Source organism: Stenotrophomonas sp. STEN031 (genome assembly GCF_056759975.1).
On record NZ_JBRREA010000033.1, the window covers coordinates 1 to 52,086 of the forward strand.

42 protein-coding genes, 1 tRNA gene, 1 other RNA gene and 1 pseudogene are annotated in these 52,086 nt (G+C 61.5%); 17 read left to right on the plus strand and 28 right to left on the minus strand.

Going from position 1 to position 52,086, the window contains the following annotated elements; all coding sequences use genetic code 11:
- The coding region (locus ACVOLQ_RS14775) for a transposase (protein WP_481528454.1) at nt 1-598 on the plus strand (598 nt) is incomplete at its 5' end.
- A gap of 328 nt (nt 599-926) precedes the next feature.
- Complete coding sequence (locus ACVOLQ_RS14780) at nt 927-1,406, plus strand: DM13 domain-containing protein (protein ID WP_047290306.1); 480 nt, start codon at nt 927-929, stop codon at nt 1,404-1,406.
- 89 nt (nt 1,407-1,495) lie between these two features.
- Here the strand turns inward: ACVOLQ_RS14780 and rnpB are convergent.
- Nucleotides 1,496-1,846, minus strand: an RNA gene (gene rnpB / locus ACVOLQ_RS14785) — RNase P RNA component class A.
- 54 nt (nt 1,847-1,900) lie between these two features.
- Here rnpB and ACVOLQ_RS14790 point away from each other — a divergent pair.
- Nucleotides 1,901-2,725: pseudogene (locus ACVOLQ_RS14790) on the plus strand (IS91-like element ISCR16 family transposase); the annotation flags it as partial.
- A 315-nt stretch (nt 2,726-3,040) separates the two neighbouring features.
- On the opposite strand, the gene ACVOLQ_RS14795 reads toward ACVOLQ_RS14790, so the two are convergent.
- A protein-coding gene (locus ACVOLQ_RS14795; protein ID WP_150359743.1) for an IS5 family transposase occupies nt 3,041-3,803 on the minus strand; the annotation gives its coding sequence in 2 pieces (ribosomal slippage) (nt 3,041-3,479 and nt 3,478-3,803; 765 coding nt in all).
- A gap of 55 nt (nt 3,804-3,858) precedes the next feature.
- Here ACVOLQ_RS14795 and ACVOLQ_RS14800 point away from each other — a divergent pair.
- A complete protein-coding gene (locus tag ACVOLQ_RS14800; protein ID WP_052914393.1) occupies nt 3,859-4,704 on the plus strand; it encodes a hypothetical protein in 846 nt (281 codons plus the stop codon).
- A gap of 316 nt (nt 4,705-5,020) precedes the next feature.
- Here ACVOLQ_RS14800 and ACVOLQ_RS14805 read toward each other — a convergent pair whose 3' ends face one another.
- The 4 genes from ACVOLQ_RS14805 to ACVOLQ_RS14820 all read right to left on the minus strand — a co-directional run bounded on the left by ACVOLQ_RS14805 (nt 5,021) and on the right by ACVOLQ_RS14820 (nt 10,085).
- A complete protein-coding gene (locus tag ACVOLQ_RS14805; protein WP_481528455.1) occupies nt 5,021-6,082 on the minus strand; it encodes a fimbrial protein in 1,062 nt (353 codons plus the stop codon).
- Nucleotides 6,083-6,084: 2 nt separating this feature from the next.
- Nucleotides 6,085-8,694 carry a fimbria/pilus outer membrane usher protein gene (locus ACVOLQ_RS14810; RefSeq protein ID WP_481528456.1) on the minus strand — a complete coding sequence of 870 codons (2,610 nt, stop codon included), beginning with the start codon at nt 8,692-8,694 and terminating at the stop codon, nt 6,085-6,087.
- A gap of 31 nt (nt 8,695-8,725) precedes the next feature.
- Nucleotides 8,726-9,409 (minus strand): fimbrial biogenesis chaperone, encoded by a 684-nt coding sequence (locus ACVOLQ_RS14815; protein WP_481528457.1) that lies wholly within the window; start codon nt 9,407-9,409, stop codon nt 8,726-8,728.
- Nucleotides 9,410-9,554: 145 nt separating this feature from the next.
- A complete protein-coding gene (locus tag ACVOLQ_RS14820; RefSeq protein WP_481528458.1) occupies nt 9,555-10,085 on the minus strand; it encodes a fimbrial protein in 531 nt (176 codons plus the stop codon).
- Between the two features lie 1,377 nt (nt 10,086-11,462).
- Between ACVOLQ_RS14820 and ACVOLQ_RS14825 the strand changes: the two genes are divergently transcribed.
- A complete protein-coding gene (locus tag ACVOLQ_RS14825; RefSeq protein ID WP_481528459.1) occupies nt 11,463-13,514 on the plus strand; it encodes a putative bifunctional diguanylate cyclase/phosphodiesterase in 2,052 nt (683 codons plus the stop codon).
- Between the two features lie 3 nt (nt 13,515-13,517).
- On the opposite strand, the gene ACVOLQ_RS14830 is transcribed toward ACVOLQ_RS14825, so the two are convergent.
- Nucleotides 13,518-14,405 carry a LysR family transcriptional regulator gene (locus ACVOLQ_RS14830; RefSeq protein ID WP_481528460.1) on the minus strand — a complete coding sequence of 296 codons (888 nt, stop codon included), beginning with the start codon at nt 14,403-14,405 and terminating at the stop codon, nt 13,518-13,520.
- 70 nt (nt 14,406-14,475) lie between these two features.
- Between ACVOLQ_RS14830 and ACVOLQ_RS14835 the strand changes: the two genes are divergently transcribed.
- Both ACVOLQ_RS14835 and ACVOLQ_RS14840 read left to right on the plus strand, forming a co-directional pair.
- Nucleotides 14,476-14,895, plus strand: coding sequence for a CidA/LrgA family protein (locus ACVOLQ_RS14835; protein ID WP_481528461.1), 420 nt, complete (start codon nt 14,476-14,478; stop codon nt 14,893-14,895).
- The gene (locus tag ACVOLQ_RS14840; protein ID WP_481528462.1) at nt 14,885-15,604 is read left to right on the plus strand and encodes an LrgB family protein; all 720 of its coding nucleotides are present in this window, start codon (nt 14,885-14,887) and stop codon (nt 15,602-15,604) included. The genes ACVOLQ_RS14835 and ACVOLQ_RS14840 overlap by 11 nt, the downstream gene beginning before the upstream one ends.
- Nucleotides 15,605-15,619: 15 nt before the next feature.
- Here the strand turns inward: ACVOLQ_RS14840 and ACVOLQ_RS14845 are convergent, their stop codons facing one another.
- From ACVOLQ_RS14845 to amaB, 6 genes are all read right to left on the minus strand, one after another.
- Nucleotides 15,620-16,507 carry a DMT family transporter gene (locus ACVOLQ_RS14845; protein ID WP_481528483.1) on the minus strand — a complete coding sequence of 296 codons (888 nt, stop codon included), beginning with the start codon at nt 16,505-16,507 and terminating at the stop codon, nt 15,620-15,622.
- Nucleotides 16,508-16,539: 32 nt separating this feature from the next.
- Nucleotides 16,540-17,583 (minus strand): UDP-N-acetylmuramate dehydrogenase, encoded by a 1,044-nt coding sequence (murB, locus tag ACVOLQ_RS14850; RefSeq protein ID WP_481528463.1) that lies wholly within the window; start codon nt 17,581-17,583, stop codon nt 16,540-16,542.
- Complete coding sequence (locus ACVOLQ_RS14855) at nt 17,580-18,635, minus strand: quinone-dependent dihydroorotate dehydrogenase (protein ID WP_313171692.1); 1,056 nt, start codon at nt 18,633-18,635, stop codon at nt 17,580-17,582. Before ACVOLQ_RS14855 ends, murB begins: the two co-directional genes overlap by 4 nt.
- Nucleotides 18,636-18,639: 4 nt before the next feature.
- Nucleotides 18,640-19,410 (minus strand): class I SAM-dependent methyltransferase, encoded by a 771-nt coding sequence (locus ACVOLQ_RS14860; RefSeq protein WP_313492662.1) that lies wholly within the window; start codon nt 19,408-19,410, stop codon nt 18,640-18,642.
- A 7-nt stretch (nt 19,411-19,417) separates the two neighbouring features.
- Nucleotides 19,418-19,714 (minus strand): DUF4190 domain-containing protein, encoded by a 297-nt coding sequence (locus ACVOLQ_RS14865; protein WP_313171694.1) that lies wholly within the window; start codon nt 19,712-19,714, stop codon nt 19,418-19,420.
- 126 nt (nt 19,715-19,840) lie between these two features.
- Nucleotides 19,841-21,373, minus strand: a complete 1,533-nt coding sequence (amaB, locus tag ACVOLQ_RS14870) for an L-piperidine-6-carboxylate dehydrogenase (RefSeq protein ID WP_481528464.1) — start codon at nt 21,371-21,373, stop codon at nt 19,841-19,843.
- A gap of 256 nt (nt 21,374-21,629) precedes the next feature.
- Here amaB and kdsA point away from each other — a divergent pair, with 256 nt between their 5' ends.
- Nucleotides 21,630-22,475 carry a 3-deoxy-8-phosphooctulonate synthase gene (gene kdsA / locus ACVOLQ_RS14875; RefSeq protein WP_313171696.1) on the plus strand — a complete coding sequence of 282 codons (846 nt, stop codon included), beginning with the start codon at nt 21,630-21,632 and terminating at the stop codon, nt 22,473-22,475.
- Nucleotides 22,476-22,701: 226 nt separating this feature from the next.
- Here the strand turns inward: kdsA and galE are convergent, their stop codons facing one another.
- From galE to ACVOLQ_RS14920, 9 genes are all read right to left on the minus strand, one after another.
- A complete protein-coding gene (gene galE / locus ACVOLQ_RS14880; protein ID WP_481528465.1) occupies nt 22,702-23,694 on the minus strand; it encodes a UDP-glucose 4-epimerase GalE in 993 nt (330 codons plus the stop codon).
- Entirely contained in the window at nt 23,691-24,827 is a 1,137-nt protein-coding gene (locus ACVOLQ_RS14885; protein ID WP_481528466.1) for a glycosyltransferase, read from the minus strand. Before ACVOLQ_RS14885 ends, galE begins: the two co-directional genes overlap by 4 nt.
- Nucleotides 24,827-25,987 carry a glycosyltransferase gene (locus ACVOLQ_RS14890; protein ID WP_481528467.1) on the minus strand — a complete coding sequence of 387 codons (1,161 nt, stop codon included), beginning with the start codon at nt 25,985-25,987 and terminating at the stop codon, nt 24,827-24,829. Before ACVOLQ_RS14890 ends, ACVOLQ_RS14885 begins: the two co-directional genes overlap by 1 nt.
- Nucleotides 25,977-26,867, minus strand: coding sequence for a glycosyltransferase (locus ACVOLQ_RS14895; RefSeq protein ID WP_481528468.1), 891 nt, complete (start codon nt 26,865-26,867; stop codon nt 25,977-25,979). Before ACVOLQ_RS14895 ends, ACVOLQ_RS14890 begins: the two co-directional genes overlap by 11 nt.
- Nucleotides 26,864-27,976 (minus strand): hypothetical protein, encoded by a 1,113-nt coding sequence (locus ACVOLQ_RS14900; protein WP_481528469.1) that lies wholly within the window; start codon nt 27,974-27,976, stop codon nt 26,864-26,866. The genes ACVOLQ_RS14895 and ACVOLQ_RS14900 overlap by 4 nt, the downstream gene beginning before the upstream one ends.
- A gap of 181 nt (nt 27,977-28,157) precedes the next feature.
- On the minus strand, nt 28,158-29,198 hold the full coding sequence (locus tag ACVOLQ_RS14905) for a glycosyltransferase (protein WP_481528470.1): 1,041 nt from the start codon (nt 29,196-29,198) through the stop codon (nt 28,158-28,160).
- Entirely contained in the window at nt 29,173-30,627 is a 1,455-nt protein-coding gene (locus ACVOLQ_RS14910; protein WP_481528471.1) for a flippase, read from the minus strand. Before ACVOLQ_RS14910 ends, ACVOLQ_RS14905 begins: the two co-directional genes overlap by 26 nt.
- Before the next feature lie 12 nt (nt 30,628-30,639).
- Nucleotides 30,640-31,806, minus strand: coding sequence for a nucleotide sugar dehydrogenase (locus tag ACVOLQ_RS14915; protein ID WP_481528484.1), 1,167 nt, complete (start codon nt 31,804-31,806; stop codon nt 30,640-30,642).
- Nucleotides 31,807-31,859: 53 nt separating this feature from the next.
- On the minus strand, nt 31,860-33,284 hold the full coding sequence (locus ACVOLQ_RS14920) for an undecaprenyl-phosphate glucose phosphotransferase (RefSeq protein ID WP_481528472.1): 1,425 nt from the start codon (nt 33,282-33,284) through the stop codon (nt 31,860-31,862).
- Nucleotides 33,285-33,661: 377 nt separating this feature from the next.
- Between ACVOLQ_RS14920 and ACVOLQ_RS14925 the strand changes: the two genes are divergently transcribed.
- Together ACVOLQ_RS14925 and ACVOLQ_RS14930 are read left to right on the plus strand one after the other, a co-directional pair.
- The gene (locus ACVOLQ_RS14925; RefSeq protein WP_481528485.1) at nt 33,662-34,072 is read left to right on the plus strand and encodes a low molecular weight protein-tyrosine-phosphatase; all 411 of its coding nucleotides are present in this window, start codon (nt 33,662-33,664) and stop codon (nt 34,070-34,072) included.
- A gap of 39 nt (nt 34,073-34,111) precedes the next feature.
- Nucleotides 34,112-36,343 carry a polysaccharide biosynthesis tyrosine autokinase gene (locus tag ACVOLQ_RS14930; RefSeq protein WP_481528473.1) on the plus strand — a complete coding sequence of 744 codons (2,232 nt, stop codon included), beginning with the start codon at nt 34,112-34,114 and terminating at the stop codon, nt 36,341-36,343.
- Between the two features lie 74 nt (nt 36,344-36,417).
- Here ACVOLQ_RS14930 and ACVOLQ_RS14935 read toward each other — a convergent pair whose 3' ends face one another.
- From ACVOLQ_RS14935 to ACVOLQ_RS14955, 5 genes are all read right to left on the minus strand, one after another.
- Entirely contained in the window at nt 36,418-38,559 is a 2,142-nt protein-coding gene (locus ACVOLQ_RS14935) for a YjbH domain-containing protein (protein WP_481528486.1), read from the minus strand.
- Nucleotides 38,556-39,326, minus strand: a complete 771-nt coding sequence (locus ACVOLQ_RS14940; protein ID WP_481528474.1) for a capsule biosynthesis GfcC family protein — start codon at nt 39,324-39,326, stop codon at nt 38,556-38,558. Before ACVOLQ_RS14940 ends, ACVOLQ_RS14935 begins: the two co-directional genes overlap by 4 nt.
- Nucleotides 39,323-40,015, minus strand: coding sequence for a YjbF family lipoprotein (locus ACVOLQ_RS14945; protein ID WP_481528475.1), 693 nt, complete (start codon nt 40,013-40,015; stop codon nt 39,323-39,325). The genes ACVOLQ_RS14940 and ACVOLQ_RS14945 overlap by 4 nt, the downstream gene beginning before the upstream one ends.
- Nucleotides 40,016-40,023: 8 nt before the next feature.
- Nucleotides 40,024-41,130, minus strand: a complete 1,107-nt coding sequence (locus ACVOLQ_RS14950; protein WP_481528476.1) for a polysaccharide biosynthesis/export family protein — start codon at nt 41,128-41,130, stop codon at nt 40,024-40,026.
- An 87-nt stretch (nt 41,131-41,217) separates the two neighbouring features.
- Nucleotides 41,218-41,622, minus strand: coding sequence for a hypothetical protein (locus ACVOLQ_RS14955; protein ID WP_481528477.1), 405 nt, complete (start codon nt 41,620-41,622; stop codon nt 41,218-41,220).
- 404 nt (nt 41,623-42,026) lie between these two features.
- Here ACVOLQ_RS14955 and ACVOLQ_RS14960 point away from each other — a divergent pair.
- From ACVOLQ_RS14960 to thrC, 6 genes are all read left to right on the plus strand, one after another.
- A tRNA-Arg gene (locus ACVOLQ_RS14960) sits at nt 42,027-42,103 on the plus strand.
- Between the two features lie 19 nt (nt 42,104-42,122).
- Nucleotides 42,123-42,911 (plus strand): helix-turn-helix domain-containing protein, encoded by a 789-nt coding sequence (locus ACVOLQ_RS14965; protein ID WP_481528478.1) that lies wholly within the window; start codon nt 42,123-42,125, stop codon nt 42,909-42,911.
- Between the two features lie 87 nt (nt 42,912-42,998).
- The gene (locus ACVOLQ_RS14970; RefSeq protein WP_481528479.1) at nt 42,999-43,943 is read left to right on the plus strand and encodes a DMT family transporter; all 945 of its coding nucleotides are present in this window, start codon (nt 42,999-43,001) and stop codon (nt 43,941-43,943) included.
- 492 nt (nt 43,944-44,435) lie between these two features.
- Nucleotides 44,436-46,940, plus strand: a complete 2,505-nt coding sequence (thrA, locus tag ACVOLQ_RS14975) for a bifunctional aspartate kinase/homoserine dehydrogenase I (protein ID WP_481528480.1) — start codon at nt 44,436-44,438, stop codon at nt 46,938-46,940.
- An 11-nt stretch (nt 46,941-46,951) separates the two neighbouring features.
- Nucleotides 46,952-47,881, plus strand: a complete 930-nt coding sequence (locus tag ACVOLQ_RS14980) for a homoserine kinase (RefSeq protein ID WP_481528487.1) — start codon at nt 46,952-46,954, stop codon at nt 47,879-47,881.
- A 103-nt stretch (nt 47,882-47,984) separates the two neighbouring features.
- Nucleotides 47,985-49,283 (plus strand): threonine synthase, encoded by a 1,299-nt coding sequence (gene thrC / locus ACVOLQ_RS14985; protein WP_481528481.1) that lies wholly within the window; start codon nt 47,985-47,987, stop codon nt 49,281-49,283.
- Nucleotides 49,284-49,525: 242 nt separating this feature from the next.
- On the opposite strand, the gene ACVOLQ_RS14990 is transcribed toward thrC, so the two are convergent.
- Nucleotides 49,526-50,284, minus strand: a complete 759-nt coding sequence (locus ACVOLQ_RS14990) for a Crp/Fnr family transcriptional regulator (protein WP_313171735.1) — start codon at nt 50,282-50,284, stop codon at nt 49,526-49,528.
- A 109-nt stretch (nt 50,285-50,393) separates the two neighbouring features.
- Here ACVOLQ_RS14990 and hisS point away from each other — a divergent pair, with 109 nt between their 5' ends.
- Nucleotides 50,394-51,803 (plus strand): histidine--tRNA ligase, encoded by a 1,410-nt coding sequence (gene hisS, locus ACVOLQ_RS14995; protein ID WP_481528482.1) that lies wholly within the window; start codon nt 50,394-50,396, stop codon nt 51,801-51,803.
- The last annotated feature ends 283 nt before the right edge of the window (nt 51,804-52,086 follow it).

Sequence of the window (52,086 nt, forward strand, 5' to 3'; positions counted from 1 at the left end):
GGTCGGCGGCTTCTCGCTGCATGCCGGCGTGGCCGCGGAAGCACACGAAAGCCACAAGCTCGAAAAGCTGTGCCGCTACATCACGCGCCCGGCGATCAGCGAGCAGCGGCTATCGATCTCGCCACAGGGCAGGGTGCGTTACCAGCTCAAGACGCCATGGCGCAATGGCACCACCCATGTCGAATGGGATGCGGTCGACTTCATCGCGAAACTGGCCGCACTGGTCCCGCCACCTCGCGCCCACCTGACCCGTTTCCACGGTGTGTTTGCCCCGAATGCAAACCTGCGCGCGCAGCTGACGCCCTCGGGGCGCGGCAAGCGGCCTGCGGGCGATGCGGTGCCAGTGGACGTCAGCGCCCACGACGAGCCGCGCAGCCCCGAGCAGAAGCGCCGTGCGATGAGCTGGGCGCAACGGCTCAAGCGGGTCTTTTCCATCGACGTCACCACCTGCGCCCACTGCGGCGGCGCGGTGCGGATCGTCGCCAGCATCGAAGACCCCAAGGCCATTCGCGCCATCCTCGCCCACTTCGAGAAACACGGCGCGCTGGAGCAAGCGCACTACCGGCCCGCAGCGCGCGCGCCGCCGCCGGCCGCGTGATGAGGCGCCGGCCACACAGCCGGCAGCCAAGCCAGAGTCCGATCCGATGCGGCCACGACCCCGCAGGGCTGCGCTCGGCCCTGTGCCGGGATTCGGTGAGAAATGGCTACGCACTGAGCCGCTGCGCGGCCCCGCGATGTCGAAAACCCACGCATGAACCCCCGATCTGTGCCCGATCTGTGCCCAAAGCGGCGCTTGCGCGGCCGCTTCCTACCTGCCAGACTCGCCAAAAAGGGCGGTTGAACTTCCTATACCCCGGCCCTGACCTCCCAGGGTGGTCAGGCCCGGCACTTCGCCGCGCGATCGATCGCAACCACAAGGAGGCCCCATGCGCCGCATCCTCATCCTGCTCGCCACCCACCTGCTCACCCTCGGCCTGGGCTTCGGCCTGGGCGTCTATCTCCTGCCGATCCTGATCGCCCCCGATGACCCGCCGGTTGCGCAGGTGCAGGCGGCCATGAAAGACGCCCCCTACCGCACCACCTTTCGCCGCGACCTCAAGGGCAGTGATGCGGTGCATTGGGCGGAAGGCAACGTCAGCGTCAGCCCGCGCCAGGTCGCGTTCGACGGCAAGATGGGTCCGGGTCCGGATTACAAGGTGTACCTGGTCCGTGACTTCGTCGACAACAAGGCCGATTTCCTGAAGATCAAGGCACAGGCCCAGCGCATCGGCGAGGTGAAGACCTTCAACCGTTTCCTGGTGGACGTGCCTGAAAGCGTCAACGTGGACGATTACACCACCGTAGTGGTGTGGTGCGAACGGTTCGAGCAGTTCATTTCCGCCGGGCAGTACCGCACGCCGGGTTGAACAACATCCCAAGCATCTGGGCGAAGAGCAGCCGAGCATGGCTCGGCTCTACTGTAGAGCCGAGCCATGCTCGGCCTACCGTAAGAAAGAGGCGGAGCCGGCCGATAAGCCGGGTTCTGTCGTGGACAGTCATTCCTCTAGGCGTTACGTCACCGCAACGCTCAAGCAACCTACCCGGATCCAACGCGGGCCGCGCCAAAGGATCCCTATTTGGTCTTGCTCCAGGTGGGGTTTGCCGTGCCGGTCTGTTGCCAGACTCGCGGTGCGCTCTTACCGCACCATTTCACCCTTACCGGCCTTCCGAAGAAGACGTAGGCGGTATCTTTCTGTTGCACTTTCCGTCGGCTTGCGCCGCCCAGGCGTTACCTGGCACCTTGCCCTATGGAGCCCGGACTTTCCTCGGCACCCCGAAGGGATGACGCGACTGTCTGGCCGACTCCGCCAGCGCGTATTCTAGCGTACGCACGCCCTTCCTGCCGTGCCGGTCGCGGCACACCATCGCGCATCGCGTGTGCCGGCACCTGTCGCGCCGCGGCTGGCTCGAAGGCGAAGACGAATCCGTGTTCCTGTCCGACAGCGCGGGTAGCGACGACGGCATGGATGGGCTGCGGATGAGTTCGATGACCTACCGCATCGCCACCGGTCGCGACGCTGGCCGCAAGGTCGTCACGCTGCAAACATTGCCCGGTGACGCAGGCTCGCTGGAGGGCGACGCCGGCAAGGTCGGCGGCTTCTCGCTGCATGCCGGCGTGGCCGCGGAAGCACACGAAAGCCACAAGCTCGAAAAGCTGTGCCGCTACATCACGCGCCCGGCGATCAGCGAGCAGCGGCTGTCGATCTCACCGCAGGGTAGGGTGCGGTATCAGCTCAAGACGCCGTGGCGCAATGGCACCACGCATGTCGAATGGGATGCGGTGGACTTCATCGCCAAGCTGGCGGCACTGGTCCCGCCACCTCGCGCGCATCTCACCCGCTTCCACGGCGTATTCGCCCCGAATGCAAACCTGCGTGCGCAGCTGACGCCCTCGGGGCGCGGCAGGCGGCCTGCGGGCGATGCGGTGCCGGTTGACGCAAGCGCCCACGACGAGCCGCGCAGCCCCGAGCAGAAGCGCCGTGCGATGAGCTGGGCGCAACGGCTCAAGCGGGTCTTTTCCATCGACGTCACCACCTGCGCCCACTGCGGCGGCGCGGTGCGGATCGTCGCCAGCATCGAAGACCCCAAGGCCATTCGCGCCATCCTCGCCCACTTCGAGAAACACGGCGCGCTGGAGCAAGCGCACTACCGGCCCGCAGCGCGCGCGCCGCCGCCGGCCGCGTGATGAGGCGCCGGCCACACAGCCGGCAGCCAAGCCAGAGTCCGATCCGATGCGGCCACGACCCCGCAGGGCTGCGCTCGGCCCTGTGCCGGGATTCGGTGAGAAATGGCTACGCACTGAGCCGCTGCGTGGCCCCGCGATGTCGAAAACCCACGCATGAACCCCCGATCTGTGCCCGATCTGTGCCCAAAGCGGCGCTTGCGCGGCCGCTTCCTACCCGCCAGACTCGCCAAAAAGGGCGGTTGAACTTCCTATACCCACCTCTGGTGGGCAAAACCAACAAAGCTCGATAAATCCGCTGCCGTTTACTAGGGCCTGTTAACACATCCTCAGTCCATCAGCGACGAGCACGAAGCTGATGAAGCCCAGGAACATGAGGTCGAGTTTCTCGAACCGCGAGAAGATACGGCGATAGCCTTTGAGTCGACGGAACAACCGCTCCACCTCATTGCGGCGCTTGTACATCTCGCGGTCGTAGTCCCACGGTTCGATCCGCGTCTTCATTGGTGGCACCACCGGAATGAAACCCAGATCCAGTGCCAGCTGCCGTGTCTCGTTGCCTTCGTAGGCACGGTCCATCAACAAATGCACCGGTCTGCTGGTCGGCCCAAGACTGCTGAGCAGGCGCCGGCCTTCGGGTGCGTCGTGCGCCTGCCCAGGCGAGAGGCAAAACGTCACGGCCGTTCGAGCATCCGCGGCAACCATATGAATCTTGGTGTTCCATCCGCCTCGGGACTTTCCGATGGACTGCGGACCTTTTTTTTAGTGCCCCTGTGCCGTCGGGATGGACCTTGATGCTTGTGGAGTCCAGCGAGACGGCTTCGATCCTGATACGCACGACTTGCGCACGCTGCAACTCCTCGAACATGCGATCCAGGACGCCAGCTTTGGTCCAGCGATTCATGCGCGTGTAAATCGTGTGCCAGTTGCCGAAGCGTTTGGGCAGTCCGCGCCACTTGCAACCATGTTCGGCCACATAGAGGATCGCATTGACCACCTGCAGATTGCTCAGGCTGACGTTGCCACGCTGCCTGGGCAGGCAGTGTTCAATGGTAGCGAATTGTTCGGGCGTGATCTCCATGTCGGAGATTTTCTGGCGCAATCGTCGCCGTCGCCATTAGTGTTAACACGCCCTAATGAAGCAGTCGGACCCAGTAACCCGGGGTGCAACGGCCGAACTGATTGACGAGCTGAGCTGCGGCATCACGCTTAGTCCCGAACCGACGCGCGTGGCAACGGAAGTGGCGCATTTCCTCCATGCGAATGTTGGGCACAGCGTTCATCCATTGGAACACTTGGTCTGGACCAAGGTCCCGTACATCCTGGGTGTCCAGCATCCAGTGGCCACAGCCTTCCCAGAGGATGAGCGACTCGTCATTCAGAAGGCGTTCTTCGACCACCTCTGGGAGGTTTCTTTATCGACGATGGTTGAGACCATCGGGGACGCTTGGCCGCCCGCCTCGCCATTCGTCGACATTGCCGATCGGCTGAATCGTGACAACGCGGCGCACGCTCCGTCGATGAAGAGCTTCGCGCAGGTCTATCGCGACGAGATTAATGGTGTCTTGGAACTCGCAGCTCCGATCGCCGCCGAGGTGCTGCACGACATGGCCGTGAAGTCGCTCGGCCTCGGCATCCAACCTTCAGCAGATGAGCGGGAAGGAATCACGAGGCAGTGTCTCGGCTTGCTACGGGCAGCAGTCCGGAAGCCAGTCGGTCGGCGTGCTCTGCGCACGCTGCAAGTTGGTGCTCTGTTGCATGCGGCGCTACGCTGGAATCGCACGCAGAAGCTGAATGCCAACGACATATTCGACTTTCATCATGCCGGCGCTGCGTTAGGCTACTGCGATGTCCTTTTGACGGACGGGCCTATGCACACGCTTCTGACGCAGCGGCACTTGAGCATCGAACGCGATTTCCCGTGCCGGGTCATGTCTTCCGTTGAAGAGGCAGCCACTTGGGTTCGGCATCGCATCGCATGATGGGTCGAAAGAAGCTCTCGTATGCGGAATCACAGCGCGAGGCGAGAGGATGAAGTTCGGCCCCTTGTTCGGTATGATTAAAGCTGATTGATGATGAGCCGATGCCGCGCAAACCCGCGCCAGGAAAGGGCGTGTTTCCCTGACGGTAAAAGCGGCGGTATGGGCCTATGTCGATCAAAGCCAAACCCTTTAACCACGCGGACTTGCGTGGCTTGTTGATGATCGAGTGGGAATGATGCAAGCGGCAAACGCCGCTTGAGTGATAGGCAAGGGCGTCGATGCAGATCGACGCCCTTGTTGTTTGTGCCGGGGTTTTTCAGCGGAAAATAACGTTGACGGTTGCCGTTGCCGAGAAGGGGCCGAGCTTGGCGCTGTCGCCTATCCACATCAACGAGGCGAGGAAGTCGTAATTGACCAAGGTGTTGTTGACGGGGCCCAATGGTATCGACTGCTTGAACTGGATATAGCGCCCGGGCGTATCCGCACGGGAGATGGCGATACCGAAACCGCCGTTCAATTTTGGCAGGATGAGGCTGCCGTCCTTGACGGCATTGAGCGTGCTGATCGATGCAACCAGCATCTGCTTGCTGCATTCGTTGCCGGCACCAGGCTGTGTCATGTCGACCTGCACGCGGAACGGAACCTGCGCCTGGATGGCGCCGTTGTTTATGGCAGCAGCCGGGATGCGGCCGAAGTTCACGGTGTTGCCGGTGTTTCCAACCACGGAGATGGTGGGATTGCAGGCGATGAAGTGGATTTTCCCGAGCCCGGATATGCCGGCGCGGAAATTCGAATTTGGCGACGTGTTCAAACCGCCCTCACCGTCGACCTGGAACAGGTCATAGACGCCATGGTTATTGATGTGGCCACTCAGCGGAGGAGGGCTGCCGGTCGCCTTGATATAGACGGAGAAGGTGACGTTCAACACCATCGAGGTCGCACACAACTTTGCCCTGGAATGGTTCCAGTACATCTTGCAGTTCTGGCGGTTGGCCGGCGGCGCGGTACCCTTGCCGGCGCGCAGCCTGGGGTCGCCGCCATTGATCTTGTGGTCGACATTCTTGATGGTCACACCAACTTCGATCGAAGGGTGGATTCGCGCAACCGTCCTGTCCGGGTCCCAGTAGAAGAATGCATCCTCACCTTGCGGCGCACCCTGTGCGTCCACGCAACGGAAACCTACGGTGTAATCCTCCGATCGCCACAGCAGTCGACCGCGGACGGCGTCGCCCTTTGAAATGGTGATCTCATCAAGCAAGGGGATGACCTGGTTGACCGATTCGGTCATGGCGTCCTTGCAGGACAGTGCCCAAGCGAGGTTGGGCAGCGCAGGCAGGAGCAATAGTGCCGTCAGTGCGCGGAGCAGGAATTTCTTCATCGTCAGTCTTTGATTGATTGGCCTGGAGGAAGGCAGTGCAGTTCAATGTGGCGGTAGCCGGGCAGCGTTCTGTCAGCTCCCAGGGTTTGCGCAGGGCCTAGCTGCATCTCGCAGCGCTGGTCGGGTTTGACGCCCCAGCGGACGGAGAGGCGTTCGCCTGGGTGCACGCCACTGACGAAGATCTCGCCGTTGGGGCCGGCGATGCCACGGCCAAGTCCATCGTTGCCGAATACCGTCGCCCCCAAGGGAACGCGGATGTCCTCAATCAGGATGGGGTGGATCATCACGCTGAGGCCGCGCCGCGTTTCAAAGTCAACGCGTGCCAGCGCACCACGGGTCGGGACGATGTTCCTGGAGATCCTGCTGGCATCGATATCGGCACCGAGATCATCGGTGCGCAGGGCGACATGATTCAGGCGATAGGCGCTGATGCCGCTGACCAGGCCGTAGCCGTGGCGGTCGAGGCGGACCCCGGATTGGTTCTCCAAGCCAAGCCCTGCGCCGTCGCGTGCGTGTACCAGCACGTTGGTCCGGTGCAGTGATTGCGCAAACGTCAGGCCGTCGCGGTGCAGCACCCAGCCACCGCGTAGCCCCCAACTGATCTGTGAATAGGCCGATGCCTGTGTGCCACCGATGGTGGCGACACCCTTGCTGCCGGCGTAGCGCAGGTTGGCCGAAGCCACGTTGCCGGCGTCGGTTCTGCCAACGTTGACGCCGTAACTCAGGCGATCACGGTCCAGCAAGGCACCATTGATGCCGGATTGATAGCTGGCGCCGCCGTAACGGGAGTGGCTGTAGGAGGCAGCACCACTGGTGCGGCGCGGACCCAGCCTATCCAGCGGAAGCGACAAGGTGAGGCCGAAGGACCGGTCGGCGTGGCGATAGCGGCCTTGGCTGTGACGGAAGAAGGTGCCGAAATTGACCGTGCCAATTTGCCCGTTCAGTCCCAACTGCAGTTCGCGCTCACGCGTGTTGGTTCCCCAGTAGTTCTGGTTGTTGTAGCTGGCGCTGAGTGAGTAGGTGTCGGAGATGCGTTGGTTCAACGCGATCTCAAGCCGGTTGCGCTTGTTGTGGAAGCGCTGGCTACGCACCTGGTGTTGCTGTGGTTGCTGCCATGGGGTGGGGAATTCCGAGCTGGCTAGCGGGTCTTCATAACTGGTTTCATAGTGGCCATGCTGCCACTGCGCATGCTCCGCCGAGGCATCGCTGAAGTCGTAGTAGCCGGAGGTGGAATAGCGATGACCCACCAGGCGAAACTCAGTGCCGTGTGTATTCAAGGATTTCGAATACAGGAACCGGACGCTCTGGCCGCTGCTGGCCCCGCCTTGCGCCAGGCGGCTGCGGGCATGGCTTATGTCGATGGATGCCGATCCAAGCCGACCAAGGCTTTGTGCCGCGCCGAGTGCTACAGCGGCGTATTGTTCCGATAACAGCAGGCCTGCATACGGGGTGATGTCCGAGGCTAGGCCTCTGGCAGCGCTCGCCTGCACAAAGCGCGGCCGGTAGTGCTCGTAGCCATTGCGGAGTTCGCCTGCGCTGAGTTCATAGTGGAACAGGCCGGGGCGCAGCATTGTCTCCACGGCTGAAAACGACTGCTTGTAGCGTTGTCGCGAGCCGTCGGCCTCGATGATCGAGACATCCAGTTCGCCGCTGAGCCGATTGGGGACGATGTCGTCAATCTGGAAGGCCCCGGGGGCGACGTTCAACGCGTGGATGAGACGCCCGTCCTGACGAACCTCGACGCGCGCGGCGCTGGCGGCTACGCCGCGTACAACTGGCGCATAGCTGCGCTGACTGTATGGGAGCATCTCGTCGTCGTTGGAAATCTGCGCACCCCGAAAGCGGATGCTGTCGAATACGCCATACGCGGTGTAGGTATCGCCCAGCACCAACCGGGTGTGCGAGGAACCCAGATCGGTTTCGGCAAGAAAGCCTTGGCTCCTCCAGCGGGTGGTCTTGTTGCCATTGCTGCGGTTGGCGCTGGCGGTATGGCGGAACCGCCACATGCCGGCGTTGAGCGTGCTGTTTACCGAAGCAAAGAAGTAGTTGTCACGACCTTGCTGCCGTTGTTTGTTGTGCGCGCCGCTCAGCGCATAGTCGACCAGCAAGGCATTGATGCCCTGGTCGCGCAATGCACGAGGGATGTGGCCGCGGGGCAGATTGATCAGATTCACCTGCGGTATGCGCAGATCAAGGCGCTGCTGATTGCCGTTGTAGCTGAGCCCTGCATCCACGATGCGGGTTGCCAGTGGTTGGCAGGCATCCGCCGCTGCATCGGCGTGTGCAAGATCCACCCCCCAGCGGGTGAGCTGGGCATGGCTGAGGCAGGGCTCGGCCTGACCGGTCGCGGTCATCGTGAAAGTGACATCTTCACGTGCCACTTCGTTGCCATTGAGGTAGATCGCGAACGGGTAGGTGCCGGGGAGGATTGCGCCCGGACTGGACAGCGCGGCGACATCGTGTTGATCGGCGTCGCCACGCAGGAAATCCAGATTGAAGTGGGGCGCAGCGATTGCACCGCCAATTCCCAGCGCATTGAAGGCGACAGCCAATGGTGCCAGGCGCGGGATGCGACGGGCGCGCCGCTTCGTATCGGGGATTGGGCCGAGCATGATGGAATCGCGAAGTGGATCGGAGAGCGCTTCAGCGCTGGATGGCGACATCGGTGACGTCGGTGATGCCGCCGTAGTCGTTGATATAGCCAAAGCGGAGCATCTGCGCGCTGGATAGCTTGAGCTTTGACAGGGGCACCGACAGCGCCTGGCCCGGGGCGATCATGTCCAGATCGAGTTCACTGCCAATACCGGCAGTGCTCAGGCCTTGCAGGTGGGCGAAGGTGATGTGCAGTGGGCTGTCGTTGCGAACGTGCAGTTGCTGGCCATCGATGCGCCACTGCAGGTCGCGGCTGGCCTGGTCTAGCGTGGCATCCAGGTTGGCAGGACGGTAGAACAGTTTGATGCGGGTGCGAATGGCCACCTGCAGGACGTTCTCCGTGTCCGCGCTCGGCGGAATCTCCTGGACATTGATCCATAGCAGGGATTCCCGGTCCTCGGATAATCCGGTTCCTGCGTAGATCATACGGACGACGGCTTGTTCGCCAGCGGCCAGTTGCATCAGCGGCGGCGTGATCACCATCGGCAGGTCTCGCATGGGCAGGTTGTCCTCGCCCTGATCCAGCCATGTCTGGACCAGATAGGGCAATGCACTCTTGTTGGCCAGCGTGACGGCAGCGGAGGCTGACTTTGCGTCATAGATGACGCGGGTGGCCTGCACCTGCACTGCCGCATGGACGGCCCCGGGAAAGGAAAGGATGAAAAGCAGGGTCAACAAGAAGGACCATCGCGCTGGCGGAAGGCCGCGGGCGGGCAGTGAAGTCATTGGGGTTTCGATAGCGGGTGGGTGCAGGTGATCACGGCGTTAGCCGAGTGCAGGGCCGACAACGCTGGGTGCGTCATCAGCCCTGCTGCATGGATCAGCGGTACTCGATCGAGAAGGTCGAGTTGGCGTCAGCGACGCCGGCACGGACTTCCTTTTCGTAGGACTTGTAGCGTGCCTTCAGGTTGACGGTGGCCTTGCCATCGGCGGCAACGGTCACCAGTGCCGGATCAGCCAGTTCCTGGTTGATCGGGAACACCTTGTCCTGGTTGTCGAGGATCTCGATGCCGACGCCTCCGGCCTTGCTCACCGACAGCAGCTCCGGATGGCCGGTTGGCGTGGTGCCGTCAAAGCGAAGCGTGTAGGTGCCTGCTTTGCAGTTCTCCATGTTGATATCAAAGCTCTTGGGCGCGGAGACGTCGCCGGCTTCCTTGAACAAGGTGGTCGGGAAGGTGCCGATCGTGACCGTCTGGTTTGCGCTTGCGGTGCTGACGTCACAGGTGGACTGGACGATCTCGCCCTTGAAGGTGACCGTGCCCGATGCGGCCTGTGCAGCCGGAGCCAGCAGGCCGGAAAGTGCCAGGGACAGTGCGGTGGCTTTGAAGAGGGAGGGAAGGGTGGAGATCATCTGGGTTTCCTATTCATTTGGGGGATGTATGCCGACACTTCTCGTAGCCAAGCGTTGGCGTGTGGACGAACCGCTGCGATGCCCGCAGAGCGTCAGGACACTGCTCCGGTCGAGGTAGCGGCTAATAGCTATGCGGTTCTGCCAGGAGCCGCACTTCAATGTCGCAGGCGGTGGTTGAGTCATGCTGTTTGCGGCATGACGGTTGGGGAGACCCGCTCCAGGTGTGGCAAGCGAGCGCGTTGGTGAAGCCGCTGTTTCTGAAGCTGCGCAATGCGTCGCGGAGAACTGGGAGCCCATGAGCGTCACTGTGCGACAGGCGCTTCACCCTCCGTGGTGCAGGTCGTGCATGAGCTGCATGTGGAAGGTGATACCTGCACTGTTGGATTTCCGACACCCTCGCGTTGCGCTGTTGGCCGCCAGCCGAGTGCATCGGCGATGCCAGGGTGCCAGCGGGTTGCACGTGAACCGCGATTGCCGACGAGCGGGTAGTGGGTCGCCGGTTGCGCTTCCGGGTACGTTGCCTGTTTGTTTTCCGTGTGGCCTTGGAGCTTCGAATCAGGTTGGGAAGATTAGGACGGCCAGTTGGTTTTGGCTGTAGGTATTTCCCAGTGCATCCGCGGCGAAAAGTGTGTGGCGCTGTTGGGAATTAGTGTTGGTCGTGGCTGATCTGCATCGGCTTGTTTGCCACTCTTCGCGCACATTGCTGGCACGCAGGCCTATGGCTGCGGTAGCCCCCCGCGTTGCCCGGTTGGTTGCACGCGCGCCTTTCCGGCGGATCCAATCTTCATTGGATACCGTACGACCGCATTGGTGGGCAGGCCTTGTAGGCACACCAACCTATTCATACTTTGCTGGGAAGGGGAGGGAGTCGCGAATGATTGCACCGCAATCTTTTCTGGATTTGCTGCTGACATGAGCAGCGTGGACACCGTTCCGCACGTATGAAAGTGTGAAATCGATGTGATGAAAATTTGTCGACAGCCTGAGTAAACGGCGATGACGGGTAACACGGAGACGAACACAGGCATCACGCCAGCGATACTGCAAAAGGCCATGTAGTGGTCAGATGCCCCCGGCTACGCAATATGTTTGACTGCCAGACGGCAGGCACGGGACGTATGAGTGAATGTCGAAACGTGAACGCCGAACGCCGGTGTCGTCCGCAGACGCGGACTCGGTGCGGATGGGGGTTTACCTACAGCCTGTCACGCAGCTGAAATCGTTTTCCCGCATGGCGATCACGACACCTTCTTCACTCTGGAAGCGTTCGTGGTGCTGCATGATGAGCGCGCTGCCTGGGGCCAAGCCGGCAGTGCATCAGGGGGAAGTGCAATGCTTTGGGACGAGGGTGCTCAACCGTCTCCAGGGAGGGGTCGATTGGCGGATCTATATGTGCAGTTGCAGGCAGTGCTGGACGCGCTGCCGCAGATGGCTGCGATGATCCACGATGGCGTGCCCGTGCAGGCCAATCTGCGATGGCGCCAGTTCTTTGGCGATGATGCCGCTTTGGGCAGTTCACGCGAATGGCTGGCACGTGTCCACGTGGGAGAGCGTGGTCAGGCGATCGGTGCGTGGCGAGAGTTCCTGCAGCATGGGCACGCACCAGCGTTCGAGTGTCGTTTGCAGGATGAGTTTGGTGCCGAGCATTGGTTCGAGGTGCGCCTGGGCAGCCCCGGCGCGGAGGTGCCATTGCAGGCAGTGACCATGACCGATGTCAGTGCCAGGCGAAGTCTACGCCACGCGCTGGAGGAGAGCCTGGACCTGCAGGATCGCATGCTCGATGCAAGCCTGGATTGCATCGCGGTGATAAACGTCGATGGCTCGGTGCGTCACATGAATCGTTCCGGCTGCCTGGTGGCCGGTTTGCTGCTGGATGAGCGCACTTTCGGCATGCAATGGACCGACTTGCTGCCCGCTGCGTTTCAAAAAAAGGGGCGACGTGCGCTTTCGATGGCGGGCAGCGGACGACCTGCACGTTTTGCCGGACAGACCGGCGCCGAAGGTGCGCAGCCACAGTTCTGGGACAATATTCTCACGCCAATGTTCGATGCGAATGGAGGCGTGAATGGCGTCCTGTGCGTGTCGCGTGATGTCAGCCGACAACAGCAGGCGGAACAACGTCTGCGTATTGCCTGTGAGATTGATGAGCTCACCGGCCTGCCAAACCGGCGCTCGTTCAACCGCAGGCTGCGAAACAGTCTGCAGCGTCAGCGTGGGCGCAGCGGAACGCTGGGCCTGATGATCATCGACCTTGATCATTTCAAGCACGTCAATGACACGCTTGGGCACCCCGCGGGTGACCATCTGCTACGTGTGCTGGCCAAGCGGGTGGCGGCGCAGGTAAGCGGGACGGCTACGGTGGCACGACTGGGGGGGGATGAATTTGCCGTGGTGCTTGAGGATGTTGCCGGCGAAGCCGAACTGCTGCAGACCGCAGGCTGCATCAGCTTGTTGGCGGAAAGTTCAGTCACCTACGCAGGGCAGGTGATCAGTACCGGAATGAGCATCGGCTGCGCGCTGTATCCACGTGATGCGCAGGAACCGGCGGAGTTGCTCAAGGCCGCCGATACAGCCTTGAATGACCTCAAGGTCAATGGGCGCGGCGGGGTACGCCTGTACAGCCGGCGATTGATGGCCATCGCCGAACTTGCCGCGAATCAGCGGTTGAAGGCGCGCCAACTGGTTCGTGATGGTGGGGTGGTGCCGCACTACCAGCCGAAAGTGAACCTGCAGGATGGCCACGTGGTGGGGTACGAGGCTCTGCTGCGCTGGCCCAGTGCCGAAGACAACGCAATGGGAAAAGCCTGCCTGCTCGACGAGGCCTTTCGCGATTACGAGCTGGCCTCGCGACTGGCGGAGTTGATGCATCTACAGGTACTGACCGATATCTGCGCGTGGCAGGCACAGGGTCTGCAGGTTCCACCGATAGCGATAAATACCGCGCCGGTGGAATTTCTACGCGATGATTTCGCTGAGACCCTGCTGGAGAAACTGCAACGCTTTGACGTCGACCCGACGCAGATAGAGCTGGAAGTCACCGAACAGGTTCTCACCGACCGTGGTTCTGCCTTCGTTGCGCGTGCGTTGGGGCTGTTGAAAGAGGCGGGCATGCGCATTGCGCTTGATGATTTTGGTACCGGCCATTCTTCGCTGGCACATCTGCGCGACTACCCGATCGATGTGCTCAAGATCGATCGTAGTTTTGTTGCGCGCATGGTGGACGAGCCTTCGATACGCGCCATCGTCGAGGCGGTCGGCAAGTTGGGGCCCAGTCTGCGTCTGGACCTGGTGGCGGAGGGCGTGGAGAGCGCCAGCCAGCGGCAGATATTGATCGAGGCCGGTTATCGAATTGGCCAGGGATTCCTGTACGACCAAGCTGTCAATGCCTCGCAGGTAGCGCAGCGGTTGCGACGGGTGTCGATGGCCTGAATATCAGCGTCCATCACCGTGCTCGGCTTGCACCAGGCGCAACCATGCCTGCGCCGCTGCGGACAGATAGCCACCGCGGCGCCAGGCCAGCACCATCTTCCAGTCCAGCTCAGGCTCATCCAGAGGCACCATCACCACATTCGCGCGCGGGCGGGCGGCGGCGATCATGCGGGGCAACAGGGCGACGCCGAGACCCGCCGCGACCAGCGCTACGATGAAATCCGGTTGGCCGCTGCGGGTGACTTCGCGGGGGCTGAAACCACGTGCCTGGCAGGCACGGATGATATGCCGGTTCAGCAGGAAGCCTTTTTCGAACAGGACGAAGGGGACCTCGGCGAGGTCCTGCAATTGCAGGCTGGCTGCGTTTGCCAAGCTGTGATCGCGAGGCAGCAGGGCAACCAGTGGCTCGGTGCGTACGGGCTGCCACTGCAGGTCATCGGCGACCGGGAGCAGGCTGGCCGCCAGTTCGATTTCGCCGGCTCGCAGGCTCTCTTCCAATGCTTCGCTGCCGCGTTCGAGCACGTGCAGTTCGATCTGCGGATGCAGTTGGCGGAAGCGGGCGAACACCGGCGCAAACAGGATGTCGCTGCCCAATGAGGCCAGGCCCAGGTGCAACTCGCCGCGGCGCAGTCCGCGCAGTTCTTCAAGCTCGCGCAGCATGTCCTGGCGTTCGCCGAGCAGGGCCAGGGCGCGCCGGTAGACGATCTGTCCGGCTGGCGTCAGCCGGACGCCCTGGCGGGAGCGCTCCAGCAACACCTCGCCGATTTCGTCCTCCAACTGGCGGATCGCCTTGCTGATCGTTGGCTGGGTGGCAAACAGGGTCTCGGCCGCGGCCGAGAAGCCATTTTGCCGCACCACTTCCACCAGCATGGAGAGTTGTCTGATGTCCATTCCCAAAAGGAATCAAATGAATGCAGTTAATTCATTTTAATTATGGATCGGCCAGGCGTACATAGAAGGCATGGAAACGTTGATGCTGTTCTGGCGGCGCTGCCGGCTGGGTCTGCGGCGCGGCTTCCGCCGCAGTGCGTGCCTGCAGATTGCCGCGCTTGTGGCGCTCTGGCTGCTGGCAGAGGGATTGGTGCGGCAGCTCGGTTTGCCCGTGCCGGGCGGGATTGTCGGGTTGGGCGCATTGCTGCTGGTGTTTGCCCTGCGCTGGTGGTCGCCGCTGTCGTTTGCGCGGGGTGCGCGCTTGTTGTTGGCGGAGATGCTGTTGTTCTTCATCCCCGCGGCAATGATCCTGCTGGACAACCGCCAGATGTTCGGCTGGCTGGGACTGAAGCTGCTGCTGGTGGTGGTGGGTGGCACCGTGTTGGTCATGGCGACCACTGCCGTTACCGTCGAGCTGTTGTTGCGATGGAGTGGACGTGATGCTCACTGAGATGGTGGTCCGGCCGGCAACGCAATTGCTGTGGCCGTTGTTCTGGGCAATGGCCACTCTGGTCAGCTATCTGTTGGCCAAGCGGCTTTATCAACGTAGCGGCAAGGCATGGGCATCCCCACTGATCAGCGCGCCGCTGGCGTTGTTGGGGTTGGCGTTCCTGCTGCATGCGAGCTATCACGACTATCTGCGTGGTACGCATTGGTTGGTGGCGATGCTGGGACCGGTGACGGTTGCATTCGCGGTGCCCATCCACCAGCAACGGACGCTGATCGCACGGCACTGGAAGGTGCTGGGGGCAGGTGTGCTGGTTGGCAGTGGTGTGGCGATCGCTTCTGCGTGGGGGATGGCGACGGCGTTGCATCTGTCACCGGAACTCAGGTTGAGCCTGGCACCGCGCTCGGTGACCACCCCATTTGCGATGGATGTGTCCGGACGCATTGGTGGCATACCGGAATTGACAGCAGTGTTCGTGATCATCACAGGTATCTGCGGTGCTCTGTGTGGGCAGGTGCTGCTCAAACTGCTGCCGATACGCAGTGCGATGGCGCGTGGTGCGCTGTTTGGCATGGGCGCACACGGCATGGGCGTGGCCAAGGCGCGCGAACTGGGCGAGAGCGAGGGCGCGATCGCCGGGCTGGTGATGGTGATGGCTGGGGTGTTGAATGTCGCCGCGGCGCCGTTGCTGGTGCTGCTGTTGCAGGCCTGAAACCCCGATGCCCGCTCAGGCGGGGGTATCGCCGGCGCGGGCGTTCTGCAGGCTCTCGCGGCGTCGCGCCAATACCGCCTCACGGTGGGCGATATAGGCATTGGCGCCGAGGATGATCAGCGCTCCAATCACGGTCCAGCGGTCCAGGGTCTCGCCGAACAGCAGCCAGCCCATCGTTACCACCAGTGGCAGCTGGGTGAAGCTGATGGGCGTGAGTGCGGAGACTTCCCCCAGTTTCAGGGCACGGGTCCATAGCAGCTGGCCCAAGGTTCCCATCACTCCGGTGGCGACCAGCCACAGCCAGGCGATGCCGCTCGGCCAGACCCAGACGAACAGCGCCGGGATCAACGACAGCGGCACCCAGAACACATAGGTGTAGAGCACCACGGTATCGGGACCGTCGACGCGGGTCAGCTGTTTGATCTGGATGGCGACCAGAGCGCTGAGTACCGCGGCCAATACCGCGACCAGGCTGCCGAGTTCGAAGCTGTGCGCGCCCGGGCGCACGATCACCAGCACACCGGTGAAACCGGTGATGACGGCCGCCCAGCGTCGGATACGGACCTTCTCACCCAGCCACAACACCGCAGCGATGGTGACGAACAGCGGCGTTGAGTACGACAGGGAGATAGCCTGCGACAGTGGCAGATGGCCGATTGCCCAGAAAGCGCACAGCATCGAGGCCAGGCCAATCACGCTACGCAGGAAATAACGTGGCAGCTGCTGGGTGCGCAATGGCGCGTGGCCGGGCCGCAGCAGCATCGGCAATAGCGCCAGCAGGCCAAAGCCATTGCGGAAGAACGCTACTTCCTGGGTGGGGACGTAGTCGGTGGCAAGACGGATGGCGACGGCCATCAAACCAAAAGCCATCGCACTACCGAACATCAGCAGGGCAGCGCGCATGGCGGTGGAGCGGGGTGCAGCCAAGGCAGTATTCACCAGCGGGCGCCGACCAGCCTCGGTTCGGGTTCAATCGGCACGCCGAACTTTTCCAGCACGGCGGCCGACACGCGCCGGGCAAATGCCAGCAATTCGGCGCCGGTCGCGCTGCCGTGATTGACCAGTACCAGCGCATGATTGGGCGAAACCCCTGCATCCCCTTCGCGCTGGCCCTTGAAGCCGGCCTTCTCGATCATCCACGCCGCCGATATCTTGCGGTTGCTGGCATCGTTGCCGGGAAACACGGGCAGCGCCGGGTAGTGCTGCAGCAATACGTCGATCTGTTCAACCGGCAGGATGGGATTCTTGAAGAAGCTACCTGCATTGCCGAGCACGGCGGGGTCGGGCAGCTTGCGTTGACGGATCGCGATGACGGCGTTGGCGACGTCGGCCGAGACCGGCAATTCGATTCCCATGGCCTGCAGCTCCTCGCGGATGCCTGCATAGTCCAGCTGCAATTCGTGCAGCAACGGCAGACGGAACTCGACGGCGACGATCAGGTAGCGATCAGCCTCGTGCTTGAACAGGCTGTCGCGGTAGCTGAAGCGGCACGCTTCCTGGTCCAGGCGCACCCAGGCCTGCTCCTGCCGGTCCCAGGCCTCGACGACCTGGATGAAGTCGCCGACCTGGGCACCGTAGGCGCCGATGTTCTGGATCGGTGCGGCGCCGACGGTGCCGGGGATCAATGCCAGGTTCTCGAGCCCGGACAGGCCCTCGTTCAACGACCACATCACCAGCTCATGCCAGATCACACCTGCGCCCGCGCGGACGATGGTGTGGTCGGCGCGGTGTTCAAGCGCGGTTATGTCCCGGTTGTCGAATACCAGCACCACATCCTGGGGATCGCCGGCCAGCAGCACGTTGCTGCCGCTGCCAAGTACCAGCAGGTCGGCATCGCCGATGGTGGCCAGGGCCTCGGGCAGCGCATTGGGATCGGCGACGCGCAGCATGCGCGGGGCATGGGCATCCACGTGGAAAGTGTTGAGGTGGCGCAGCGAGGCGTTCTCGGTCAGTGACCAGGCAGTTGCGGCATTCGTCATAGCGGTGCGACGGCGCCCCCGGAGGGTGACTCGCGACGGCGGCGGATGGCATCGACGCAATCGCCGATCAGGCGTGGGCCCTGGAAGATCAGGCCGCTATAGCACTGCACCAGCGCAGCACCAGCCGCCATCTTGGCCACGGCATCGGCGCCGGAACTGATGCCGCCAACGCCGATCAGCGGCACCGATTCGGGCAGGCGCGCGCGAAGCCGGCGCAGCACCAGGGTGGATTGACCCAGCAAGGGGGCGCCGGACAGGCCGCCAATTTCCCTGGACAGTGGATCGGCTTCCACGGTGGGCCGGCCGATGGTGGTGTTGGTGGCAATTACGCCATCCACGCCCAATTCGCCGAGCACGCGTGCTGCCGCATCGATGTCGCGATCGCTCAGGTCCGGTGCCACTTTGACCAGCATCGGCACGCGCTTGCCATGTTTGGCGGCCAGTCGCTCCTGTGCTTCACGCAGGCCGGCTACAAGGCGTCGCAATGCCTGCTCTTCCTGCAGTTCGCGCAGGCCGGCGGTATTGGGCGAGGAGATGTTGACGGTGATGTAATCGGCCAGCGGGTAGACCTTTTCCATGCAGATCAGGTAGTCGGACAGCGCATCGTCATTTGGCGTGTCCTTGTTCTTGCCTATGTTGATGCCGAGCGGGCCGGGGCGGTGCTTGACCGCCTCCACGTTCTTCACCAGCGCATCAACACCGAGGTTGTTGAAACCCATACGGTTGATGATGGCGTTGTGCCGCGGCAGGCGGAACAGGCGCGGCTTGGGGCTGCCGGCCTGCGGGCGCGGGGTGATGGTGCCGATCTCCACGTAGCCGAAGCCCAATGCAAACAGGGCTTCGATATGTTCGCCGTTCTTGTCCAGGCCAGCTGCCAAGCCAACCGGGTTGGGGAAGCTCAGGCCAAACGCCGGGGTGGGAAGTGGCTTGATGCGGCCGGCGATCAGCGGCGTGGTACCGGTGCGCCAGGCAAGATCCAGCGCGGACAGGCCCAGGCCGTGCGCGCGCTCGGCATCAAGGGTGAACAAAAACGGGCGGGCAATGGAATACATAAGCTCAGTTCAGCGTGCCAACAAAGGCGCGGGTTTGGTACTCAAAGGCAACCTTGCCATCGACCGCATGCGCATCAAACAGGCGCCGCAGGGCTTCCAGCATCGGGACGTGACGTTCGTGGCCGGCTTGCGGCGCGTAGGAGGAGGACAGCAGCCGACCACGCAGGCCGTCGTAGTCCAGGTGCTGCACGTTTGGCAGCTGCACCAGACCGCGCAGGCCCGGACCAAACCAGTCGCGCATGGTCTGGTCGTCCTGGTAGCGTTCGGCGACTTCGGTGTAGTCGGTGCCGTAGTCCAGCAGCAGCTGCTCGTAGCCGGCCAGGAACGGCGAGGCATCGAGCAGGCGCGAGTTCCAGTAGACCAGCGCCAGGCCACCCGGGCGCAGGATACGAGTCCATTCCCGACGTACGGCGGACGTGTCAAACCAGTGGAACGCCTGCGCTGCTGCGACCAGATCGACGCTGTGATCTGCCAGCGTAGTGGCTTCGGCAGTGCCGCCGACGGATTGGAACTTGGGGTATTGGGGGTGCAGCCATTGATCGGCGGCTGCGCGCATTGCGGCATTGGGTTCCACTGCGATCAACGGATGGCCAGCAGCCAGGAACGGCGCGCTGGAAATACCGGTGCCAGCGCCGATATCGGCGACCAGGGCAGAGCGCGGCAGGCCGATATCGCGGTGCAGCCACTCCAGCAGCGTGGACGGGTAACCCGGTCGATAGCGCACATAGTCCGCTACCCGGCTGCTGAAACGTTGGGTTGAATCGGGTTGTCCCATGCCAGCCTCAGGAGTTCATCGCCGCGAGGCCCGCCAGGCCTCCGAAGAACACAAGGATGGCAATGAAGAAGATGATGCCGATCAACCACAGCGCAGTAGCCAGCCAGCCCAGCACCAAGCCGGCCACAGCCAGACCGTCACCGTCCATTTGACCGTTGCTGCGGCGGATTTCGCCACGTGCCATATGGCCAAAGATGATGGCGCAGATGCTGCCAATGGCAGGCAACAGGGTCCAGCCAAGAATGCCGGCGACCAGGCTGATCACGGCGTAGCTGCTGGTCTGGCGAGGTGCAGGGATGCTCATCGGGAACTCCGTATCAGCTGTAGAAAGCCCCTCTCCCGCGCGCGGGAGAGGGGTTGGGGTGAGGGCAGCTTTACAGCTGGGAACTCTCCCGATTCAACGCCCCGACCAAAGCCAGGACAGGCACCATCAAAGATCGAACTTGATGCCCTGGGCCAGCGGCAGCGAGTCGGAGTAGTTGATGGTGTTGGTCTGGCGGCGCATATAAACCTTCCATGCATCCGAGCCGGATTCACGGCCACCGCCGGTGTCCTTCTCGCCACCGAAGGCGCCACCGATTTCCGCACCGGACGTGCCGATGTTGATGTTGGCAATGCCGCAGTCGCTGCCGGCTGCCGACAGGAACTTCTCGGCGGTCTTCAGGTTCTGGGTGAAGATCGACGAGGACAGGCCCTGCGGCACGCCGTTCTGCATGTCGATGGCTTCGTCCAGCGTGCTGTACTTCATCACGTACAGGATCGGTGCGAAGGTCTCGTGCTGGACGATCTCATCGCTGTTCTTCAGGCCGGTGACAATCGCCGGCAGCACGAAGTTGCCGGCGCGGTCGATGGCAGTGCCGCCGGTCTCGACGGTGCCACCGGCAGCCTTGGCCTTGGCGATGGAGCCGAGGAACTGCTGCACGGCTTCCGGGCTGTTCAACGGGCCCATCAGGTTGGCCGCGTCGGTCGGGTCGCCGATCTTGCCTTCGACCTGCTTGTAGGCCTTGATCAGCGTGGCCAGCACGTTGTCGTAGATGGATTCATGCACGATCAGGCGACGGGTGGTGGTGCAGCGCTGGCCGGCAGTACCGACGGCGCCGAACACGATCCCCGGCACGGCCAGCTTCTGGTCGGCGGTCTCGTCCATGATGATGGCGTTGTTGCCGCCCAGTTCCAGCAGGCAGCGGCCCAGACGCTGGGCAACCTTCTGGTTGACGGTGCGGCCGACCTGGGTGGAACCGGTGAAGGAAATCAGCGGCACGCGACGGTCGTCGACCATCTTCTCCGACAGCGCAGTGCCGGCATCGTTGATCAGGAAGAACAGGTCCGGGAAGCCGCCGTCCTTCAGCGCGTCATTGCAGATCTTCATCGTGGCAATGGCGGTCAGCGGGGTCTTGTTGGACGGCTTCCAGATGCAGATATCGCCGCAGATGGCCGCCAGGAACGCATTCCAGCTCCACACCGCGACCGGGAAGTTGAAGGCCGAGATGATGCCGACCAGGCCCAGCGGGTGATACTGCTCGTACATGCGGTGGCCGGGGCGCTCGGAGTGCATGGTGTAGCCGTACAGCATGCGGCTCTGGCCCAGGGCGAAGTCGGCGATGTCGATCATCTCCTGCACTTCACCGTCGCCTTCCGGCTTGGACTTGCCCATTTCCAGTGCGACCAGCGAGCCCAGTGCGTCCTTGTGCTTGCGCAATGCTTCGCCGCACAGGCGCACGGCTTCGCCACGGCGCGGGGCCGGGGTGGTGCGCCATACCTTGTAGGCTTCCTGCGCACGGGCGATGACGGTTTCGTAATCAGCCTCGGTGGTGGCCTGGACCTCGGCGATCACTTCGCCGGTGGTCGGGTTCTGCGGCTTGAGGACGCCCGCGCCAGTTGCGGAGGACCATTCCCCGTTACCCATGTAGGTGCCAGCGTTGGTGGCATCCAGAGCCAAGGCCTTGAGCAGCTCGGAAGACATTCAAACTCCTGTTTCTTAACGTGATTTTGGCGCCGTCGGAAACTGCGGGTGGGGGCGACGGAGTGAGTACTACATAGTATCAGAGTGAACCGATTGGCCTCGTCGGGGGTTGGTCTGGCCGATAGGACGGCGTGTGCCGGGTCCGGCGGCTGTGCGGACGGGGCTGTGCGGCAGGCAAGCGCTGTCGCTTTTGGCGTTTTTCGGCCATATTCGCCACCCTTGGCAGGGGTTTCCCCGGATTCAACAGGATAGACAGATGAACGTGACGATTTCCGATGGGGTAGTGGTTGGCAACACGCTGCCTTTCGTGCTGTTTGGCGGGCTCAACGTGCTGGAGGACCTCGACTCCACCCTGTATGCCGCCGAGCGCTATGTGCAGGTCACCGGCAAACTGGGCATCCCGTACGTGTTCAAGGCCTCGTTCGACAAGGCCAACCGCTCCTCGATCAACTCTTTCCGTGGCGTTGGCCTGGAAGAAGGGCTGCGCATCTTCGAACAGGTCAAGCAGCGCTTCGGCGTGCCGGTGATCACCGACGTGCATGAAGTCGCCCAGGCCGCGCCGGTGGCGGAAGTAGTCGACGTGCTGCAGATCCCGGCCTTCCTGGCCCGCCAGACCGATCTGGTCACCGCCATCGCCCGCACTGGGCGCGCCGTCAACATCAAGAAGCCGCAGTTCCTCAGCCCCACCCAGATCAAGCACATCGTCAGCAAGATCCGTGAGGCGGGCAACGAGCAGATCATCCTGTGCGAGCGTGGCGCCCAGTTCGGTTATGACAACCTGGTGGTGGACATGCTCGGCTTCCGCGAGATGATCGAAGCCACTGGAGGCCTACCGGCGATCTTCGACGTCACCCACAGCCTGCAGCGCCGTGATGCCGGCAGCGAAGCCTCCGGTGGCCGTCGCCGCCAAGTGGTGGAGCTGGCCCGTGCCGGCATGGCGGTAGGTATTGCCGGTCTGTTCCTGGAAGCGCACCCGGACCCGGACAACGCGCGCTGCGATGGTCCCAGCGCATTGCCGCTGGACGTGCTGGAGCCGTTCCTGGCGCAGATCAAGGCACTGGATGACATGGTCAAATCGTTCCCAGTGCTCGACATCGCCTGATTCGGGAAGGCGCTGCGGTCGGGTGCCGATGTGGCAGCCGGTTGCTGTCGGTTGCTGTCGGTTCCACGGTGAGGCGATTGCCGCGTAGCGCGTCCGGGCGGGCAGGCCAGCGTTGAAAGACGGCCGATCCCGGCATTGCGCACTTGTCTGCCGCCTGTCCGCGATGACCACGGTTGCGCGGGTGCGCACGGCGCTCCTGCAATGTCTCCCGGTGCGGAATGGCCGATCAGTTCTGGCTGGGGAACCAGCTGGGGGGCGCACGGTGCCATCGCCACGCGCTTTCCAGGATGGGAGTCAGCGCGGTCCACTGCGGCCGCCACCCGAGTTGTTCGCGGGCCTTGCTGCTGGACGCTACTAGCTTGGGCGGGTCGCCCGCCCGTTGTGGCGCGATTTCGAAAGGAATGGCTTTGCCGACGACGGATGCGGCAGCGGCAATTACTTCATGTACGGAAAAACCCTGGCCATTGCCCAGGTTGAAGGCATGTGCGCCCTCATGCTCGCCCATGAAGTCCAAGGCCAGCGCATGCGCCTGGGCAAGATCCTGCACATGAACATAATCGCGCACGCAGGTGCCATCGCCGGTGGGGTAGTCATCGCCAAAAATTTTCAACGCCGGGCCATCGGTCAGCGCGCTGCGTAGTACGTTGGGGATGAGGTGGGTCTCGCAGGCATGCGCCTCGCCGATGCCGTGCTCGGGCAGGGCGCCGGCTGCATTGAAGTAGCGCAGTGCCACCGAGCGCAGTCCATGGGCGTGCGCGGCGTCGGCGAGGACGCGTTCGGCCATCAACTTGCTGGCGCCATAGGGATTGATCGGAGCCTTCGGGTGGTTCTCGTCGATGACATCGTGGATGGGGTTCCCAAAAACAGCGGCAGTCGAGGAGAACACCAGTTTGCTCACCTCATGACGACGCATTGTCTCCAGTAGGTTCAACGTGCCAGTGACGTTGTTGGTGTAGTACTCGTAGGGTCTGCTTACCGATTCGCCAACGAGCGAGCGGGCACAGAAATGCATGACTGCGTCGAAGCGGCGCCCCTTGAAGGCACGCTCAAGGGCGCTGGTATCCAGTAGGTCCGCCTGGATCAGCTCGCCCCAGCGAACGGCGCCCGCATGCCCGGTTGAGAGGTTGTCGAGCACGGTAACCGTATAACCGCGCGCGGCAGCCCATTGCGCCATATGGCTGCCGATATAGCCTGCGCCGCCGCAGATCAAAATGTTCATGTGTTTCCCCGGGCCACGTGTGAATCTGCGGTTTCGCGTAGTTTCGATTGGATGAAGGAGGATATCTCTTGCTTGAAGCGTGCGGAGGAAAATCTTTCGGCCTGCCTACGGCAAGCCTGTGGCGAGATATGGTCTGGTATGGACTCGAAGCGGGCAATAGCGTCGTTGATAGCCTCAATGGACTGCTCATGGAAGAACAGGCCGGTCGCCAGCGTGGGGTCGCTACTCTCGATAACGGTTTCGAGTGCGCCGCCTTTGGCGAACGCAATTACCGGGGTTCCGGAAGCCATTGCCTCAAGTGGAACGATGCCGAAGTCTTCGACGCCAGGGAAAATAAGCGCTTTTGCATTGGCCAGGTACTCTTTCACGACCGGAAACGGCTGTCGGCCCAGCACCGTAATCCTGTCTGTTGCCTTGGCCTTGAGTGCGTCCAGCTGCTCACCCTCGCCGATTACCACCAAGCGCTTGCCATTCTGCAGGAAGGCGGCTGTCACGAGGTCGGCCTTCTTGTAGCGCGTCAGCTGGCCAAACAGCAGGTAGTAGTCCTGCTTGCTGCTGCGGCACTCGAACTCATCGATTTCGACAGGTGGGTGAATCACCGCTGCCTGTCTGCGGTAGCATTTGTTGATCCTGCGCGCGATGAAGGCCGAATTGGCGATGAAATGATCCACGCGTGCAGCCGATATCACGTCGATAGTGCGCAGATAGTGCATCAAGGGGCGCATCAATAACCGGGTGATCTTCCCTGCGCCTGCAAGATAAAGCCCATACATGTCCCAGGCGTAGCGCATCGGGCTATGGCAGTAACAGACATGCAGTGCGTCGGGGTGGGTGATGACGTTCTTGGCAGGGCCGGACTCGCTGGAGATGACCAGATCATATTCCGTCAGATCGAGTTGCTCCAATGCGATGGGCATGAGGGGCAGGTACTTCTGATACAGCCGTTGAGCGCCGGGTAGCTTGCTGACAAAGGTACGTTGCACGCGATGCCCTGCCAGTTGCGCGCGCTCGATCTCGGTCGTGGCTACGTGCGTGATCACATCAGCCTGTGGATAGAGGTCCAGCAGCTGTTCGACAACCTTCTCACCTCCGCGCCAGGTGACAAACCAGTAATGGACGATTGCTACCTTCATCAGGAGGCCAGCCCCTTGTAGAGTGAAGCCGTCTGACTGGCAACAGTTGTAGAGGAGAAGTTTCCCAGCTGTGCCGAGTGCGCCGATTCAGCAAGCGTTCGATGCAGTTCTGGCTCGTCGAGGACGCGGGTCAGTGCAGATACTGCCGAGCCGATATCACCCGCCGGATAGAGTAGGCCTGCGCCGTGGTTTTCAATCAGGTTCTTGTGGCCGATGACATTGGAGAGAACGGAAGGGATTCCCAATGACATTGCCTCCAGTACCGCCAGTGGCAAACCTTCCCAGCGTGAGGTGGAGAGGTAAGCGTCGGCGGCGGCCAGTGCGTTCAATGGGGCGTCCATGCGCCCCAGGAAGTGCAGGTTGCGGACGCCATCCGCAGCGGCTCGTCTCTGCAATGCAGCGATCTCTTCACCTGTGCCTATCCAGAGAAACCGGATATGGGGCATCGCCTTGGCAATAAGGTAGGCGTCCCCCATGTTTTTCTGATAGTCGAAGCGACTGACGGTGGCTACCACCGCAGAGCTTTCCGGAAAGCCGAGACGTCGGCGTGCCTGTCTGCGCAGCTGCTGACTGCTGTCCGGCGTATGGCTGGGCACGCCATTCACAATCACTGATGCAGGGATCGTCCGCCAAAGGCCAAGTTCGCGGGCCTGGTCCTGTTCTTCCGGCGACACATGTATCAGGTGTTCAACGTAGCGCGCACTTACATTTTCATACCGCAGATAGAGGCTTCGGAGAGAGGGGCCATAGCTGCCAACATGAATGCCATGTGGAGTGTGAATGCAGGGAGCTCCACCCAGTAGTGAAGCGATCCGGCCATATATGCCGGCGCCTTTTCCATGGGTATGAATGACCTGTATGCCAGTGCGCCGCACATGCAGTGCGAGTCGCGCTGCCTGTAAAAGACCGAATCGGCGGTGTGGAATACGAAACAGGCGTCCATCGACCAGTTCTTTGAATCGCGCCCAATAAGGATCATCCTCCGGACAGGCTATGTACGCCGTTACCCATGCAGGCAGGCTGCGGAGCAGAAGTTCAATGTGCCGGGGGCCGCCGCCGTGATCCGCCCGAGCGGAGATCATCAGCACGTGAATGCTCTGCGTGGGCTGCTTTGACATTGCCGCGCCGGGCAGCTGTGTCTGCGTGTTGCTAGTGTCCATGTCGGGTGACCAGGTCGGCGGCTTTCCGTTCGAGTTTTTCCCAGAACAGCGGATTCGAGGACATGATCGGCAAGATCCGCAAGCAATCGGCCAAGCTCCTTCCTACTTGTGGATACTTGCTGAGCGTATAGCGGACGGATGCGCGTTCTGCGGCATTGAGCTGCTTGTTCCTGTCCAGGAACTGTTCCGCGGCGTAGCGAAGTACATGCGCAGGCTTCTGCGAAATCCGCTCATGGTCGTGGCTCTCGTCAACGACATAGTTTGCCTTCCGGATATTGATGCCCTTGCCGGAGAGGTGCTGCAGCCGAACCCACATATCCCAGTCCTGCCATGCGGGCATGCTCGGCGAAAAGCCACCTGCCGATATGATGTCCGTACGCCGACAGAACACCTGGGAGCCAACACAGTTGTAGCCGTTCAGTCGGCGCTGATCTGCAACCTTGACAAAGCGGCGCGTGGCTTGGCCGCCATCCTGGCCAAGCACGACCGCATCGTCATAGAGGAATCCGAATTCCACACCTGCCGAGGTCAATCGACACCAGTTCTCATGGAAATCCGTCAGGCGGTCGGGTAGAAAATAATCATCATCATCAAGACCGGTGATGTACTCGCCAGAAGCGTTGGCGATTGCAAGGTTGCGGCTGATGCAGGCCCCCATGGAGACCTTGTTGACGATTGTCTTTACCCTGGGGTCTGCAATTGACTCCAGGTAGGCGGCGGTACCATCCGAAGAATTGTCTACAACAACCATGAGCTCCCAATGAGGATGGGATTGTTGTCTCACGGATTCGATCGCGCGTTGCAGAAGACCGAGGCGGTTGTGGGTCGGGAGGTAGATGCTGATCAACGCGGGTGTCGTTGACGAATTGGCATTGTTCATTGCAGTACGAACCTTCTTCCTTGTACGAACTCCCAGGCGGCAAGGACCATTGCGGCAAGGAGAAATGTCACCAGCCTCGGAAAAACAAAAAAGTGGCTTCCGAACCACAGGACTATCGAAAACGCGGCCCATGGATAGAGAACAAGTCCAAAGGCGCGTCGTGCCAGGATCGACTTCCAGGACAGCCCGACAAGTAGCCCGCTTGCTGCGAGGTAGGGGTATGTCCAGAGGCCGAGGTCTGCAAAGAAGTAACCGAATGCGCTTACCCAAATGTACCTCCCGTCGAGGCCAGCCGATGCGATCGCAGCAAACTCCGTCATCCAGGCCTCAACCCGGTCGGGCATTCCAAACGCATCCCTGAAATCAATGAGGTTATGAAAGAAAGGTACATGGGAGACGAAGTTGAACGCATAAATGCCACTGCCTGCGTGGGGGAAATATATATCCCCGTTGAGCAGCGCACTTAATCGATTGTATGAGGCCATGGTGTAGCCGGCGGCAGATTCAGCGATCGCAAGCGTGCCGGTTTGCCCCCTTAGGAAAGCGAACAATGAGAATGTCACGGCGCCAGCCAAGAGCACGAAGACGCCTTGGCGCAACAGGAAGCCAACGCTCTTCCTGCTGGAAGATGAAAGGGTGGTGGAGATGATCAGGAAGCCGAGTAACCCCGGTATCAAGTCAAAGCGCGCGGCTTTCATCATGGCTGTGAATACGGCGAATGCGGCAGCCAAAAAGATGCTGGTGCGAACAAGACGTGCCGGTTCGCCAGTCGCTTGCCGACGGCTGAGTATGCGTCCATGTGCCCACCAGCATACGGCGAACAACAGTGGCAAGGCTTCCGAGAGGCCGCCTGTGGCGTCATAGTCGCGCTTGACCCTGCCCGAATCAGTCAACCATTCCGTCAGCATCCATGGGTTGTTTCGAAACAGAACCGTCAGTGAAAACGCATTGAGGACGACCGCCGCCAATAGTGGAACCATGATTGCGGTATTGCTGAGTGATGGGGGCGGTGCGATTGATGATTGGCATGGTTTGGCAAGCAGTACGCCACAGCAGAATGTGGCCACACATGTCGCGAAGAACAGGAAGGTACGAACGTCGAGGAACATGACGTTTCGCTCCGGAAGGAGTGCCTCGTAGAGCTGTGGAGGGAACAGGAGGCAGGCAGTGAGGAATAGCAACGATGCCGCCGACAGGACGAATGGTGAAAACAAGTTGGCGCTTCTGTTTCGCAATTTCATTGGCGTGGCTGATGATCCTGTGCATGGATCCCAAAAAGGAGGGAGGGTGCTATAGAGGGAATCTGTCGCACAAACCGAGCTGATTGGTTCGTCCTTCCCGGATCGCGTCACGCAATAGCTGGTACCGCTGGGGTTGACCGCTGCGCAGTGCAAAATACTTAAGAAGGATCATGTAGATTGCGCTGTTAAGCGCATACTCGAGCCATGAGGTTCGCCAGACATTCCTCTCGAACCACGCCAGATTGCGTATGCCGTAGTAGGCGCGAAAGTCGGAGCGCCCATGCAGAAGGCGAAGGAAGTTGTTCGGGTGCGCCTCGCGCAGGTACCAGGAATGCTCCAGATCCTCAATTTCGGCGCAAGTTACCAGTTCAATTACACCGCCACCTGCAGTGATGCGGTAGGTGTACTCGGTATCATCCGCATACAGAACCAGTTCGCATTTCGGTAGGCCAATTCGCTTGAATAGCATGGCTGATGCCAACAGCCCTCCGTATGGTGCGTAAGGCATGGACACTATCGACGCGGGCCTATGCGCTCCTGGTGCTGGCCTGATCCTGCGCCATATCTTGAAGGCGATCTGCCGGTAGTGAAACCCCAGAAAGCTGGAGCGCGGTGGATAGGCGTGCCTTGCTTCTATGCCTTGGGCAATGGCGGATTGATGGGTCGGGCGAAAACCAAGGACAGCAGCATTCTCCATGCCGTGGACCGCGCTGCTGGTTGCCAACCGGTCATGCAGCGCGGAAAGTGCGCCGCGCATGGGGGCGTTGTCATCGTCCATCAGCCATATATAGTCCGCTTCGTCAGCCAGTGCAGCGGCGATCCCTACGGCATAACCGTTAGCAGATCCCGTGTTGGTTTCCAGGGATAAGACGCGCAGACGGGGGGCCCATTGCTCTTCAAGCAGAGAAAGATCAGAGGTCGAGGCGTTGCTTACTATTACCGCGCGGCCCACGTTCTCGATACAGAACGCCCGCTGCAGAAGTGCGTGGAGATAGTCGATGCGATCGCCGTAAGTGACGGTCACCAATGTCGTATTGGGTGACGGAACGGACGAAGAAATGGGGTCATTCATCTTGGTGGATGCGAACAAGGAGGGTGAATGCGTATGCGCCGCCCATGAGTGCAGCCGCAACGCAGAGAATCAATCGTCCTGAGGCGGATGGAATGAGTGGCGAAATGCACATGATGGCCGCGCCACCGGCTGTTGCTGTCAGCAGGGAGATGGCCTGGCGCCGGGTGCCGGGCACTGCCAGACAGGCGAGTGTCGTCAGCAGGACGAAGTCGAGCAGCATTCGTCCACTCCAGGCAACTGCTGCTCCAAGGATCCCGTGCCGCTCCAGCAGCAGCCACAGCGCAGTGGCGTAAATCGGGAGCTCAAGAAGGTGCAGTTTGGCCGGAGTTCCCGGGAGGCCAATGGCCTGCAACAGCGCATGCGGGATACGCGCGAAGGAATTCGCCAGCAGGCCTACGCAAAGCCAACGAATCAAAGGTGCTGCTTGCAGCGAGAACTCCCTGCCCATCCACAAGGTAAGCGCTTCGGGAGCGAACGCGTAGATGGTCAGCGCAATGGGGAGCATTGTGGCAAGCATCACCGATGCAACGTCGCGGTGGAGCGACAGGACTCCCTGTCGGTTGCCGGCCGCCCATCGGGCGGAGAATGCCGGAAAGAACACTCCGATGATGGCGACAGGAATGAAGCTGAGGCGGTTGATCAAATCGCCAGGTATTGCATAAACAGGCAGCAGGTGAATGGCCACGATGCTGCCGATGACAATCTTGTCCAGCTGCGTCATCAGCGGGCTGATCAGATTGCTTAGCGTGACCCAACTGCCGAATTTCAACAGTTCCCGCAGGTGCGTTGCGCGGAACCTTCCAGCCAGTATGGCCGCCGTATCACTGCGCCTGGCCGCGAGGATGTAAAGCCATGTAGTAACGATGCGGCTTACTGCAAGTGCAATCGTTGCAGGCACCAGGCTGAGCGACCAGATCAGCATCAACAGCGGTGCGGCAAAGCTGAGCATTCCCATCAACAGCCGGATACGGTTGATGCAGTCGAACCTGAGTCGAGCTTCAAGCAGGCCGATGAACCCCGTGGATGCAATGACGAAGGGAATGCTGATGCCCAATATGCGAAGGCTGAGCACGCACTCCCGGTGCAATGCCGCCTCCAGCTGCAGCGATCGCACGAGGATGGGGGCTGCAGCTACCAGAAGCAGGCATGCAATCCCGCCCAGGCTGCACATGGTAAAGATCGCGGTCGTCGCGAGGTCGGGAAGTTCGGCGATCCTTCCGCTACCTAGTCGATCGCAAACAAGCTTTGTAAGTGCGCGACCGATGCCAAGATCGAAGATGCTGAAATAACCGATCAGCGCCCAGATGATGGTCAGGAAGCCGAAGCGCTCACTTCCATAGCCTGCGAGAAGGCTTGGAGTTGCAAGGAACGCAAACGCCAATGGAAGCCCCGCGCCGGAAAGATTCCAGATTAGGCTATGTGCGAAAGAACGGGGCTTTCCTGTCATGACCAGAGGAACTCAGTCCGCGCCAAAAATGTCGCGGCTGTATACCTTTGCTTCCACATTCCTCAGCTCATCGGTAACACGGTTGGCGATGATTACGTCGGCGGAGGCCTTGAACCGAGCAAGGTCATTGACAACTTCCGAGTTGAAGAACGTTTTTGCCTTTAGGGTTGGCTCGTGGATGATGATTTCCACATCTTTGGCTTTCAGGCGCTTCATGACGCCCTGCACGCTGGATGCGCGGAAATTGTCCGAACCGGATTTCATCGTAAGCCGGTAGATTCCGACTATGCGCGGGGCTGAGCGCATGATGTCGCTTGCGATGAAGTCCTTGCGGGTTCTGTTGGAATCGACGATTGCGCTGATCAGATTCTGGGGGACATCGCTATAGTTCGCCAAAAGCTGCTTGGTGTCTTTTGGCAGGCAGTATCCTCCGTATCCAAAGGATGGATTGTTGTAGTGGCTGCCGATTCTCGGATCCAGCCCGATGCCATCGATGATCTGGCGTGTGTCGAGGCTGTGCATCGATGCGTAGGTATCCAGCTCGTTGAAATAGGCTACGCGCATCGCCAGATACGTGTTTGAGAAAAGCTTGATCGCTTCGGCTTCAGACGAGCTGGTATGCAGCACGTTGACGTCTGCGCACGCGGATCCCTGTTGCATCAATTTGGCGAATACCCGTGCATGGGCTGTGGTGCCGCCAATGACGATGCGGCTGGGATGGAGGTTATCGTGCAGTGCGCTACCCTCCCGAAGGAACTCCGGCGAAAAAAATATGTTGTCAGCATTTCGTGATTCGCGCAGGCGCGTTGTGTAGCCAACCGGGACCGTGGACTTGATCACGATGGTGGCTCTCGGATTGATCGCCAGAGCGTCGTCGACGACAGACTCTACGGAGCTGGTGTCGAAATGGTTGTTCTCTGGATCGTAGTCAGTCGGTGTTGCCACGATGACGAAATCTGCGTTGCGATAGGCAGCATGCTTGTCGGTTGTTGCGGTGAGTGCCTGCTCTCCGGAAGCAAGAAACGTCTCGATACCGCCGTCCTTTACCGGCGAGCGTCGCTTGTTCAAAAGTTCGATGCGCTCGCTGCTCACATCCAGCACCGTCACATCGTTGTGCCTGCAAAGTAGTACCGCATTGGACAGTCCAACATAGCCAGCTCCGACCACTGCAATTTTCATTGGCATCAGGGCGGGGCTTTCTTTCAGACCGATGTTCTGCTTCATTTTTTTGCTCAGTACGCGTTCTTGTTAACGAAACCCTTGAACAGGGTCGCAACAATGATCCGGAGGTCAAACCCAAGCGACCAGTTCTCGATATAGAAAAGATCGCATTCGATGCGCTTGTGCAGATCGGTGGAGCCACGCCAGCCGTTGACCTGTGCCCAGCCGGTGATGCCCGCCTTGACCATGTGTTTTTTCATGTATGACGGAATCTCATGCTTGAACTTGTGCACGAATACCGGTCGCTCAGGGCGCGGGCCAACGATGGACATGTCGCCGAGCAGCACATTCAAGAACTGGGGAAGCTCGTCCAGGCTGGTCTTTCGCAGGAACGCCCCGATTTTGGTGGCGCGACTCTCGCCGGCCTTGGCCCACACCGCGCCGCTGGCGGCTTCTGCATCCACAGGCATCGAGCGGAATTTGAGCATCTGGAAGGTGCTGTTGTTCCAACTCATGCGCTCCTGGCGGTAGAACACCGGGCCGGGGGAGCTCAACTTCACCGCGATTGCGATGGCCAGCATCAGCGGGGAGATCACCAACAGGATAAGTGCAGCGAGCAAACGGTCCTCCAGTGCCTTGAGCACGCGAGCGTTTCCTTGCAGTGGTGTCTGCTGGAGATTGATCACCGGCAGGCCTGCGAGCTGCTCGATGGAGTGGTTGAGCAGATGGAAGCCGAACATGTCGGGGACGAACTTGATATCGACCGTCGAGTGCTGCAGCTGATTCAGTGCCAAGGTGATCTGCGCTTCGTCGCGCATTGGCAATGCAATCCAGACCTGGTCGGTGGCATGGCTTTCGACGTACCCGCCAAGGTCGTTCAATGTGCCCAGCAGCGCCGTTGAACTGTCAATCACACAGCGGTCGGAACGAGTAGAGAACCAACCCTGGATGCATATGCCGGCCCAACTGTTGTCGCGCAACGTGGTGATGATTTTTTGTGTGTCCGGCGTGGCGCCGACGATCACTGCGGTGCGCAGGTCGTTGCCGCGCGCGCGTGCCCATGCTGCCGTTGCCCGAATCAACAAGCGCAACAAGGAAACGGATGCCAGGCTCAGGAGGAACCAACTCCCTACCCACGCGGTTGTTTGAGCATCCGCAGCCTTGATCGCGGCAACATAGGCAAACAGACAGCCGAAGATGACCAGCCACTGCAGCAGTACGTTGGCCAGTTCTGTTAACAGGCTGCGCCCACGCCAGCTCGAGTAGATGGAGGACATGCTGAGCACGAGAAGGCTGAGCAACATGGTGATCGCGATCAATCGCCAGTAATGCACTGACAGTTGCACATCATTGAATTGCAGCTGATAAGCGGCCAGCGCAGTGCCCAGGAGCAGCAGTGGATCGCTGATTTTGAGAATCATCCCAAAAGTGGCGGCAAGCCGTCCGGATGGGGCTCTCCAGTGCTCATGATGGGGGTTGCGGCGCGCGATCCACATGGGATTTCTTCTTTCTTCGTTGCGTGGAGCGCCGATAGGAAAGCGGCGAAACCACTGGCGACGGGCTTGATTGGCAGGAACTTTCGACCAAGTCGCAAATGCATTGTTTCACTTGCTCTCGAATAGTATCAGTTTGTTTCATTCTGTACACTGCGCCGCGGCAGGTCTTGCCGGCGAGCACTGCCCGGATGCTCTGATCGCGTCGGCGCGGTTTCAACAGTGGTTTGCGGGCGAAGCGGCACTCCTTGCCCAGGGCGACTCGGGCAAGGAGTGCGTGGTCTGCGTGGTGCATGGGTGTGAGGCTCCCGGCGACGCAGCATTCCCGTGATCGAGATGACTGAGGTCGTTACGTGTTCAAAAAACTACTGCTTGTCTGTGTGGGCAACATCTGTCGCAGCCCTACCGCCGAGATATTGTTCCGCCAACGGCTGCACGGGCGGGCAGGCGTCGAGGTGGCTTCGGCGGGCCTGCATGCTTTGGCCGGAAACCCAATCGATCCAACGGCTGCGGCCTTGCTGTGTGAGCAGGGGCATGACCCCAGCGCGCATCGGGCCAGGCAAGCAACGCCATCAATTCTGGGTGCCGCCGACCTGATCCTTGTCATGGAGCGTGCGCATCTCGCGCAGATTGCGCGAGAGGTGCCGCAGGTCAGCGGAAAAACGTTCCTGCTGGGCCGTTGGGACGACATCGAAGTGCCCGATCCATATCGGCAACAGCGCATCGCTTTCGAGCATGTCTATGGGCTGATGGAGCAAGGCGTTGCTCGTTGGGCCAACTACATTTCCTAGTCGCCCTGAGGCGGCAGAACAACTATAAGAACGGAAGTCATGGAAAAGGATAATCGGGTACGCTCGGTAAGGCAGGACGGCGAGATCGATCTGCGTGACCTGCTTGGCGTTGTGTACGATCGCAAGTGGTTGGTCGTCGGGACTACAGCGCTCTTCGCCGTAGTCAGTGCGGCATATGTGATATTGGCCGCACCGGTGTATCAGGCACAGGCAATGATTCAGGTCGAGTCGAAGGTTCCCGCTATTCCGGGATTGTCGGATCTGACTTCGTTGACGGGTGGCGGTAGTACGGCGGCGACCACAGAGGTTGCATTGCTGACCTCGCGCATGGTCGTTGGTGCTGCAGTTGATCGCCTGCAGCTGGATATCTCGGTAGTGCCGCGCCGGTTTCCGCTGCTGGGCGGATACATCGCCAGACGTTTTGACAGCCGTTCGCCTGGTGATCTGGCCGGTGCAGCAATGGGCCTTTCCAGTTACGGCTGGGGTGGTGAGACACTGGAAGTTCACCGTCTCGATGTACCCGTCGGTCTGCTCAATCAAACCATGACGTTGATTGCGGGGATTGACCCGGGCAGTTTCGTGCTGCAAGGGCCGAGCGGCGAGGAGGTTTTGCAGGGTGTGGTTGGGATGCCTGTCGAGGCGGCCGGCATCAAGCTGGAAGTCGCCAGGCTGCAGGCAAACCCAGGCATGCGTTTCTACCTGGAGAAGCAGCGTCGGCTGGATGTTGTGGTTGATCTGCAGAAGGACATCAAGGTCGCTGAGCAGGGCAAGGAGTCTGGCATCCTGAAGTTGGCCTACGAGGGGCGTGACGCGCTGGCTGCCGAGGCGTTGCTGCAGAGCGTGGCCGAAATCTATGTTCGACAGAATGTCGAACGTAGCTCCGCTGAAGCAGCGTCCCAGCTGCAGTTTGTGAAGGATCAGCTGCCGACGGTGCGTAAGCAGGTCGAGACCGCGCAGGCGGCGATGGCCGCCTATCAGTCCCGCTCAAATGCAGTGGACATCACCATGCAGACCAAGGGGTTGCTGGAGCAGGAAGTGGCGGTTGAAACCAGCCTCCAGCAGCTGCGTTTGAAGCAGGCTGAGCTGGATCGCACATTCACTCGCGAGCATCCGGCCTATCGCGCATTGCTCAAGCAGATCGGCGGCTTGCAGGCGCGCAAGGACAGCTTTCGCGGTGAGGTCAGTGCGTTGCCAGATACGCAACAGGAACTACTGCGGTTCACCCGTGATCTCACCGTCAGTAACGAGCTGTATACCGCGCTGTTGAACCAGGCCCAGCAGCTTGATGTGGCGCGGGCAGGCTCGGTTGGTAACGTCCGCATTGTGGATGCGGCAGTTGCGGACATGAGCAACCCGGTGAAGCCAAGAAAAGCAGTTGTGGTTCTGGCTATGACTTTGCTCGGCGGTTTGCTGTCGACCGCCTGGATATTCGGGCTGCGCATGTTGAATCCGGGCATTGAAGATCCGGCCGACATCGAAGAATTGGGGTTGCCGGTGTATGCCGCGATTCCGCTGAGCAGCTCTACCAGTCTGCTGCAGTCGACCAAGAGCCGGCGAGGGAAGCGTAAACCGGTTGGGGCGAGCACGGGTTCGCATCTGCTGGCAATGGTGGCACCGGCGGATCTGGCAGTCGAAGCGTTGCGCAGCCTGCGCACCAGTCTGCATTTTGCGATGATGGAGGCAAAGAACAATATTCTGCTTGTGTCAGGGCCTCGTCCAGGCATCGGCAAGACCTTCGTGGCCGCGAATCTGGCAGCGGTGATTGCGCAGGCTGGGCAACGCGTATTGGTCATAGATGCGGATATGCGCAGAGGCAGCTTGCACAAGGTGTTGGGTGTTGAGCAAGGCTGTGGCTTGTCGGATCTGCTGGCGGGAAAGATTGATGCCAGTGAAGCGGTCAAAGGCATGCCCGGTCTGGAGAATTTGCACTACCTCGCACGGGGCGAGGTGCCGCCGAGTCCGTCGGAACTGCTGATGCATCCGCGCTTTGCACAGGCACTTGAGGAGCTGCGAAAGAGTTACGACCTGGTGATCATCGATACGCCGCCTATCCTGGCTGTGACTGATGCGGTGATTGTCGCAAAACACGCGGGATCAACGCTGATGGTTACGCGCTTTGGGGTGAATCATCCCAAGGAAATTCTGTTGGCGGTAAAGTCCTTTGAGCAGAATGGCGTGCAGATCAAGGGCGCAATCTTCAACGCAGTTGAGAAGCGTAGGACTGGCTATTACAGCTATGGCTACTACGACTACACGTCAGAAAAGGTCTGATCGGGTGGAAATGCCGGTGCTGTGTGCTCCGGATGTGAGAAGGGCTGGCTGCTGAACGCAGTCAGCCCTTCCCATTAGTCCCGCAGCGCGTCCCGGTTCCTGAACAAGGCATCCATCCCGCGCTCGGCAGTCATCTGATACAACATGTAGGAGCGACTCAAGCGTGCGCCGCCATCGCGACTCAGGGGGCTCCAGGACAGATTGGCGCGGGTCCTGGTGGAGCGGGGCAGCATCAGGTCAAACGGCACCGAGACATGGATTCCCTTGTCGAAGCTGCCCTCGCCAAAGGCCTGCGTCGACACATCGGTCTTGGTTGCATACGCGCCCATGCTGGCGCCGTTGTCGAATACGCGATTCAAGGCCAGTGTTGCACCCCAATCCTTGGCGATATAGCGGCCGGCACTGAGTGTCGCCACCACTTTGCGCGTGTCGCCCCATACGTAATAGAGGCTGGCGTGACCGGTGGTAACGCGGTAGTCGCGGAAGCGCAGGCGCTGGTCGAAGTCCCGCTGCTTTACCGTGTTTACATCGGCACCGATCGCCCAACGGCTCAGTAACGGCCGATACAGCAGCTCACCACCGATGCCGCCATACATGGCTTCAAACAGGCCGACATAACCCATGGCGTAGAGGTCGGGCGCAATCCGGGCGGTTGCGGTGAGCTGAAGATTTGGCAACGTCGCGTCAGCTTTAGTCAGGTACTGCCGCACATCGGTACGCACCCGCGGCAGTTGGCTGGGGGCGTCGTAGCGGAACTTGTCATAGTTGTTGAAGAGGTTTTGGTTCAGTGCGCCACTCAACCAGACGTTGTGGGTGAAGCGCAATTCGGCGCTGTAGCTGCCTGCTATCTGGAACAGGATGAAGTTATCCGGGCCGCCCAATGATTGCTGGTAGTCAAGATTGAAGCTGCCTTCGAAGCGCCGCAAAGGAGCTTGGTGCACCGTATGCCGGTAGGTACGGGCGGGCGCGGCCATATCGATGCCGAGCAGGTTCGCTGCCAGACGGTGGTCGGCAAACTCCTGGAATCTGGCACGCTCCACACTGTTCTCGATCAGCGGCATCCCCTGCCGGCGGTTTTGTACGCTGAACCAGCGGATGTCCTCCGGAGCTGTCTGGTCGAGGATGCGCACGGTACGCCCGAAAGCGATGGCCGGCTCCAGATAGCGTCGCTGTTCACCAATCACAATGAGCTCAGGTCCGCGCTGAGTGATGTGGCTGACGCGAATGCCCGCGTTCTCTTCCAGCTGGCGCGATAGCGCTGCCCAGTCTGTCGGCGCTGGAGCTGCGGAGGTACTGCTTTGATCATCCGGTGCTGTGTTGTTCGCTTTGCCGATGATTGGAGCGGGGTCAAGTGACTTTGTTGCTGGTTGTGTGGTGGCCAGGTTGCCGTGCAGGGTGAGGCCAAAGACCGGCTTGTCACCGCGCTCCCAGCCCAGCTGGAACTGCAGGTTGTCATTCAATGCGTATGCCGCGCCGATGTTCAGCGGCAGTGGTTGGCGTTGATGATTGCGTTGCGGTTCATTGCGATAGTCGTTGCCCTCGTACTCAAGCTTGATCTGCAGCGGCTGCCATGGGGTTTGGTAGGCCACGCCTGCAAATACACCCACCGGACCACGGAACACGCCGGAGGTGTTCAGTTCGCCAGCCTCGTTGGAGTGATTCGGCCGGGTCTGGAAGCGATCATCAATGAGCTTCAGCGGATTGCCGAAGTCACCGCGGTTGCCGATGTAACCCGTAGCCAAGCCAAGACTGACATCAAGCGGACCAAATCGTTTGCTGGCGACAAGGTATTCGCTGGAGAATAAGCCGGTTCCGCCGAGGTCCCGCGTACCCATGGCGATTTCAGGCCGCCATCGACCCTCTTGCAGCAGACGCACTTTAAGGTCGATGGATTTGTCTTTGTAGTTCTGGTTGCCACTCAGGGACGCATGACCATAGCGGCGATTGGCAATTGAGATGTAGCGGAACGATCCCTCCAGCCAGGGCATGGGCTGCATGCTTACCGTGTAGCGGCTGTAAGGGGAGGTATGGCTTGCGGTGATGCTTACCTCGCCTTCGTCGGCCATGCGGGCGGTTGGAGTTTGCATCAGGCCCACGCCACCCCAATCGCTTGCGCCTGGTGCCGCTGCTTGTTGTGCGTGGAGTTCAGCGCTGATGCACAGGCATAGCAAGCTGACGCTGATCGGGATCAGCGATTGTCGGAATGGGGGAGTCACAAACTTGTTCCAGGCGCGGCGAGAAGCTGGGTGGCAAGGAAGCGGGCGGCATCCTCGTTGAAGTTGGGAGCTGTCTTGCGCACAACCGCCTCTGCGAGAGGGAAAAAGATAACTGCGCCGGGCGCCAGGCTCGAGGCTGGTCCGCGATTCCACCCTGCGATACCGAGTCTTTCTATGTGGCCATCGGGTTGAATTACATGAATGTAGTCAGCACTCGCGCCCGCGGCGGCTTGGCAGCTTTTCAGGTACCTCAAGGGCGACTGCAAAGGGATATGCGCAAGAGTGCATTGTTGCGCTACAGCGCCGATGATGGTGATCGTGGTGGGGCGCGAGGGATAGAACAGGTGATCGCCAGCTTGGACGGGCAGGTCGTAGGCGCGCGTCGCCTCGAGAACACGCGGATCCAATCGGTACGCTGCACGACCAGTAACGGGCAAGCTGTCGATCCACAACAGCAGCTGTTGGATGTTGGAGGCCACAGCCGGCTTGCTTGTAGCTTGGCGCTCCAACTGCTGCAGGTCGAACATCAAGCCTGCTTTCAATCGGGTCTGTTCGAGGCGCTGCGGCTCGCGCAACAGTGCGGCGCCCAGAATGTAGGCGTCGGCGGTCGGTGCCGCGGTCAGCGCAAGACGGCTCAAGCGGCTGCCGGATGGGAGCTGATGTTTGCCAGGGTTGTACACATTGCCAGATGCTTCCACAGGCATCGCTGCTGCATGCGCGGAGGTTGCCCACAGCAGCAAAGATATAAGAGTGGATGCGCGCATCATTGGTTACCCAAGTCGGGCGCGAAAGGCTTAAGTTGAATGATTTCCAATGACCTGTCGGGCGCGATGGTCTGGACGCTCTTCCAGATGAAGCCGTTGCCTGGATCTACCCAGTAGTGATTGGCTGCAGACCAGTCGCTGCCCTGCAGCGATTCCTGCACATGCAGAAGGGTGCGGGTTTTGCCAAGAATACTCAGCCTCTCGTGGCCGAGAGGCTGCAGTGTGCCGCTCACGGTCATGCCGTAGCGGTATCCTGGCATCACGTCGTAGCGACGTTGTACCGTGGTACCCGGCGCGACACCGCGCAGGTCCGCGAAAGGATTCTTTCCATGAATGGACATGCCACGCAGCTCCACGGGCCCGCCATGGGTGGCGACGACCAGGCCATGCTGCAGAAAGACGATGTTCTGGTCGCTGCTGTACCAGGCTTGACGTTGCCCGTCGATATTGCCCAGCACCAGAATCGCACCACCATCTGCACCAGTGACCTTGATCTGCGCAAATCGACTGGCAGCAATGGAATCGGCATCCATTGCGATATCCGGCTTGCCACGCATCGCAATGCCCACGCTTTTCAGACTGGCTTGTGCCACTGCGCCGCAGCCCGTCAACAGCAGGCTGGGTGTCAGAGCGGCGATCACCGTCAGCATGGCGGGCGTTGGCGCCACGGCAGCAGCATCCTTGCGTTTCATTGTGGGTCTCAGTTGCTGTCCAGGTCGCTGTGTGCACTGGCCGCATTGCTGAGAATGGCGGTGAACGGCAGCAGCTGATTTACAAAGCGGCTCCAGCGGGTAACCCCGGCTGCGCCGACAAATACCACGTCGCCGGGATACAGCTCGAACTGACTGGCTAGCGCGAACGCGGCCGGCGATTTTGCCTGCAGGTGGAAGACCTGCGACGGCATGTTCTGCATATCGCTGGAGCCACGGATCACATAGATGGCATCGCCGTTGGAAGTGGTCTGTATCAAGCCTCGTGCACGACCCAGTGCCTGGCTCAATGAAATCTGCCCGGTTCGGAAGTTCATTGCGCCAGGTTGGTTGACCTCGCCGACGACGAAGACTTCCTTGCGGTCCAGGTAAGGGACGTGGATCTGATCGTCGGCCTTTAAAAAGAGGTTGGTGTTGCCCCCAATGCGCCCCATCAACTCCAGGTCGATCGTGTAGCTGACCCCGTCGCGGCTGAGGCGCACGCTGGACAGATCCGCTTGGACAGGGTCCAGGCCGGATTGGCTGATGGCATCACTCAAGGTCAACGGTGCGACAGTGAGCGGAATGGTTGCTGCCTGGCGCGCGGCACCGGTGACCCAGACGCGCTGGCTGGCGTAGCTGAGCATTGACACATCAACCTGCGGTGCTTCGATATAGCGCGCCAGTTTGGTGGTGAGTTCCTCGCGCAGTTCGCTCGGCGTCTTGCCTGCCGCTGCTACTTTGCCGATATAGGGGTAGAACAGTGCACCGTCCGACTGCACCAAGCGGCCGGCAGCGTTCAGTTGCTGCTGCGGGCCAGCCGGTACGGTGAGTTCGGGGTGGTCCCACACCGTTATGTAGAGCATGTCGCCTGCGCCGATCCGGTAAGGGCCTGGCTGGTAGTTGAGCAGTACGGCCGGCAGGGCGTTGGCATCGCGCGTGGCGCGCTCCATTGCGATCAGCTTGGGTGTGATCGGCAACAGTTCGACCTGGCCGTCACTGACGGACTGGCCGCCTTGTGCGAGGGCATTGCTGCGAAGGTGCTGGCCCGGCGCGAGGACGCAGCCGGTGAGTAACAACGCGAGCGCCAAGAGGGCGACAAGACGCTTGCAGTTCATTCTGTATTCCTGGCCCAGGTGGGCTGTATATGCGCCCCTTACCGGCGCGGTGGCCGGTAAGAGGTGCGGCAGATGCCGTTGTTCAGATCACTTGGTGCCCGTCGGCCCCGGGGTCCTCGCGCCGTCGCCATTGCCGTCGTCATTGTTGGAGACCAGTGCGTAGACCAGTGCGCCGGCAGCGATACCGGCGCCAATCTTCACGCCACGGCTCAGGCTGCCACGGGCAGCGTTGCCGGCTTCTTCGGTGCCAGCCAATTCGGTGCTGACCTCTTCGACCTGCATGGCTACTTCTTCTTGGCCATAGCTGCCAGTGGAAACTACCTGTTCTTCCTGGGGGATCGTCGGCTGATCCTGCGCGACCTCATTGGTGGCTTGCGACTGCTCATCCGGTTGCTGCTCAGTAGCGGCAGGCGGAGCAATGGCCTGCTGGTCCTGGGCAATCGCAGGGATGGACAATGCGACCAGGCTGAGTGCAAAAAGGTGCTTCTTCATTGTTGCTGTTTCCGTCCTTCCATTGGAAAGTTGCTGCGGTTGTGGTTTTGCCGCCCGCAGGGGCGATGAGCTGTGCGTTAACTGGGCCTTTGCCGGCGTGCGCTTGTGGCAGCTCGCAGCAGACCGCAGAAATTATAGGAAGGCGGTCGCAGTCTCTTGATTAGGGTTTGTCTGAAAATTGCAGGCGATTGCCGCTGATCTGCTCCCCCGCGTTTTCGGCGGTTCGCGTTGAAGTGCTGCCCGATGGCGTCGGGCGGATCAGGCAAAGGTCGCTGGGCAAGACCCTTCAGAACGACGTCCTGGAGGCTGCTGATCGGAACCTGCCGATTGGCTGACGGGTTTCCGCCTGGCGAGAAATACTGGCTGGCGGCGGCGCTTGCCTGTAATCTTGGCGCTTGTCTTTTGACTCCGTAGCTCAGCTGGATAGAGCGGTCCCCTCCTAAGGGACAGGTCGCACGTTCGAATCGTGTCGGGGTCGCCATCTTTCCGTGCAGCCCGTGGTGACCGCCGCGGGCGGCCAGCCAGTCCCGGTGCGCATGCCGATGCAATGCGATGAAGCTCTGAGTTTCCGTAGTTATGGCCCGGCAGGCCATTCGCACAGTCACGATCATCTGCAGCTGGTGCTACCGCTGCACGGCAGCCTGGAGCTGGAAATCGACGGGCGCGGTGGTCGTCTGGATGCCCTGCGCGGCGCGGTGATCGTTCCGGGGGCGGTGCACGCGCAGGCCGGCAACGGCCAGAATCGATTTCTGATCGTGGATTGCGACAGTGCGATGGTGGGGCGGTCACAGTTGGATCACGGGCGTACCCGTCCATTTCTGGCTGTTTCGACGGCGGTGCGTAGCTTGCTCGGATTCGTGGACATGAGCGGCGGCACAGGCGATAGCGTCGCTCCAGCGGTCGCCAGACATCTATTACCGTTGCTGCTGGACAGTTTGTTTGCGGAGCCCGCTCGATCCGCGGGCGACAGTGTGGGTTTGCAGCGATTGTGCGAGCAGATCCGCGCAGCGCCTGGCCAGGACTGGCCGCTTGCGCGGATGGCGCAGGTGGCAGGCATGGGGCTGACGGCACTGCATGCGGTGTTCAAACGCCAACATGGCGTCACGCCGGGACATTGGTTGCAACAGCAGCGCCTGCAATGGGCGCAGCGCCAGTTGGCCGAGAGCGGGCAGTCGCTGGCGCGTATTGCCCAGCAAGCCGGCTTTTCCGACCAGAGTGCCTTTACCCGGGCTATGCGCCGTGCGCACGGAATCACCCCGGGGCGCTATCGGCGCAGCTTCGACGCGTAGTTTGCGTCCAAGGTCGCGTAGCTTGGGACAATACAGGGTGGGCCGGCGTTTGGATGCTGGCGATGTCGCTGAACGTCGGGTGGTTTGATGAAAGAACGGATGTTGTTTGGCATTGGCAATGGCGTGGCCTCCGGCGCGCTCTGGGGCCTGGTGTTCCTTGCGCCGGCCGTGCTCGGGAGTTTCTCGCCGCTGCAGCTGGCCGCTGCGCGTTACCTGGTCTATGGCCTGGTTGCGGTGATCCTGCTGGTGCCGCGTTGGCCTGCGCTGCGGGCTCATATTGGCAAGGCGGATTGGAAGGCGCTGACCTGGCTGAGCCTGCTTGGCAATCTGGTCTATTTCGTGTTGCTGTCCATCTGTGTGCAATGGAGCGGGGGCGGGGCTGCGGCCCTGATAGTCGGCATGGTGCCGGTGCTGGTGGCGGTGGTGGGCGCGCGTGAGCCCGGGGCGGTGCCGCTGTCGCGGCTGGCGCCTGCCTTGCTGCTGTGCGTGGCAGGCGTGGTGCTGATGGGTTACGAGGCCATCGCCTCGACCCACGTGCAAACGACGGTCACGCAACGGTTTATCGGGTTGCTGTGTGGGGTGGGGGCGTTGCTGTCGTGGACCGCTTATTCGGTGGGAAATACCCGCTGGTTGGCCAAGGTTCCCAACGTATCGGGGCATGACTGGTCGCTGCTGACGGGCGTGGCTACCGGTGGCCTGGCGTTGCTGCTTGCGCCTCTGGCGTTTGCCGATGGCGGGGCCGGCCATAGTGGTCGTGAATGGCTGGGCTTCTGGGCGATGGCTGCTGCGGTCGCGGTGTTTGCCTCCATCCTTGGCAACGCTTGCTGGAATCGGGCCAGTCGTGCCCTGCCATTGACCCTGGGTGGGCAAATGATTGTGTTCGAGACCTTGTTTGGGCTGGTCTACGGCTTCCTGTGGCAGCAGCGCTGGCCGGTGGCGGTTGAAGTGCTTGCCGCACTCTGCTTGCTGGCTGGGGTGATCTGGAGTGCTGCCGCGCACCGTCCCAAGGTGCCGACGGTGGCTTCGGCCTGAGGATTCTGCGCAGTCAGGTGGCGAAAGTCCGTCTGTGACCGATCTTTCGCTTGTCGGTTGCAGTAGGCAGGTCAGGGGGGCCTGCCAATCACCTGCATTGCATTCGACCGAGCGTTGGATGCTGCTTGCCGGGTAGATGTCCGACGTTCACGCTTGATGACATTTGCAACTTTTAGCTGCAGCTTGGGCGACGTTGCGCTGATCTGCTTTTTTGCAATGCAGCACTTGACAGCCTGATCCTGGCTGTAGTCTCTTGAAAGGCATGAACAGCCCGCAGCCCAGCGCCATTGTCTCGACGTCGCCTTTCGACGGTCGGACCAGTGCGTCCGGGATTCGCGGCGCCATTACCACCACCACTATTACCGCCACCATTAGCCCGGTGCGGCCCGTCGTCTTCGCGTAACTTCCGAAAACCACGGCCCCGCACCCGGATCAGGATGCGGGGGAACCCCATCCAGATGCGTGTCGGGGCCTCCAGCCGAGGTTCTTCCGATGTCGTCAGTTGCTGTTTTACCCGCCGATCCTGCCGCGGACGCTGTTGTTCGCACCGTTGTGCACAAATTCGGCGGGACTTCCGTTGCCGATGCCGAGCGCTACCGTCATGTGGCGCAGCTGTTGCTGGCGCGCGAGGAGACCGTGCAGGTCACGGTGGTATCGGCGATGAAGGGGGTGACCGATGCCTTGATTGGCCTGGCCAAGGCTGCCGCGGCTGCGGATCCGGCCTGGGATGAGCGCTGGCATGAATTGCGGGCGCGCCATCGTGGGGCTGCTGCGGCATTGCTGGGCGAGCAGTCTGGTGTGACCATCGAGTGGTTGGATGCGCGGTTCGAACGCCTGCGCGAGATTCTGGCGGCGTTGGCAGTCATCGGCGAGTTGCCGCAGGAAGTTCTGGACCGTGTGCAGGGCTTGGGCGAGGTGTTCTCGGCGCACCTGCTGGGTCATCACCTGCAGGCGCTGGGCGAAGACGCCGATGTCCTCGATGCGCGCGACGTACTGGTGGTCAACCACGGCGACCTCGGCGTGGATGTCGACTGGAAGTCCAGTGCCGCCAAGTTGGGCTTGTGGCGCGAAACCCATCCGGCGCGGCGCCTGGTGGTGACCGGCTTTGTGGCCCGTGATCGCAAGGGCAATATCACCACGCTGGGACGCAATGGCAGCGATTTCTCGGGCGCGATCTTCGCTGCCCTGTTCGCCGCCGATGAGCTGCACATCTGGACTGACGTGGATGGCGTGCTGTCGGCCGACCCGCGGGTGGTGCCCGAGGCGGTACAGTTGGATGCCCTGAGCTACGACGAAGCCTGCGAACTGGCCTATTTCGGTGCCAAGGTGGTACATCCGCAGACCATGTCGCCGGCCATCGAGCGCGGGCTGCCGATCATCATCCGCAACACCTTCCATCCGGATCATCCGGGTACCCGCATCACCGCGGAGAGTTCCAGCAATGGTCCAATCAAGGGGCTGACGCTCAGCCCGGATCTGGCCGTGCTCAATGTCGAAGGCACCGGTCTGATCGGCGTGCCGGGTACGGCCGAGCGCGTGTTCTCGGCCCTGCGCAATGCGCATGTATCGGTGGTGATGATTTCGCAGGGTTCCTCCGAGCATTCGATCTGTTGCGTGGTGAAGCAGGCCGAAGCGGAATTTGCCCGCGATGCGCTGGCCCAGGCGTTCTCCCATGAGCTGGCGGCAGGACAGGTGCAACGCGTGCAACTCACCACCGGGGTGAGCGTGCTCGCTGCAGTCGGTGATGGCATGGCTGGCCAGCCCGGCGTTGCCGCGCGCCTGTTCGAGTCATTGGGCCGTGCGCAGGTCAATATCCTGGCCATCGCGCAGGGTTCATCCGAACGTAATATCTCGGTTGCCATCGAAGCCTGTGATGCCACCAAGGCGCTGCGCGCCGCACATGCCGGGTTCTGGTTGTCGCCACAAACCTTCTCGGTGGGTCTGATCGGGCCTGGCAATGTCGGTGCAGCCCTGCTTGAGCAACTGTATGCCTCCGAATCTGCATTGCTGGCCAGGGCCAAGCTCGATCTGCGCCTGCGGGCAGTAGCATCGCGCAATCGCATGGTGCTCGATCAGCGCGGCATCCATGGCAACTGGAAGGCCGCGTTTGATTCCGCGGCGCTGCCGAACGATCTTGATCTGTTCACCGAGCACCTGCTGTCGGCGCGGCTGCCGCATACCATGATCATCGATTGCAGCGGCAGTGCCGAGGTAGCTGACCGATATGCGGGCTGGCTGGCGGCCGGCATCCATGTGGTGACGCCAAACAAGCAGGCAGGCTCGGGCCCGCTCGCCCGCTATCAGGCGATCCGCGAGGCGGCCGCGTCCACGGGTGCGCGTTTCCGTTACGAAGCGACGGTAGGTGCGGGCTTGCCGGTGATAACGACGTTGCGTGACCTGGTTGATACCGGTGACGAGGTAACCGCGATCGCCGGCATTTTTTCGGGCACCCTGGCCTGGTTGTTCAACAAATACGATGGCAGCGTAGCGTTCTCTGAGCTGGTCACGCAGGCGCGCGGAATGGGGTACACCGAGCCGGATCCGCGCGATGACCTGTCCGGCGTCGACGTGGCCCGCAAGCTGGTGATTCTTGCCCGCGAAGCGGGCTATGAGCTGAGCCTGGAAGATGTGGCGGTGGAGAGCCTGGTGCCTGCGGCCCTGCAGGGGGCAAGCGTGGAGGATTTCATGGCGCGCCTGCACGAAGTCGACGCCGGCTTCGCCCAGCGCCTGACTGACGCGCGCGCCCGTGGCAACGTGCTGCGCTATGTCGCCCAGTTCAAGCCAGGCCAGCAGCCCAGTGTCGGCTTGGTTGAGCTGCCCGCTGATCATGCTTTTGCCAATCTGCGCCTGACCGACAATGTGGTGCAGTTCACCACGCGTCGATACTGTGACAATCCGTTGGTGGTGCAGGGACCGGGCGCAGGGCCGGAAGTGACCGCGGCCGGTGTGTTTGCCGACGTGTTGCGGGTGGCGGCAGGCGAGGGGGCGCGATTGTGAGTGACGGCTTGATGGATTCCGCGGCACGCCAGGCGCGGGCATTTTCGCCGGCATCGGTGGCCAATGTGGCGGTCGGTTTTGACCTGCTGGGTTATGCCGTGCCCGATGTTGGCGATACGGTGACGGTGCGTCGCATCGATGCGCCGGAAGTACGGATCGTCGCCATTCGCGGTACAGCGGTTGAGTTGCCGCTGGACGCGCCCAGCAATACCGCCGGCGCAGCGCTTATCGCGTTGCGCCAGGCCTTGGCACTGCCGTTCGGCTTCGAGGTGGAGATCGACAAGGGTATTCCGCTGAGTTCGGGCATGGGCGGGTCGGCTGCTTCCTGCGTGGCAGCGCTGGTCGCGGCCAACGCGTTGCTGGATGTGCCGCTGAGTCGCGAGCAGCTATACAGGTATTCGCTGGAAGGCGAAGCAGTGGCCAGCGGCAGTCGTCATGGCGATAACCTGGGCCCAATGTTCCTGGGGGGGCTGGTGCTCTCCACGCTGGAGCGGTTGGTGCCGGTGCCGGTGCCAGCGCATTGGCATAGCCTGCTTGTGCATCCGGATGCAGTGCTGGAGACGCGCCGCGCACGCGAGGCGTTGCAGGGTAGCTATGCGTTGAAGGAGTTTGTCGCCCAGAGCAGCAATCTGGCCCTGGTGCTGGCCGGTTGCCATGCGGGTGATGCGGGCTTGGTGCGGGCAGGCCTGGTCGATGTGCTGGTCGAGCCACGTCGCGCGCCTTTGATTGGCGGTTTCGATGTGGCCAAGGCCGCTGCGCTTGCTGCCGGCGCGATGGGTGCCAGCATCTCAGGCGCAGGTCCCAGTGTTTTTGCCTGGTTTGAGGACCGTGATGCTGCGTTGGCTGCTGCGCCCAAGGTGCAGGCAGCCTTTGCAGCAGCGGGTTTCGACAGCCAAAGCTGGGTAAGCCCGATCAACAGCCCCGGCGCCAGATTGCTCTAAGCCTGATAGCCCCTCTCCCATCGGGAGAGGGATTGGGGTGAGGGGGACCCTTGCGGGGGTCTCGAGTCCAGAGCAGCACACCAACCATTTCGCGGATTTCAAAATGAATTTCATCTCCACCCGCAACGCTTCCCCTCCCGCCACGCTCAGCCAGGCCATCGCCGCCGGTTTGGCACCTGATGGTGGCTTGTACGTGCCCGAAACAATGCCGGTGGCGCGCACCTTGCGGCTGGGCGATACGCTCGCGGCGACCGCCACCGCGCTGTTGCAACCATTCTTCGAAGATGATGCCTTGGCGGCCGAGTTGTCGACGATATGCAACGAGGCCTTCGATTTTCCCGCGCCTCTGCAGGCCTTGGCGACCCGCAACGATCATGTGCTTGAGCTGTTCCACGGCCCCACCGCAGCCTTCAAGGATTTCGGCGCGCGCTTCCTTGCTGCCAGCCTGTCACGGTTGCGCGCAGGGCAGGAGCGTCCTCTGACTATTGTTGTTGCAACTTCTGGCGACACGGGTGCTGCGGTGGCTGCCGCTTTCCACAACCAGCCCAATCTCCAGGTCGTGGTGCTGTACCCGGATGGGCGCGTATCGCCGCGTCAGGCGCATCAGCTTGGCTGCTTGGGCGGCAATATCCGTGCGCTCCGTGTGTCTGGCTCGTTCGATGACTGCCAGACCATGGCCAAGCAGGCACTGAACGATAGCGACCTGCAGGCGCAGGTGCCGCTGAGCTCGGCCAACAGCATCAGCCTGGGTCGCTTGCTGCCGCAGATGAGCTATTACGCCCATGCCGCGCTGAGTCATCAGGCGGCGCACGGTTCGCTGCTGAATTTCGTCATTCCCACCGGCAACCTTGGCAATGCGATGGCTGCCGTCTTGGCGCGCGCACTGGGGGTCCCGTTGGGGCGCATCGTGCTTGCGACCAATGCCAACCGCGTATTGCCTGACTATTTCAACGGTGGCGAATACAAGCCGAAGGCCAGCCTGGCGACCCTTGCCAACGCCATGGACGTCGGCGCGCCAAGTAACTTCGAGCGCTTGCGCTGGCTGTACAGGGGCAATGATGCGGCGTTGCGTGACGCGTTCACTTCGCAGGCAGTGGACGATGCAAGCATCCGCCAGACCATCGCTCACCGCTATGGTGAGTACGACGAAGTGTTCTGCCCGCATACGGCTACGGCGGTACATGTGCTTGAGCAACTGCGTGCCAGTGGCAGCGCAGCACCGGACCAGCACTGGGCAGTGGCGGCTACCGCGCACCCTGCAAAGTTCGAATCGGTGGTCGAGCCATTGATTGGGCGCGAAGTCGAAGTGCCGCCGGCTTTGGCCGAACTGCTGAAGCGTCCAGCCCATGCCGAACCCTGCGCCCCGGATTACGCCGCGCTGCGCGAAAAGCTGCTTCGTTGAGGTAGTGCCGAGCCATGCTCGGCAGAGGATGCAGCTGATAAACCCAGTTGTAGGAGTGGCATAGGCTGCGAAGCCGGGAACGTTTTACGGCGACCAATCTCCGTGATCTGGAGATTTACGAGCTTCGTGGCTAACGCCGCTCCTGCAAGGCGGTGTCGGCTGTTCGTGTAGTGCCGAGCCATGCTCGGCAGGGGCTTCCTGTACGCCTCGGCCGAGCACGGCTCGGCTCTACAGGTGAGGCCTTAGAACTCGTCGTTGGCCAGCTTCTGCAGCTCGGCAAAATCCAGGATCTCCACCACATTCAGATGCGGCAAGGCGATCAGTCCTTGCTGGCGCAGTTTGGTGAAGGTGCGGCTCACCGTCTCCATCGTCAGGCCCAGATGGTCGGCGATGTCGCCGCGGCCCATCGGCAACGAGACCCGGTTGCTGCTGCGTCCGTTCATGGTCGCCTCGCGGGCGGCCAGGCGGAGCAGGAAGTCGGCCAGCCGTTCTGGTGGCTGCAGGCGTGCCAATGCCAGGGCATTGTCCTGGGCCGCGTCCAGCTCCTGGCAGGCGCGTTGCAACAGCTTGCGCTCCAGGTGCGGGTAACGCTGGCGCAGATCGCGCATCTGTGTGGTCGGGACCCGGCAGACGCGACTGTCGGCAATGGCCTCGATGTCGTAACGGTGGTGGTCGCTGCCACTCAGCCCTAGGTAATCACCCGGCAGCACGAAGCCGTTCACCTGGCGACGGCCGTCGGCCAGGGTGCGGACCAGGCGCAGCGCGCCCTCGGTCACTGTATAGACATAAGTGCGCGGCTCACCGGCGCGGGCCAACGTGCTGCCCATCGCGACCGGGGTGGAGACGGTGATCTGCTCCAGCGCGTGCACTTCGTCGCAGGACAGGGCCGAGCAGACGGACAGGTGGCGGACCGAGCACTGCAGGCACTCGCGCACGCCATTGCTTTCTGCCGCAACGGACGAAACGGGGGATTGCTCGGTGCCTTGGGCTGGCCGGGACATGTCTGGGACAGGGGGAATAGTGTCCTAAATTATACTTCATGCGGCCAGACGGGCGGTGTGCGGCTAGAATTGGCGACCGTTTCCCCTTTGAGTTGCAGGAGTTTTGCCCGTGATCAAGCCCCGTACCCCGCCCGGCATCATGGAATTGTTGCCGCGCGAGCAGATCGCGTTCCAGCGCATGCTGGACGTCATCCGCCGCAATTACGAGCGCTTCGGGTTCCTGCCGGTGGAAACCCCGGTGTTCGAGCTGTCGGACGTGCTGCTGACCAAGTCCGGTGGTGAGACCGAACGTCAGGTGTACTTCGTGCAGTCCACCGGTGCATTGGCCAATGCCGCTGAATCGGCAGACAAGGGTGGGTTGCCGGAAATGGCGCTGCGCTTCGACCTGACGGTGCCGCTGGCGCGCTATGTGGCTGAACATGAGCACGATCTGACCTTCCCGTTCCGTCGTTACCAGATGCAGCGCGTCTACCGTGGCGAGCGTGCCCAGCGCGGCCGTTTCCGCGAGTTCTACCAGTGTGATGTCGATGTGATCGGCAAGGACACCCTGAGCATCCGCTATGACGCTGAGGTGCTGGCGGTAATCTATGCGGTGTTCTCGGAACTGCGGATCGGCAATTTCGCTGTACAGCTGAACAACCGCAAGCTGATGCGTGGCTTCTTCGAGGCGCAGGGCGTGGTTGATGCCGGCCAGCAGGCGCTGGTGTTGCGCGAGGTCGACAAGCTCGACAAGCGTGGGCCTGACTACGTGCGTGAGACTTTGGTTGGCCCGGATTTCGGCCTGCCCGCCGACGCGGTTGAGCGCATCCTGTCCTTCGTTGAGGTGCGTTCCAGCTCGCATGCCGATGCGCTGGCGCAGATTGACGCGGTGCTGGCTGCGGCCGGCGAGTCGGCCAGCGAATCGCTGCGTACCGGTGCCGCCGAGCTGCGCGAGGTGCTGGAACTGGTCAAGGCGTTGGGTGTGCCGGAGACCGCTTACTGCCTGAATTTCTCCATTGCCCGTGGCCTGGATTACTACACTGGCACCGTCTATGAGACCAGCCTGGTGGATCACCCGCAGATCGGCTCGATCTGCTCGGGCGGTCGCTATGAGGACCTGGCCAGCCATTACACCAAGTCCAAGCTGCCGGGCGTGGGTATCTCGATCGGCCTGACCCGCCTGTTCTGGCAGTTGCGCGAAGCCAACCTGATTGACGGCATCGCCGAGAGCAGCGTGCACGCGATGGTGGCGTTGATGGACGAGGTGTCGATGCCGCAGTCGCTGGACATTGCCCGACGTCTGCGTGCTGGCGGTATCAATACCGAAGTGCAGATGGAGCCGAAGAAGATCGGCAAGCAGTTCCAGTACGCCGCCAAGGCGGGCATCCGCTTCGTGGTGTTGGCCGGTGAGGATGAGCTGGCCCGCGGCGTGGTGGCGGTCAAGGACCTGCTGCGCGAGCAGCAGTTCGAAGTGGCCCGGGACGAACTGGCGTCCACCCTGCAGGTGGAGCTGGAACAGACTCGCGCGATGGCGCGCTGAGAAAAAGCCCCGCATAGCGGGGCTTTTTTTATGCCCGGTGTTGACGAGGTCAGCCCCCAGTGCGCCGTGTAGAGCCGAGCCATGCTCGGCTAGGGCCTGCCCGGTAAAACCCCTGCCGAGCATGGCTCGGCACTACCGCCCCCTCCCTTTCGCGCAACGAAGGGGAAGGCTTGGGATGGGTTCGCTTTTGACCGTTGGCGCAGGAGCTTGCTCCTGTAGAGCCGCGCCAAGCTCGGCGAGGGCCAGCCCGCTAAACCCCCACCCGAGCCTTGGAGCGGCCAGA

Coding starts and splice junctions, on each gene's coding strand:
- ACVOLQ_RS14780 (WP_047290306.1), top strand. CDS start 927: ATGCGCCGCATCCTCATCCTGCTCGCCACCCACCTGCTCACCCTCGGC.
- ACVOLQ_RS14800 (WP_052914393.1), top strand. CDS start 3,859: ATGAAGCAGTCGGACCCAGTAACCCGGGGTGCAACGGCCGAACTGATT.
- ACVOLQ_RS14805 (WP_481528455.1), bottom strand. CDS start 6,082: ATGAAGAAATTCCTGCTCCGCGCACTGACGGCACTATTGCTCCTGCCT.
- ACVOLQ_RS14810 (WP_481528456.1), bottom strand. CDS start 8,694: ATGCTCGGCCCAATCCCCGATACGAAGCGGCGCGCCCGTCGCATCCCG.
- ACVOLQ_RS14820 (WP_481528458.1), bottom strand. CDS start 10,085: ATGATCTCCACCCTTCCCTCCCTCTTCAAAGCCACCGCACTGTCCCTG.
- ACVOLQ_RS14830 (WP_481528460.1), bottom strand. CDS start 14,405: ATGGACATCAGACAACTCTCCATGCTGGTGGAAGTGGTGCGGCAAAAT.
- ACVOLQ_RS14835 (WP_481528461.1), top strand. CDS start 14,476: ATGGAAACGTTGATGCTGTTCTGGCGGCGCTGCCGGCTGGGTCTGCGG.
- ACVOLQ_RS14840 (WP_481528462.1), top strand. CDS start 14,885: ATGCTCACTGAGATGGTGGTCCGGCCGGCAACGCAATTGCTGTGGCCG.
- ACVOLQ_RS14845 (WP_481528483.1), bottom strand. CDS start 16,507: ATGCGCGCTGCCCTGCTGATGTTCGGTAGTGCGATGGCTTTTGGTTTG.
- murB (WP_481528463.1), bottom strand. CDS start 17,583: ATGACGAATGCCGCAACTGCCTGGTCACTGACCGAGAACGCCTCGCTG.
- ACVOLQ_RS14855 (WP_313171692.1), bottom strand. CDS start 18,635: ATGTATTCCATTGCCCGCCCGTTTTTGTTCACCCTTGATGCCGAGCGC.
- ACVOLQ_RS14860 (WP_313492662.1), bottom strand. CDS start 19,410: ATGGGACAACCCGATTCAACCCAACGTTTCAGCAGCCGGGTAGCGGAC.
- ACVOLQ_RS14865 (WP_313171694.1), bottom strand. CDS start 19,714: ATGAGCATCCCTGCACCTCGCCAGACCAGCAGCTACGCCGTGATCAGC.
- amaB (WP_481528464.1), bottom strand. CDS start 21,373: ATGTCTTCCGAGCTGCTCAAGGCCTTGGCTCTGGATGCCACCAACGCT.
- kdsA (WP_313171696.1), top strand. CDS start 21,630: ATGAACGTGACGATTTCCGATGGGGTAGTGGTTGGCAACACGCTGCCT.
- galE (WP_481528465.1), bottom strand. CDS start 23,694: ATGAACATTTTGATCTGCGGCGGCGCAGGCTATATCGGCAGCCATATG.
- ACVOLQ_RS14885 (WP_481528466.1), bottom strand. CDS start 24,827: ATGAAGGTAGCAATCGTCCATTACTGGTTTGTCACCTGGCGCGGAGGT.
- ACVOLQ_RS14890 (WP_481528467.1), bottom strand. CDS start 25,987: ATGGACACTAGCAACACGCAGACACAGCTGCCCGGCGCGGCAATGTCA.
- ACVOLQ_RS14895 (WP_481528468.1), bottom strand. CDS start 26,867: ATGAACAATGCCAATTCGTCAACGACACCCGCGTTGATCAGCATCTAC.
- ACVOLQ_RS14900 (WP_481528469.1), bottom strand. CDS start 27,976: ATGTTCCTCGACGTTCGTACCTTCCTGTTCTTCGCGACATGTGTGGCC.
- ACVOLQ_RS14910 (WP_481528471.1), bottom strand. CDS start 30,627: ATGACAGGAAAGCCCCGTTCTTTCGCACATAGCCTAATCTGGAATCTT.
- ACVOLQ_RS14915 (WP_481528484.1), bottom strand. CDS start 31,806: ATGAAAATTGCAGTGGTCGGAGCTGGCTATGTTGGACTGTCCAATGCG.
- ACVOLQ_RS14920 (WP_481528472.1), bottom strand. CDS start 33,284: ATGTGGATCGCGCGCCGCAACCCCCATCATGAGCACTGGAGAGCCCCA.
- ACVOLQ_RS14930 (WP_481528473.1), top strand. CDS start 34,112: ATGGAAAAGGATAATCGGGTACGCTCGGTAAGGCAGGACGGCGAGATC.
- ACVOLQ_RS14940 (WP_481528474.1), bottom strand. CDS start 39,326: ATGATGCGCGCATCCACTCTTATATCTTTGCTGCTGTGGGCAACCTCC.
- ACVOLQ_RS14945 (WP_481528475.1), bottom strand. CDS start 40,015: ATGAAACGCAAGGATGCTGCTGCCGTGGCGCCAACGCCCGCCATGCTG.
- ACVOLQ_RS14950 (WP_481528476.1), bottom strand. CDS start 41,130: ATGAACTGCAAGCGTCTTGTCGCCCTCTTGGCGCTCGCGTTGTTACTC.
- ACVOLQ_RS14955 (WP_481528477.1), bottom strand. CDS start 41,622: ATGAAGAAGCACCTTTTTGCACTCAGCCTGGTCGCATTGTCCATCCCT.
- ACVOLQ_RS14970 (WP_481528479.1), top strand. CDS start 42,999: ATGAAAGAACGGATGTTGTTTGGCATTGGCAATGGCGTGGCCTCCGGC.
- thrA (WP_481528480.1), top strand. CDS start 44,436: ATGTCGTCAGTTGCTGTTTTACCCGCCGATCCTGCCGCGGACGCTGTT.
- ACVOLQ_RS14980 (WP_481528487.1), top strand. CDS start 46,952: ATGGATTCCGCGGCACGCCAGGCGCGGGCATTTTCGCCGGCATCGGTG.
- thrC (WP_481528481.1), top strand. CDS start 47,985: ATGAATTTCATCTCCACCCGCAACGCTTCCCCTCCCGCCACGCTCAGC.
- ACVOLQ_RS14990 (WP_313171735.1), bottom strand. CDS start 50,284: ATGTCCCGGCCAGCCCAAGGCACCGAGCAATCCCCCGTTTCGTCCGTT.